A 56,977-nucleotide genomic window follows, 5' to 3' on the forward strand; every position below is an offset into this window, starting at 1 on the left:
CAAGCATGAATGGCACAGCTATTTTATTTAATGAGGATTCATCTATTACCATCTTAGAAAACATTACAGACGCTGAACAGAACGAAGAAGTAAATTATTGTGGAGAAATGGTGTTGTTAAAAGAAGATATAGATTGGGAATATGGCTACTAAATCATTCTACTGCGCTTTTTTTAAAGTGCTTTTTTTCTGACAAGGCTATTGTTTTCAAGATAACTTGTATTTGTTATGATACTTATAATAAGCAGAAAATAAACAATAAGGTGGAAAACATGGAATATTTGATAAATAAAAAAGTTAAGGATATTGAAATATCCGGAATTCGTAAATTCTCCAATATGGTCGCAGGCAAAGAGGGCATGCTTGCACTGACAATTGGTCAGCCTGATTTCCCTACCCCTGCTCACATTAAAGAGGCTGCCAAAAAGGCCATTGACGAGGATTTCACCACATACACACATAATGCAGGAGATTTGGCGCTAAGACAGGCAGCTTGTGAATTTGTTTCAAAAAAATACAGCTTGGACTATCAACCAGCAACAGAGGTTATCGTAACTACTGGTGCTAGTGAAGCAATTGATATTGCCTTCCGCACAATCTTAGAAGAAGGTGTTGAAGTAATTCTGCCAGGTCCTGTATATCCTGGTTATGAGCCGATTATCCGCTTATGTGGAGCAACGCCAATTTATGTTGATATCAAAGAAAATGACTTTCGTTTCACAGCAGAGCTCATTGAACCTTACATAACGGAAGAAACGAGATGTATCGTTCTCCCATACCCAAGCAATCCGACAGGGGTCAGCTTAAATAAAAATGAGCTACTGGCAATAGCTGATTTACTGCAGGACAAAGATATATTTGTTCTGGCAGATGAAATATACAGTGAATTGCTTTTTGACGCAGGTCATATTTCTATCGGCAGTTTCCTCAGAGAGAAAACGATTGTTATTAACGGGTTATCAAAATCCCATAGCATGACAGGCTGGCGCATCGGCTTTTTATTTGCTCCTGAACCTATTTGTCAGCAAATACTTAAGGTTCATCAGTACAATGTAACATGTGCCTCGTCTATTTCTCAACAAGCAGCCTTGCAGGCATTGACAGTTGGCATTGACGACAGTCTGCCAATGAAGGAGGAATACAAAAAAAGACGGGATTATCTTTATTCCCGTTTGACTGATTTTGGTTTAGAGGTCGTTAATCCAGATGGTGCCTTTTATTTCTTCATTAAGATACCTGTGTCTGGCATAACATCATTTGATTTTTGCTTGGATTTAGTCGAAAAAGCAAATTTGGCAGTTGTTCCAGGCAGTGCTTTTTCTCCTTTAGGAGAAGGCTATTTCCGCATTTCCTTCGCTTATTCTTTTGATACATTAAAAGAAGCTTGTGACAGGCTTGGTACTTATTTAAATACCATTAAATAAGTATAAGGATCTCTTCCTGGAGGAAGAGATCCTTAATATTATTGCTGCCAATATTTGTATAATGCTTGTGTACCAAGCTCATCTTGTCCAAGAGCAGCAAGTCTGCTATATAAGTTTTCTGCAAGAGCTAAGCCTGGAGTTTCCATTTCCATCTGCTTTGCTTCCTCCATGGCAATCCTCATGTCCTTAATAAAATGCTTAATATAAAAACCAGGCTCAAAATCCCCTTTAATAATTCTCGGCGCTAAATTTGACAATGAAAAACTGCCTGCAGCTCCTGTTGTGATGCTTTTGAGAACATTATCTGGATTCAGTCCTGCCTTTTCTGCATAAACTATTGCTTCACAAACACCAATCATATTAGATGCTATTGCAATCTGGTTGCACATTTTCGTGTGCTGACCAGCACCGGCAGCACCTTGATAGACAATATTTGTTCCTAAAATTTCGAAAATTGGCAGTACAGCAGCAAAATCATCTTCAGCGCCACCAACCATTATCGATAGCTTAGCCTCTCTCGCACCAATATCTCCGCCTGAAACTGGAGCATCCAAGGCATGTATGCTTTTGCTCTTTGCTTCTTCAAAAATCCTTTTTGCTAAGCTTGGAGTAGAAGTAGTCATATCAATTACATATGTATTTGCGTTCACATTGCTAATAATGCCTTCCTTGCCTAAATACACCTCTTCTACGTCCTTTGGATAGCCAACAATTGTAATAATTACATTTGCTTTTTCAGCTACTTCTTTCGGACTCTCCGCCCAAACAGCACCATCCTTCAGCAATTCCTCTGCCTTTTCCTTCGTGCGGTTGTAAACGACAACAGGATAACCGTTTGTCATTAGGTTTCTGGCCATGCTTTTCCCCATAACTCCGACACCAATAAAACCAATTACAGTATTCTCATTAGTTAACATCCGATTTCTTCCCTCCACCTTCATAGTACTGGCATTCATAAATCATCATAACATATGGATTAATAGGTGTTCATTAATAGATGATGAAGAAAGTCAACAAAAAAAAGGACTGACTAGTGAACTAGTCAGTCAAATAAGGGGAAAATGAGAATAGCTTAGCAAACTTAAAAACTTTAAGTGCCTGTGCTTAGTTTAGTTTTACCCCCTTCAAGAGCATTCTAAACATTCATTTTCACTTTTTTTATAAAATTATTTTTTCTGTCTGATTAAGAAAGTTTAGCTGCTGCTTTAACAGCCTCCATAACTTCTTCTGTTGTGGACATTTGCAATGCTTTTTCAGCAAGCTCTTCCATTTCTTTTTTAGACAGGCTAAGAATTTGTGATCTTGCTTTAAGGATAGATGTTGCACTCATTGAGAACTCATCTAATCCTAGACCAAGCAATAACGGAATCGCTGTTTCGTCTCCAGCCATCTCGCCACACATTCCAGCCCATTTGCCTTCTTTATGTGCAGCATCAATAACCATCTTAACAAGACGAAGAATGGATGGATTGTAAGGCTGATACAGGTATGAAACTCTTTCGTTCATGCGGTCAGCAGCCATCGTGTATTGGATTAAGTCATTTGTTCCGATACTGAAGAAGTCAACTTCTTTAGCGAATTGGTCAGCCAATACAGCAGTTGAAGGAATCTCAACCATGATTCCAAGTTCAATCTTATCAGCAACTGTTACGCCTTCAGCAGTCAAGTTTGCTTTCTCTTCTTCAAGCAATGCTTTAGCAGCACGGAATTCGTTTAATGTTGCAATCATTGGGAACATGATTTTTAAATTTCCATATGAGCTTGCACGAAGCAATGCTCTTAATTGCGTACGGAAGATTCCAGTTTCCTCAAGACATAGACGGATTGCACGGAATCCAAGGAATGGGTTCATTTCTTTTGGAAGCTCAAGGTATGGAAGCTCTTTGTCCCCACCTATATCTAATGTACGAACAACAACTGGTTTACCTTTCATGCCTTCAAGAACAGCTTTATATGATTCGAACTGCTCATCTTCTGTTGGAAGCTGATCTCTTCCCATGTAAAGGAATTCAGTTCTGTAAAGACCAACTGCTTCTCCACCGTTTGAAGTAACACCTTCTAAATCGTTTGGAGTTCCGATGTTTGCAGCAAGTTCAACGTGCACACCATCAGCGCTGACAGTTTCTTCATTAACAAGCTTAGCCCACTCAGCTTTTTGCTCTTCGTATTCTGCAGCGATTTTTTTGTAGCTTTCCACTACTTCTGGTGTTGGATTGATGTGAATTTCACCTTTCAATCCGTCAACGATTACTAAGTCGCCGTTTGAGATTTCTTCCGTTACTTTTTTCGTTCCAACAACTGCTGGAATTTCCAAAGAACGAGCCATGATAGCAGAGTGAGAAGTTCTTCCGCCGATATCTGTAGTGAAACCTTTAACAAATTGACGGTTTAATTGAGCTGTATCAGATGGAGTTAAATCCTCTGCAACAACAACAACCTCTTCTGAAATCATGCTTGGATTAGCTAAATGTACACCAAGCAAGTGTGAAAGAACCCTTTTAGTTACGTCACGGATATCAGCAGCACGCTCTTGCATGTACTCATTATCCATTGATTCAAACATGTTAATGAACATATCTGTCGTTTCTTTAAGAGCAACTTCAGCATTTACAGATTCTGTATTGATTTTGTCTTCGATTGGAGCGATTAATTCAGGATCGCTCAATACTAAAAGATGAGCTTCGAAAATAGCTGCTTTATCAGCACCTAATTCTGTATTCGCTTTTTCACGAATAGCATCTAACTCTTGTTTAGAAGTAGCAAGCGCTTCTTGAAAACGGTTAATTTCATCAGCAGCATCTTCTACTGTTTTCTTTTCAAATGATAAATTTGGTTCTACTAAACGATACGCTTTAGCAATGGCAATTCCACTAGAGGCAGCAATTCCTTGTAAAAAACTCATTATTCAGCAAGTCCTTCCTTTTTCAATGTTTCTTCTAAACCACTAATTGCTTCTGTCTCGTCACTGCCTTCAGCAATGATTTTGATATCAGCGCCTTGGCCAATTCCAAGAGACATAACACCCATGATAGACTTAAGGTTAACCTTTTTCTCTTTGTACTCAAGGTTAATTTCTGAATCAAATTTGCTTGCAGCTTGTACTAAAAGTGTTGCAGGTCGTGCATGAATCCCTGTATCTGCGATAACTTTAAATTGTTTTTCTACCATTAATATCAAACTCCTTCATTCAAATAATAAATAAGATGGTTTTAGCCTTTTCAACTTAAACAACCCCATATAATAGTCAAGAACCGTTTATCCATAACTAATATATATTTCATAGCTACTATTGTAAACTGAAAGTATAAAAGATGTAAATTTTAAACCTGTCCCAATAGAAATCAAGCAGAGATTGTTCTGTTTCTTCATAAAATCAACACTTTTATATATTATTTGACCATTATAGTTTTTTCCAAAGCATAAGAAAAAATGTAAATTATTGATAATTATCAGGCATTTAAGTTATTTTTAAAAAAGACATCTCAAAAGTAGGATAGCATTTCTTTTCCGATGAGACAATGAAAAATATTGCACATATTTAAAAAAACATCGTTCCTTAAATATGTAATGTCATCGCATCCTTAGCTTCGCGGCTCTTGAAGGTACTCATAAATAGCTCCTCCGCCCCTTTCGGCAATACCGCGGAAATGCTTGAAGTCTTCTCTCTTTACTAGCTCAAGTCGGAAGACAAGAAAATCTTCTTTACTTACCTTATATTCTTTGATTTCCCCAGATTTCAATTGATCTAACGCTTTAATAAATTCTTCCTGTAACATAATCTTGACTTTCCTTCCTTTTATTAGTGCATATATTCATTTCTTATTTCATAACCACATGTAAATATTATTATCATACATGGATAATGGAAACAAATTTACACTCCTCTGCATAGAATGTCTTTAAGGGCAAGTGCATTTAATTACCAATTTATCGAAACTATGCTATAATAACTTCAATCATTACGATATGCATCTATCTCAACCATATAACGAAAGCCCATAATTCATGGTTCTATAGTATTGTTTCAAGCTTAGAATCATATTTATTAGCATTAGCATCCAAAAAGGAAAGCGGTTTATTTCCGTTTACATAGAACGAATTTATAAACATTTCCTTCTGTTCATCATATATCCATATTTCTTTACGGGGAAGTATTTTTAGTGCAAACTAAAATATACAGAATACTACAAATTTGGCATATAAGGAGAGAATACACATGAAGAGAGCTGAGGTTGGCAACATTATAGAATTTAGAGGCCTGCAAGGAATTGTGGAAAAAGTAAATGAGAATTCAGTAATAGTAGATTTGACATATATGGATAATTATCGCGACCTTGAATTAGAGCAAAGAACAGTCGTTAATCATAAAAATTATAAAATCCTTAAGTGATAGAAGCCGGCTTTCGAAAGCCGGCTTCTTTTTTAGTGTAAGTTCGTTTTATGGTACTTCTTCTTGCAACTTCAGGTTGTATTTCCCTGCAGGGTCTCACCTGTCCAACAATACCTCTGTTTATGGAGAGAATTCTCCACAAAATTCACCTTAGTTGTTATAAATTCTATTCTTCAGCTAGTTCTTTTTTTGTTTTTACTTTGCCGTGTGGTTTTTGTTCTTGTTTGCGCACTGTCCATTCTCGTTCTTCTTCTCTTTTTGATTTTGTCATTAATCTTACACCTCCTTTTTTCATCCTTGTTAGCTTAAGCTCTGTTCGCTTAATTTATCCTTCCTGCCTCTTTTTTTCTCCTTGTCCTTTTTAAGATAGTTCTATTCTCTTATTTGTAAATGTTGTTGACCAAATCAAAAAAAACTGATAACATCACAATATAATTTTATATGCGAATAGCGTGCGTTGAATGTCATGGATGACACTATGGCAGGAGCAGCTTCTGGAGAGACCTATTTTTAGGCACCGAAGGATTCACAATCTCAGGTAAAAGGACAGGAGAGTAACTGATCTATACTTTTATAGTGTATTCGTTATTCTTTCCTGATAAGAAGATTGGAGAATTCCAATCTTCTTTTTCTGTTATCAGGAAGGAATGCCTTGCTCTTTGGACGTGTACAAAATGCAACTGTCTTTTTTTAGGAACTGCACTTTAGCTTGAGCACTTACATAGTAATGGAAAAACAGCAGCAGAATATACTGTATCTCCACTTTTTAAGTTAAACAGAATGTTCCCAACAAAAAGACCATCATAATAATGAGGTGATATAATGCAGCAGCGACGTGCAGTTGTAAGTGTAATTGGCAAAGATCAAGTAGGAATAATCAGCAAAGTAACTACCGTGATTTCAGAAAATAATGTTAATATTTTAGATATTAGTCAAACCATTCTACAGGACTTTTTTACGATGATGATGTTAGTCGATATTACCCAGAAGGAAAATCTCGATGAATTGCGTCAACAGCTAGATCAACTTGGTAATGAGCTGAACTTAAAAATTAACATCCAGTTAGAAGAAATATTCCAATCCATGCACCGCGTCTAAGAAAGAAGGGAAAACAGTGAAGATTGCATTAAATGAAATGATGGAAACAATCAACATGGTCCAAATGGAGAACTTGGACATCCGTACTGTCACAATGGGAATTAGCCTTTATGATTGTGCAGACTCTGATTTTGAAAAAATGAACAGCGCTGTTTATAAAAAAATCACTGCGTATGCAAGCAAATTGACAGAGGTTGCCGAAGCTGCTGAAAAGGAGTATGGTATACCAATTATTAATAAGCGTATATCCATCACTCCGGTTGCAGAAATCCTTGGAAATGCAACAGTAGAACAAGCAATTGAACTTGCTAAAACTTTAGATAAAGCTGCCAAAGATTTAAATGTTGATTTTATCGGCGGATATTCAGCTCTTGTTCATAAAGGGATTACAAAAGGTGATCAAACATTGCTTGATGCCCTGCCTGAAGCACTGTCAGTAACAGACAGAGTTTGCTCGTCTGTCTCAGTAGCTACTACTAGAACAGGTATCAATATGGATGCAGTGAAACAAATGGGAATCATTATTAAAAATGCAGCTGAGCGCACAAAAGACCAAAACGGTCTTGCATGTGCAAAGCTAGTTGTTTTCTGTAATCCTGTTGAAGACAATCCATTTATGGCTGGTGCTTTCCATGGTGCTGGTGAAGGAGAGGTTGTCCTTAATGTTGGTGTCAGCGGACCAGGTGTTGTATTAAGCGCACTTCGCAAATATCCGGATGCTGATTTAGGAGAGGTTTCTGATATCATTAAAAAAACAGCATTTAAAATCACTCGTGCTGGTGAGCTAATCGGACGAGTTGTAGCAGAAAGATTAGGCGTTCCATTCGGAATTATGGATCTTTCCTTAGCACCGACTAATGCTATTAATGACAGCGTTGCTGATATCTTGGAAGAAATTGGTCTTGAGCGTGTTGGTACACATGGAACGATTGCGGCACTTGCTCTTATGAATGATGCAGTGAAAAAAGGTGGCGCAATGGCTAGCTCCTATGTTGGAGGGTTAAGTGGTGCATTCATTCCTGTCAGCGAAGATAACGGAATGATTCGCGGTATTATGGATGACAGCTTAACATTATCAAAACTAGAAGCAATGACTTGTGTATGCTCTGTTGGACTCGACATGATTGCGTTGACTGGAGACGTGTCTGCCGCAACCCTTTCTGCGATTATTGCAGACGAGGCAGCAATCGGCATGATTAACAAGAAAACAACAGCAGTTCGTGTTATTCCTGTGCCTGGCAAAAAAGAAGGAGAAATGGTTGAATTCGGCGGCTTACTTGGAAGAGCTCCTGTTATGGGTGTCAACCCATACAGCTCCCAAAAGCTAGTTGACCGCGGCGGCCGCATCCCTTCCCCACTGCAGGCGCTTATCAACTAATAACAAAAAATGTCTGGCTCAATTGGAGTCAGACATTTTTTTGTGGAATTGGCTTTAACCATAACAGCAGTAAAAACACAAGGCTGATATAGCCAAAAAGCGGATACAGTATAGACAGCAATGTGCCATAATGAATGAAGCTAATGGAATAGGACACTGCAAATATAACTGCAATAATAAGGATGCTAGGAATTCGCAAATACTGGCTCATTTGCCTTTCCAATCCGTACACATTGCCAATAACAGATGTGAATATCTCCCCATATATAACGATAATATATATCCATGATAAATTTGGAGCCAGCTCTCGCATGATGGACGCCATTGGTATAGCATAACTGTCAACATTATCGAGCATGATTAATGTAAAGTGACTCGACAAGAGAATAAACATTAACGCTATTCCCCCAATTATCCCTCCCCATTTTACTGTTTGGTCATCACCAATTTCAGATGCTGCCGGAACAAGCACGGCAATCGCCAAAGAAAGATTTAAGGCTGTATAAGAAAAGGGCGAAGTAATTCCGTTCCAGCTGAATATTGGTAAATCATCCATACGATCAAGGAAGCCTGGCAACTGGATGGACAAGGTAAATAGGATAAAGCTGAATGTAATCATAATTGGCACCACAAAAGTGTTCACAGCAAATAAACCTTTCATACCAACAAGCATAACGATTAAGGAAAGGACTATTGTAAAGATAACACCGAAAGCTTTACTTAAGCCAAGCTGCTCTTCAAAGACTGCCCCTGCCCCTGACAGCATGACCGCACAGACTCCGATCAGCATGATTAGCATAAGGATATTCACTAAACTGCCTGCCACTCTCCCAAACAGGAATATAGTGAATTCCTGATAAGATTTCGCTTTTATTTTGACGGATATCCTCATTAATTTCGAACCTAAGCTTGAAAATATTAAGCCAGAAGCCAATATTCCAAAAAAACCAAGCAAACCAAACTGAGAGAAAAACTCTACAATTTCTTTTCCTGTTGCAAAACCAGCTCCTACAACAGTACCTACATATACAGCTGCAAGCTGAAAGGCTCCACTCCACTTGTTTTTCACGTATTTCCCTCCTTATCTAATCTATATGACAAAATGGACAAACAATGACGAGCATTTTCTTTGAAATCTTTATTTATTTCGTATAAAGTGTCTGTAAACTTTCTTCTTAAAGTGGAAAGTTGTAGGATTTAGTCTAAATATGTAATTTCCAAGAATTTCATCAGGCAAAATAGTTGAAAGTCAAAAAAGGTCAAAGTATAATCATAATTACAAAAGGTCAAAATTGATCAAAATTCAAAAGGAGGATTTAAAACATGAAATGTCAATTATGCCAAACTAACTATGCAAATGTGAGCTTACGTTTTGTTCTTAACAATGAAGAAAACACAGTGAATCTATGCCACAACTGCTATCAGAAAGAAAAACAAAAGATGGCATCACAACCTAATCAAATGTTTTTCCAACAATCTTCCCCTTTTGATGAATTGTTTAAATCACTTAATCAAAACTTTCAACAATCAGGGGCAGAAAAAGGAAACCAACAGGCTCCCGTTCCTAATAAAACTAACGGTATTTTAGATAAATTCGGAAAGAACTTAAATCAACTAGCTAATGCGGGACTTATTGATCCAGTAATTGGCCGCGAAAATGAAATTGAAAGAGTAATTGAGATATTAAATAGAAGAAACAAGAATAATCCTGTGCTTATCGGTGAGCCTGGTGTTGGTAAAACAGCTATTGCAGAAGGCTTAGCTTTGAAGATTTCAGAAGGAAATGTTCCTAAAAAACTAAAAAACAAGGAAATTTACTTGCTTGACGTTGCATCATTAGTAACGAACACAGGTATACGCGGACAATTTGAAGAACGAATGAAACAAATCATTCAAGAAATTCAAGAACGCAAAAACGTCATTGTCTTTATCGACGAAATTCATCAATTAGTTGGTGCTGGTTCTGCAGAAGGCTCCATGGATGCAGGAAATATTCTTAAACCAGCTTTAGCAAGAGGTGAGCTTCATATTATTGGTGCTACTACACTCAAAGAATATCGCCAAATTGAAAAAGATGCAGCACTTGAAAGACGCTTCCAACCAATTCAAGTGGCAGAACCAACAGTTTCTGCAGCTATCTCTATTTTGGAAGGAATTAAAGATAAATACGAAAAATTCCATGAAGTAGCATACACAGATGATGCAATTAAAGCTTGTGTTGAATTGTCACACCGTTATATCCAAGACCGATTCTTGCCAGACAAAGCAATCGACTTGCTTGATGAAGCAGGTTCTAAATTGAATCTTGCTTCTAGCTACACAAATACAGATGAAATTGACAACCGTCTTGCTGAAATTGCGAAAGCAAAAGAAGCTGCATTAAAAGAAGAAAACTATGAAGCAGCTGCAGCCTTACGTAAAGAAGAGCAAGAACTTGAAAAAGCATTAAATAATCCTAATACAGAAAAGCCTGTAGTGGATGTTTCCCTTATTCAAGAGCTAATTGAAAAGAAAACTGGTATTCCTGTTGGCAAACTGCAGCAGGATGAACAGCAAAAGATGAAGAACCTAGCAGAAAACCTTGAGGCGAAAGTTATTGGGCAAGAAGTTGCAGTCCAAAAAGTAGCGAAAGCTGTTAAAAGAAGTCGCGCTGGTTTAAAATCAAAAAACAGACCAATCGGAAGTTTCTTGTTTGTCGGACCAACTGGTGTTGGTAAAACAGAATTAACGAAAAACTTAGCAGCTGAATTATTCGGCAGCAAAGACAGCATGATTCGTTTAGACATGAGTGAATACATGGAAAAACACAGCATCAGCAAAATTATCGGCTCCCCTCCTGGCTATGTCGGCCATGAAGAAGCTGGTCAATTAACAGAGCAAGTAAGAAGAAATCCTTACAGCATCATCCTATTGGATGAAATTGAGAAGGCACACCCAGATGTCCAATCCATCTTCCTGCAAATATTAGAAGATGGCCGATTAACAGACAGCCAAGGTAGAACAGTAAGCTTTAAGGATAGTGTCATTATTATGACAAGTAACGCTGGCATTGGCGGCCATAAACGTATTGTCGTCGGCTTTGAAAACAATGCTGCACTTGAAGAAAGCACACTGCTGCAGTCATTGGGCAATTTCTTCAAACCAGAATTCCTTAACCGCTTTGATGCAATTGTCGAATTTAAATCACTAGAAAAAGAGCATCTATTGAAAATCACCGATTTATTGCTAGCAGACCTGTCTGATGCTCTAGCAGAACAGCATATTTCCCTAACAGTATCAGATGAAGCGAAGGAAAAACTAGTAGAACTGGGAACACACCCAGACTTCGGTGCTCGACCATTAAGAAGAGTCATTCAAGAGCATCTCGAAGACAGCCTGGCTGATTTCATTCTCGATGAACCTGGAGCTGCAGAATTAACTGCGCTGTTAGAAGAAGATAAAATCATCATCCAAAAAGTGAACAGCAGCACCGTTGTCCAATAATAACCTGTTAAAAACGCTCAGTAGAAAATTCTGAGCGTTTTTTCTTATTTACTTCCTACAATTTCACAGTTTATTAGGTAAAATCATAAACTTCCTCACTCCAAATTAGACATCATTTTACTAAAAAAAATCTACATGGTAGAATAAATATTGGCTTTAAACTAAATCAACAGACTTTTTAACGTGTTACCTCTTTTACGAGGTAAACTTATTTACAATACATATTTATATGCTGTAAGGAGCTACTTAAATGAAATACAAAAAACTAATAATGCTGGGTACCATCTTCATGACAATACTTGCCGCATGTGATAAAGATACCGGGGATGGCGGCACAGAGGAAACTGTCCCAACTACTATCATCCAAAACAAAGAAATTTACCGCATTGCAGAGCCAGTTAAAGTCAGTGCTGCTAGGGGTGCAATTGTTAACAATGTTGACAATATAGTGGACATAAAAGAGCTAGAAATGGGTCTCATGGATTTGTCGACAGACTATTTCCCGACAGATAACTATTATCTTCAAGAAGGCCAATATTTGGATTCTGCTACGATTAGCAGCTGGATTTCCAGAAAGTCTAAGGATCAAAAGGACGGTTTAAATCCGACCCTCACAGATACCGGCGACATTCTTAAGGATGAGAAAAAGGATCCGAAAATACTTTCTCATGTCTTAGAGCAGGATTATGTTAATAGCAAAGGTAAAATCCAGGGCATTTCTTTAGCCGTTTCATTAAATGAAATCTATTATATTCGTGCTACAGATGAAAAAGGATTGGTTTACACAGATGAAGTAGCTGTGGACACAACAGATAATGGCAAAAATGAAGTGGAAGAGCAAGGCAAAAGCATTGCTGAAACGATTCTTAAAAGAATTAGAGCAAATAGTGATATACCTGATGTACCGATATTTTTGACTTTATATCAAGAGACAAATAAAGGAAATATTGTGCCAGGTAAGTTTTTAGCCTCTTCTTATATTGATAAAAACGACAATACCATTGGTAAGTGGAAAGATATTAAACGAAAGTATATTGCTTTCCCTTCCAGTACTTTTGAAAGCCTAGACCGTTCTTTATCAAATGTACTTTCCACGCTTGAAGAAGATATTCAAGAGCAATTTAAAGAACTTAATATTATTATGACAGGTAAACTGCTTTATAATGAAGATGAATTATCCAATATTACCCTTAATATTGAAGCACCAAATATTACATCCTCGGAAACAACAGCTTTAATTGAATATGTCGGCGGCAAAATTGAGTCACAAATACTGCCAGACTATTTGCCAATCACTGTCCAGCTTTCAGGGACAAATGAAGCAGCGAAAGCTATTATGATTTGGGACCCTTCCGAAAAAGAGATTAAAACAGAAATATATGAATAACACCAACCAGCGAGATTATCTTGCTGGTTTTCTTTAATTTACTTCTAGGCACCTTTATCTTCCACACACATACCTTATAGGTAATAAAGGAGTTGACTTATACATGCATTCCTATCACCAAGTGCATTCACAGAGCTTACTGCCGCCTGGTCACTATAAATATTCTCAGCAATTCCCCAACATTATTCAACAACTCTCTCCTAGCTATACAGTATCAACAGAACCAGTTTTCCTTGATCACTTATTAATGAATATCGAAAAAAACATTCGTATTGTAACGACTATGGGCACGCTTGACGGAATCCTAAGTGGTGTTGCTATTGATCATATTCAGTTGACTGTCGGAAAAGCACACTATCATATTCGCTATCCTCATATCGTTTACTTTGTCGGCAAGCCTTAAAATCTTTAAGCAGCGTTTTTAAGAAAAAAGCACCCGAATTGTTAATCTAGCCAACAATTTGGGTGCTTACTGTATTATAAGTTACTGTCATCCACAAGTTTAAGCCAAGCATCAATTTCACCAATAACCGATTCGACACAGCCATCTTCAAATGGAGATAACAGATTTGCTTTTTTAACCAGCTCTGTAAACGGCAGGCTTCCACCTAACTGACAAAGCTGTACATAATCAGCCCAAGCCTCCTTTTGGTTCTCTCTGGAACGCTTCCAGAACTGGAATGCACAAATTTGGGCAAGGGTGTAGTCAATATAATAGAAAGGAGATGTATAAATATGGGACTGTCTTTGCCAGAAGCCGCCATTTTCTAAATAATCATTTCCGTCATAATCTTTATGTGGCATGTATTTTTGTTCGATATTTCTCCAAGCCTGCTTTCTTTCTTTCGGCGTCGCCTCAGGATTTTCATAAACCCAATGCTGAAACTCATCAACGGAAACTCCGTATGGAAGGAATAGCAGGGACGAGCTTAAATGGGTAAACTTATATTTATCGACATCTTCTTGGAAAAACAGCTCCATCCATGGCCATGTGAAGAACTCCATGCTCATGGAATGTATTTCAGCTGCCTCAAATGTCGGCCAATAGTATTCAGGAATATCAAAGTTAGCTCCGCTCGAATATACCTGGAAGGCGTGTCCTGCTTCATGTGTAAGGACATCAATATCTCCAGATGTACCATTAAAGTTAGAGAAAATAAATGGTGCCTTATAATTTTCAATGAAGGTGCAATAGCCTCCGCCAGCTTTGCCTTTTTTCGCTACAAGATCCATTAATCCATCTTCATTTAAATAGCTGAAAAACTCCCCTGTTTCCTTCGACAATTCACTATACATTTTTTGGCCGTTTTCAATAATCCAATCTGCATCCCCTTTAGGAGTAGCATTGCCTGATAAAAAGTTAATTGGCTCATCATAATACTTCAATGTATCAACATTAATACGGCTCTTTTGTCTTTCCTTTAGTTTTGTCGCAAGTGGTACAATATGCTCTTTAACTTGGTCTCTGAATTTAGCTACCATCTCTGCGTTGTAATCAGTACGATACATTCGGTAATAAGCAAGCTCCACAAAATTGCTGTAGCCTAATTTTGTTGCGATTTCCGTACGCACCTTTACCATATCATCATAAATGCGGTCAAGCTGTTCTTCATTTTCAGCTAAAAACGCAAACTTTTTCTCATTCGCTTCTTTCCTGACTGTTCTGTCCTTCGACTCTGCAAATGGCTCCATTTGCGCTAATGTTCTTTCTTCACCGTCAAAGATAATCTTGGCTGACGCCATTAACTTTGTATATTCAGTTGATAGCTTGTTTTCCTGTTGCAGCAATGAGACTACCTCGTCCGAAAACACCTTTAACTGTGCATCTGCCAATGCAAATAATTGCTTGCCCCATTTCTCTTCAAGAACAGCTTTGAATTTGGATTGAACAAGAGCTTCATAGTATTTCGTTTCCAGCCCTTCAATTTCAGGAGAAATCTCGTCAATATAGTCTTGTTCTTGTTGATAAAACTCATCAAGCGTATCTACGGAGTGGCGCACATAACAAATATTAAACTGTGTAGAAACATCATTGCGGAGCTTGTTGATTTTTTCAATTGCAGCTACTTGCTCTTCTACAACCTCAGCCGCATTAAAGGCTGTTAATAATGCTTCCATTTCTTCTTTTATTTTATTTACATCAGGTCTTTCATATGTAAATTCTGAAAACTTCATTTGTTTTCCCCCAATCATTTTCTAAAAAACTCCGTATATGCTCTTATATACGAAAAAATGGCTTTATTATAGTTATGCCTTCCTTTTCTTATTATACGCCTTACTGCCATATTCCTGCTTCAGGCTTACATTTTGTCTATATCACTATAATATTTTACAAAATGAAGAAAGAGGGGCTAATTGCCCCTCTTTCTTCACTAAATCACAATTGTTTTCCGCTGGCAGAAAGCCCTAATCTTTTAACAAGCTGAATAACAGTATCCTTTTCCTCAGCAGACAGCTCTGTCATTAGCTCATGAATTCTCTGCTCATGGCTTGGAAAAATGTTTTCGATCATTTCTTTGCCACTGTCTGTAATAGAAGCAAATGTCACCCTTCTATCTGTTGGACAAGCGACTCTTTTCAGATAACCTTTTTCCTCTAATTTATCCACGACATAGGTAATGCTTCCACTTGCAAGCAAAATTTTCCCGCCAATTTGCTGTAAAGGCTGATCACCTTTATGATAAAGCAGTTCTAAAACAGCAAACTCAGTTGGGTTTAGTCCATATGTGTGAATTAGTTTATTAACATTTTCATTAATTGCACGATATGCTCTTGACAGCACGATAAATAATTTTAATGATTGATTTGTTTCTTCATTACCCATAGCCAATCTTCCTTTTTAAAAAAATATCTCGAATTCAAATTAATTATACTTTTTTTCCTCATATTTGTCAATTTATCCTCTTTAGCATACATTTTTCTTGATAATGACGCAATATGATTCTTACCAAGACATCCTCTCAAACTTGAAAATACAACTATCAGCTTACTTCTTTTGTAATTTATGGTATATTATAAGTTTAAGATATAGTTTTTATTTGCATGACAAACTGTTGGAGTAGAAATGATGATCAGCCTAAAAAAAATATTATTATATTTATCTGTTGCCATTCTCCCGTTTCTTCTGGCAACAGGAATATTGATAAACAACAAACAAAAAGAAGAAACTGGCATGCGTGACAAAAATGCATTCCGCATTGCTTCTATTCATCAAAGGCAGTGGGATACATATATAAATAAAACCATTAATGCACTGGATACGGTCAGTATCCTCCTTGAATCTTCTTCAGGGATACATGAAAAAGACAAGACAGAGCAGTTTCTTAAGAAACTGCTTTTGCAAGAACAAATGTACGGCGGAATTTATATCCTTGATTCTGCTGGACATAGAATTGCCGGAACCGACAGAAAGATTGAAGAAATGGCAATTACCCAGGAAGAGTATGTAAAGACAGCTATTTATACAAAAGATACGACGGTTTCTAATAAAACAGAATATCTCGTGGATGGTCAAAAGGTGCTTGGGATTGCTAAACCAGTCTTAGACGAGGATAAGCATATAGAAAATATGATTATTGCCTTTTTAAGAGTGGATTATTTAACAAATATCATGGAAATGCTTACACCTAGAGACAATATTTCTATAATAAATGAAGAGGAAGAACTAATACTTACTATTAATAAGCCTATCAATCAAAATAGCACCACAATCGGATTGCCGATGGATAGTTTACCATGGAAGATCGTTGTCGAGCAAAAGGATATCAACATTCAAAAAATGTTATGCAAAAACGCACTTTTACTCTTCATTTTCCTAGTCTGCTTTCATCTGCTCTATTTTGTTATCATTCTTTATATGCACAAGATGCAAGCAGTACAAGAAAATAAAGAGAACGAACTGCAAAAGCTCGAATTAGTCGGCAATATGGCAGCAAGCTCCGCACACGAAATTAGAAACCCTCTTACAGGCATAAAAGGGCTCGTACAGCTGTTAGGAGAAAAGCACTCAGACAAAGAAGACCAGTTTTATTTCTCTATTATTCAAAAAGAAATCGCTAGAATTAATGAAATTGTCAGCCAGTTTCTCATTCTAGGAAAACCAACAGAACAAAAAAAACAGCACTTGGACATAAAAACAATTGTAACAGAATTAAAGCCTTTGATTGTATCAGAAGCGAATTTATTCAATGTGGAATGCCATTTCGAAATTGCAAAGAAAAAATTGCCGATTTTTTGTAATGCAGATCAAATGAAGCAGGTTATTCTTAATATTACCAAAAACGCATTAGAGGCTATGGAAAACGGAGGCACACTTACAATCAAATTAAAGGAATTGAACAATCGTGTCAGCATTACAGTGTATGACACCGGAATTGGTATTCCTGAAAAAGAACTAAAAAAGCTGTTTGAACCATTTTACACATCAAAAACCTCAGGAACAGGACTTGGACTTGTCGTTTGCAGACGGATTATCCAGTCATTCGATGGAGAAATTTACCTTTCCAGCGTGGAAAGTAAAGGAACAAAAGTAGATATTATTTTGCCGATAAGCACAAATCTCTAAATAGACTGAAATAAAGTCCTTATGTAATAAGGGCTTTTCAGTCTGTATCTTATATTTAAAATTAGTAGAAGGGATATAGTGATAGATGCATTACATTAAGCGTTAAAACTTCCATAACCCTTCAGCATTTTATTGAAGGTGTTTTTCGTCATCACCCTTCATGCTGTTTTTCTAGTAATAGAAATCTTTCCTTATGTACACAAAGCTTTGTTATTTTTCCAAATAAAATATGTTTTCTAACAAATAACAAGTCTAGTCTATATATGGAATGTATAACATAATGTCCCAAGGAGGCGTGAAGAAAGGATACTGACTATAGCCATATATGTATCCTTTGTCTTTTATACTAACGAAGGATACGAACCATCTTAAGAATATTTTACAGTATCTCAGAAATTTTTTGTGGTTTATATACAAGATGCTTTGGCCAAACGATCAATGATTTATATGACTTTTTTACAAAATTCATTTTTGTCTTTTTCAGCCGAATATGAAGCTGATACTGAAAAATAAGTTCATCCAGCTCTTGACTGTATCTCACTGTTTCCTCACTTGTATATCCTGTACGCAATGCTTCTTCTATCATCACCTCTCTTTTTCTTTGAATAGCAAGCAGTAATTCTTGTTTCCTCGATTGCACTTTCTTTCCTCCTAATCAGTTTTATATTAATTAATTGTAAAGACAAATTTCGTTTACTTGATGAATTATTACAAGAAAATAAATAAAAGTAAATAGAATCGCAATATTAGACATTTTTTTCTTTAAAATAGGCATTTCGTTCTATAATATTCAAAAAATAATCTGATTTTCGACAAAAAAACCTTCAGAAACCTCCACAAACCACCACTAATATTAAGCGCTTACATAATATTCTCAGAGAATATTATACCTTCCACTCGACTTTCTATATTATTCACATACAAAATTTTACATTCCTCTCCCTTTAATTTCGACTTTATCTCACATGAAAAACAATAACCCGCCTAACCTGCAGACGGGTATCTTTATACTATTCAATTGTCAGCTTACTTAGCCGTTCAACCGCTTCAAGCAGCCTCTCTTCTGATGTTAGCAAGCCTGCTCGAACGTAACCCTCTCCATATTCTCCGAACCCTATGCCAGGTGCGACAGCAATATGTGCCTTATCGAGTAGGTAGTCTGCAAATTCCTCTGAAGTGAACCCATTAGGGACCTTAAGCCATGCAAAAAAAGACCCGCTTGGGGCAGCTACTTTCCAGCCGATGCTCTTAAGACCCTCTATAAATACATTTCTTCTGCTTTCATACATGCTGGTTAGCCTTTCCACTTCTTCAAATGAACTAGACAATGCTGTTATGGCTGCTTCTTGGATCGCTCCAAAAAGACTGACATACAGATGGTCCTGATAAAGATTTAAAGCAGAAATGACACTTTTATTGCCCACTGCAAACCCTACTCTCCAGCCAGCCATATTGAATGTTTTTGATAAGGTATATATCTCTATGCCTGCATCCTTTGCTCCAGGTGTTTGCAGGAAGCTGATTGGCTTATTACCATCAAATCCGATTGCCCCATATGCAAAATCATGAACAACGCATATATCATGCTGGAGGCTAAGCGCAACCGTCTCAGCAAAAAACTCCTCTGTTGCAGTTGCTCCAGTCGGATTATTAGGGTAATTTAAAAACATTAATTTAGCCTTCTTAAGCACTGACTCGGAGATCTTATCATAGTCAGGTAAAAAGTGATTTTTTTCCTCCAATGGCATCATGACCATTTCCCCTTGTGCAAGGGCAACACCTGACAAATAATCAGGATAGCCTGGATCCGGCACAAGCACAGTTTGATAAGGATTGAGTAGACATTGAGGTATTTCGACAAGGCCAGCCTTGCCGCCAAACAATACAGCAACTTCCGTTTCCGGGTCCAGATCCACCCCATATTCTTTTTTATAAAAATTTGCTACAGCCTGTTTTAAAGAAGGGTAGCCTCTAAAAGGGGAATATTTGTGGTTATTTGGGTTTTCTGCAGCCTTTTGCAAACTTCTGACAATAAATTCAGGAGTCGGCTGATCTGGATTTCCTTGGCCTAAATTAATTACATCATAGCCCTCTTTCACATATGTAGAAACTTTCCCGACAAGGGAAGCAAAAAACTGAACTGGCAGCCTATCCAGCAAGTCCGATTGACGAAACTCCTTCATCCTTCTCCCTACTTTCCTTCATAGAATCTATGTATCCTGTTTATTCTTAGCAAAATGCCTGCTAGAAAATATACAATTTTCAAACAATTTGTGTTATAACTGAACAAAGAAGCCAGTCTTTTACGCAAATATTGATTATTATTATAAGGGATATAAATGAAGATGAATAGAGGGTGATTTCGTTTGAGTTGGAATGTTAGTATTATCCAAATGGATATTGTATTTGGTAATCCGGAACAAAATTTCCGTGCTGCTGAAAACTGGATAAAAGCGGCGTGTGAAGGAAAGAAGACGGACATTGTCATATTGCCAGAATTATGGACAACAGGCTATGATTTAACCCGCCTTAGTGAGATTGGAGACAGGCATGCGCACAAGGCGATCAGCTTTTTCCAGAAGCTCGCCAGGGCCTATCAGGTTCATATAATCGGAGGCTCTGTTGCTAACAAAAAAGACGACGGCATTTATAATACACTCCTTGTCATTAATAAAGAGGGTGAGCTTGTTCATACGTATGATAAACTGCATTTGTTTCAGCTGATGGATGAGCATATTTATTTAAGAAGTGGAAGCTCGACTGGGCTATTTACGTTGGATGATGAAATCCTTGCAGGGATGATTTGCTATGACATTCGGTTTCCTGAATGGGTTCGCACCCATACTTCACAGGGTGCAAAGGTTTTGTTTGTTTCAGCAGAATGGCCCCTCGCCCGTCTTGCCCACTGGAAAGCACTATTGATTGCAAGAGCAATTGAAAACCAATGCTATATAGTTGCCTGCAACAGAAGCGGCTCAGATCCTCAAAATTCATTCGCAGGACACAGCCTAATAATTGACCCATGGGGAGAGATTATCGGCGAAGCAGGCGAAAAGCAAGAAATCCTAGCAGGAACAATTGATCTAGCCAAAGTAACAGAGGTGCGGGAAATGATTCCGATTTTCACTGACAGAAAACCAGAATTTTATTAATAAAAAAGACCTAAACAATAAGGAGGGATTTTAAGTAATTTCCCATTATTGCTCGGGTCTTTGTATTGTTTAGGAAGTATTATAAGCTTGCCTAACTGCCTCTTACTAATTTGGCGGCAGTCTGCACCAATCCCTTGTTTACTTCGCCCACATCTCTTCTGGATTCAATTCATATATATTATTTTCCCGATACATGAAGTGATTAATAATAAACTCTCTTCGAATGGTAGCATAATCATCAAAAAACCTTTTTATATAGTCATTAAGCTCTTTTTCCTCGTATTTCTGTCCTTCCTTAAGCCCTTTTACAATATGGCGAAAAATAATCAGCTTCTTTTTCCTTTGGGCAGGAATATTCTTCAGCTTTCCATCAGCACCAATGAAATTATCGATAATTTTTGCCGCTTCTTCCTTTGTTACCTCCACTTCATTCTCTCCTTTCTCAAATTGGAACAGTTTAATAAGGGCATCTGCCTGATGTGTTATGACCGACTTGTTTAAATAGAAATAAATCGTGTTTTTTTCTCTGCGTTCGTATACGACATTTATTTCCCGCAGTTTCTTTAAATGATGCGTTATCGTTGGGGCTGTTAATCCTAGCTTCCCTGCAAGCGCTTGGCCATTCCACGGCTTATCAGCTAGTAAGGAGATGATTCTGATTCTTGTTGCATCACCGATTGTTTTATGAAAAGCAACTAATCTGTCAAGCTGCATAATGGTCCTCCTTCAATTAGATGTTTATCTAATTAGATGATAATAAAAAGACTTCTTGACGTCAAGAAGTCTTTTCGGGTATCATATTATATTTTTTTCCGTGGTAAGTAAATATGAAATTTAGTCCCTATTCCTTCCACTGATTCTACCTCTATTTTCCCTTCATGCTCTTTAATTATTTTAAAAGAAACCATGAGCCCTAACCCAGTTCCTTTTTCCTTCGTCGTATAAAAAGGTTCCCCGAGCTTTGCCAGCTTTTCCTTGCTCATGCCAATTCCATTATCTTCAATGATAATATGAAAGTAATCCGGCATATGATTTATACTTGCCTTAATTTCTCCACCGGATTCTAATACCTCCATGGCATTTTTCACTATATTAATGAATACTTTTTTTAATTGGTTTGGTTCGCAATACATTTCTGTGTTCGAATTAGTATATAGTCTAGTAAATTGAACATTAAATAGAACTGCTTGTGCATTAAGCAAATCCAATGTCTCATTCATAATTTGCTGCAGATTCGCCTTGACGAACCTGACATTTTGCGGTTTTGAAAGGAGCAAAAATTCATTAATTATCGTTTCAATCCGGCTAAGCTCTGACTTTATGACTGTAAAATACATCGCATGCTTATCCGTCTCATTGCTGCTTTCTAATAATTGAATGAAGCCTTTCAGTGCCGTCATCGGGTTCCTTATCTCATGAGCAATTCCAGCTGCAAGCTCACCGATTACATGAAGTGTCGAAGATTTTCTAATTTGCTCTGCCAAGATAGCATTTTCTGTTATATCTCTTAATGTGGTTATACTGCAGCCTGAGTAAATATTATACTTGTTCCGAAATTCTAACTGTGTCCAATCATCACCATTGAATGTGGCAGTATAAATCCCCCTGTTTTGTCCTTCATTCCTTAATGAAACAAGTTTTGGCTTAATCTCCTCCCCAATTGTCTTTCCCTCTGGCAAATAATCGAGCAGATTTAAGCCTATTAAACCCTCCTTATCTTTAGAGAGTATGCGCAATGCTGCTTTATTAATATCAATGATTTTGTAATCCTTGTCCCAAAGAATAACCCCATCAAATACTTCTTCAAAAATTGTTTCAAACATGCTTTTACTGTCAAGCAGCTCAAGCTCCATTTTGTAACGACTCGTTATATTTCGAAAAATGCTCATATGCAGACCATCAACAGAATGAAGCTTTGTTGTAAACTCTAACAGCTTTTTTTGCCCATTAGGCATCAAAAACATAAGCTCATCACGATGAGATTTTTTCAAGCATAAGTTTTCCATGATATGGAGATAGCTTTTATCTTTCTCATACACATAGTCACTGATCTTATGTTGCATCATTTCTTCCTGACTGCTTTCAAAAATCCCTAAAGCAGCCTTATTCGCTTTCGTAATTTGTCCATTTTGATTCCAAAGGACAATCCCATCAAGCGCCTCTGTAAAGAAATCATGAAATAAGGCAGCATCTTTATGCTGTCTTTGTTCCAGGTTGCGCATATATGTGACATCCTTAAATACTGCCAAATAATAAGGATATTTATTAATACTTGATATATGTATTTCCGCATAAAAGCTTCGTTCATGATTTTCCATAAACAAGCGTTCTGTTTTTTCGGCTTTCTGCTCTGGCTGCATGCTTATCCATGCCCACAAGTCATCTCTGTGCTCTTGCGGGAGATAATGGCTAAGGTTGCGCCCGACCATATCTTTTTTATGAATGTGGAAAATATTCCTTATAGCACTGTTTGCCTCAAGGATTACTCCATTTCCATTCAAAATCACCATTCCTTCACTGGAATTTTCGAATACAGCCTCTTTCAGCTCCTTCACCATTTCCCTGCAATTATTCTCATTTCTCAGCCTTTTGTTTTCTTGTTCTAAAAAGCTGATTTTTTTCTTCAGCTGTTGGATTTGCTGCATCTCGTTTGTATAGATTTCACCAGACAAGGAATTCCCGCCTCTCGTAAAACTTGGTGCATTATTTATTCTACAAAATTCGAGAAATTCCTCTCCATTTATAAAATAAATGCTGATTATTGTCCAATTGATAAAAACACACTGGCTTTTTTTAAGCAAAAATTCAGGCGAATGTCTTATCCTTCTTTTTACAAAAACACAAAAATGTTTACAAAATCATTGCAGTTATATTAATAACTCTATAATTCGTTAACAACTTGGAAAAAGAAGTTTAGTTACCGCTTATATGTGCTATAAATAGTAGTGGCTAACAGCCAATACTCTGCCTGCAGAACTCATTAAAAAAGCAGCAACTATTAACGAGTTGTTAAAATGGCATAGCAGCTTTATAAGCTTGCTAGAAGGGAGTCTAGTGATGAAACAAGTCCGAAATTATTACTTTGACAATGCGAAGTTTCTTTTGATTTTTTTCGTTGTTTTTGGACACTCTATCCAATCTTTCACAAATGATAGCAATAGTATTTATAGCTTATACAAAGTCATTTACACTTTTCATATGCCAGCATTTATCCTGATTTCCGGTTTTTTTGCGAAGGGAATTTATGAGCAAGGCTATGTGCAAAAATATTTAAAAAGGCTTATCTTGCCATACATTATCTTTCAGCTCATTTACAGTGTCTTTTATTATTATCTTTACGGCAAATCCAGCTTTACGGTCGATCCTTTAAGCCCACACTGGTCATTATGGTTTTTAATCAGCTTATTTTTCTGGAACATGCTATTATTAGGATTTTCGAAAATGAAGCCACTGGTCGGCTTGAGCATTGCGTTAATTCTCGGTTTAGCAATTGGGTTTGTTGATTGGACCTCAAGCTATTTGAGTCTTACTAGAACTTTCGTTTTTTTCCCGCTGTTTTTATTAGGTTATTATATGAATAAAAAACACTTTGAGTGGATTAGGACAAAGACTTTCAAAATTGGGGCTATTATTGTATTTGTGGTAGTGTTCGCAGGGTTCTACTACTTTCCGAGTATTAATTATCAATGGCTTTTAGGTTCAAAACCATATGATGTATTAGCCTCTTCTGCTTTAGAAGCAATTCTTGTGAGGATATGTTTTTATTTATTAAGCTTTTTAATGATTTTTTGTTTCTTTGCCTGTGTCCCGCAAAAAAAGTATTTCTTTACACGATTTGGCAAAAACACGCTTTATGTATATTTGTTACACGGATTCTTTATCCGTGTCTTTCGGACAACAGACTTGCAGGATGCATTTACAACGCCTAACTCTTATTTTTTAATTGTGCTTTTGGCTTTCCTGCTAACACTTGTATTGTCGAGTAATTTAGTCGCCTCACTTGCACAGCCATTTATAGAATTCAGAACAACCAAAATGCAGAAATGGTCAACTAAGGCAAGCTATAAAGAGAAGCTGTTTTAATTAGCTTCCCTTTATAGCTGTTAAGTAACTTTAGGGGAATGTCCCCCTAAAGTTATTTTCTGTTGCCGCTTTTTACTTTACCTTTTGTTAATGGAGCTGTATCATAAAGCTTACTTGCATTCAGGTCACCAAATTCCATCCCGAATTCTACGTTAGCTTCTTCTTGTTTATTATTTTTTGTTTTTTTACTCATAATTATCTCCCCTCTCTTCCATGCTTGGAGTTTCGGTTTGCATGCTTCATCGGATCTTCGCCGCGATTAAATTCAGCAGAGAATTCCGTTTCTTGAGTATTTTTTTTAGGCGTTTTGCTGTATTTTTCGACCGCATTATGTTCAGCCTTTCTTTTTGCCATATTGAATCGTCTCCTTTAATGGAATGATACGACCTTATTTTCTGCAAGTTTAAAGAAGCTATTCGCTAAAAAATGATAGGCAACAAAACCAAAAAAAGCCAAGGCAGATGCCTTAGCCAATAATGATTCTTTCTTTAGGATAATGGAAATTATCCTTTTTCTCTTTTCCTCCGATAATATAAATGAAGGATGTTAAGCCAATTCTTCCAATAAACATCAAAATCATAATGACACATTTTCCTACACCTGACAATTCAGGAGTTAAGCCAAGCGACAAACCAGTCGTTCCGAAAGCAGAACATACTTCAAATAAAATCTTGATAAGTGGAGCGTCCTCCGTAATACATAGAATAACTGTTGCAATGAAGCATAAACAAAAGGCCAAAATGGTTACAACCATCGACTTAATTATGTCTTCTTCATGTATTTCTCTTTTAAAGATCTTGATATGACGATTGCCGTTTGCATAATGATATATAAACAGCAAGTTAAGGGCAAATGTTGTCGTTCTAATTCCACCGCCAACAGAGCTTGGTGATGCACCGATAAACATAAGAATACAGAAAATCACTAATGTTCCCATCGTATAATCATTTAAATCCATTGTTGCTAAACCACCGCTCCTCGTTGAAGCAGAATGGAAAAATGCGTTAAAAAAGATTTGATGCCAGTTCATCCCTATAAAATAATGATTTGACTCAATGATGATGATGCTGACTGTTCCAAATAACAGCAACAGCCCAAATGTTAAAGAGGTCAGTTTAGTAAATAAGGAAAAACGGAACAGCTTGCCTGGGTTTTTCGGAAATAAGTAGTTTTTCACTTCAATTAGAACTGGAAATCCTATTGCCCCAAGCGTAATTAAAATAATATTAACCAGTTGGATAAAATAATCATCTTTATACGGAACAAGCGAGTTTCCACTTAAATCAAAACCACCATTTGTCGTCGCACTAATGGAAGCGAAGAGTCCATGGACAAACGCATCCTTCCATGTGGGAAAGTATTGATGTAACTGCAGTGTGAGCACTATGGCACCAACAAGCTCAATGATTAAAATCAGCTTGATGATTTCCCTGATGAGCTGGACAAGACCAGACAAATGAGATTGATTGTGGTCAAGCATAATGAGCTGCCGTTCCTTTAAGCCAATTTTTTTGCGGAGCAGCATCCAAAAGAATGTTCCAAGCGTCATAACACCTATTCCTCCAAACTGAAGGACAAACATTAAAATAAAGATGCCAATTGTACTGTATGTATCAGATATATTTATAACAGTCAGCCCTGTCACACTTACAGCACTTATCGCTGTAAACAGTGTATCCATAAATGAAACATGGACACCTTCTTTGTGAGCAATCGGCAAGCTTAATAATAAAACGGAAGCACTGACCGCCAGTAAATAATAGCCTGTTATTATTTGGGCAGGAGTGAATTTATTCAGCATCTCCCTTACCGTTCTTCTCATGTTCATACAAATCCCTTCTATTGCAAGCACAACTATAATAAAAAGAAACAAAAGCGGATTCCTATTATCTCCCCTTTACACAAACTTTACCACTTATGAAACACGAGAAAACCCCACATATTATTAGTACAGAAATTAATATTGCTAAACATACCTATTATCAAAATAATAGCTTCTTGTTGCTAACGATATTTATGTTCTGTACTTTATTATTCAAGGAGGCCTATATATCATGTCTAGTTCAAATAAATTATTAGTTCCTGGAATTGAACAATATTTAGATAGCATTAAATATGAAATCGCCCAAGAATTTGGTGTTAATCTAGGTTCAGATACTGTTGCTAGAGCAAACGGAAGTGTCGGTGGAGAAATTACAAAACGCCTTGTTCAACAAGCTCAAGCAGAGCTATCCGGTAAAACTCAATAATAACTATACCTTAAATTCACAGATGCACAAAGGAAAAATATAAAAAAGGAAATAATGTTTGCTCTCTTTGCAAAAGCAAAGAATTGGCGCAAGCATTATTTCCTTTTTATCATTTAGCTTTCTTCTGCTGTTTCTTGCACTTTTTTGCCTGAAAGGAAATAGCCGCCCACAGCAATGATTAACAATACACCCCAGAAAATAAACTTCCAAACCTTTGATTCTGGAAAATGCTCATCAAGCACAGCAACCTCTGGATGTGCCAGAGTAAATACTGCCAATTTCACCCCAACCCAGCCGACAATCATGAAAGCAGCTGTCTCCAAGGATGGTCTTGTATGAAGAAGTTTAACAAACCAGTTTGCAGCAAATCGCATAATAATTAAACCGATAATACCGCCAAGAAGCATAACCGTAAACTGTCCGCCGTCAATTCCGCCAACATCGAACCAGCCTGTTGGTGTTAGCGTTATTGCCAATGCAACAGCTGCAAGCATAGAATCAATTGCAAATGCAATATCAGCAAGCTCTACTTTTAATACTGTCATCCAAAAACCAGACTTTTTCTTTTCTTTCTCTTTCTCTTTCTTATTCTTGTGGCCAAACTTCCCATATAAATTATGGAAGCAAATATACAATAAGTAGACTGCACCAAGAGCTTGAACCTGCCAAACGTCAACCAGAATAGAAATCATGAATAATGTTGCGAAACGGAAAACAAATGCACCAAATAAACCATAGAATAAGGCTTTTTTCTGTTGCTCTGGAGGTAAGTGCTTAACCATAACGGCCATTACGACCGCATTGTCAGCTGCCAAAATCCCTTCCAATCCAACTAAAATCAGGAGCACCCAACCATACTCTAAAAGTAATGCAAAATCCATCTTTTCTCCTCCTATCATTTTATTCTTGTATACCCACTGGATTCCCCCTATTAACAGGTTTAGCTGTGCTTTCTGTTTTTATGTACAAAAAAGCGCAAAAAAGACCTTTGCCAAATAGGCAAAGGTCTTGCAAAGCACTTTTTATGGTGCCAACAAAGCCGATGGTACTAAGACCATGAATTGACGACTTTGTTTTAGGTATAAACCTAAAAGCTACTCCCCTTTGAGTAGATATACAATTAATATAAGACTATTATATACGAAAGATTCTGTCTTTGCAATCAAAAACCGAAAAAAAATAAACAAGACCTGACTATATTTAATCTCAAAGTTAGTATCGTTGTTTATTCTTTATTCGGATTGAACTGTGCCTTAAAAAACAATATAGCGTACTTGACTAAAAAACCACTTATGATTCCAGGAATCAAAAAGATCATTGGCGTAAATATAGGACCTGGAAAGATGCCGAATATTTCAAACCGCGTTGAATACATGACTCCTACTGTTACAAAATAAGCACAAAAAACAAAGGGCAAAAATGCATATTCCTTGTGCTCCTTTAAAGTTGACTTGTATGCATCCCACATTGCAAATAAATATAAACAGGGATAAAACATAATCCACTGAAAATCAAGGGCATCTATGGAGGCTTGCATATTGCCTAAAAAGCTTTGCATGATTGCTAAATTAAAATTACTTTGCACATTAATGATGAATTCCAGCACTACCAAAAGAGTACCTTTCCAATACTGTTTCATCAATAACTGGCTGAAGCCAGGAAGTGCAATGCTCCACATTATCGCCTCTAATTTACTTAGGTCCCTCATCGGATATCACCATCTAATTCTTATATACCTTTTCATTTTTTCATTTTTAGCTAAACTTTGTTTTTTTATTCAGTATCTGTTCATGTTAGCAAAAAGAATTTAAAGGATGGGTAAAATCCGACAGTGAAAAAAAGATAGATGATAAAAAAAAGAGCCATTTCTGGCTCTTTTTACAGAATCTGTGATAAAAATAATTTTGTTCGTTCATGCTTTGGATTATCAAAAATTTCTTCAGGCTTACCCATCTCCACGATTTCTCCTTTATCAAACAAGATGATTCTGTCTGCTACTTGACGTGCAAAGCCCATCTCATGTGTGACGACAAGCATTGTCATACCAGAGTCAGCAAGAGTTTTCATTACATCTAAAACCTCTTTCACCATTTCTGGATCAAGTGCTGAGGTTGGCTCATCAAAAAGCATAATTTTCGGCTGCATCGCCAATGCTCTTGCAATTGCCACACGCTGCTGCTGTCCGCCAGACAGTTGACCTGGATACTTATTTGCTTGCTCTGGAATTCCGACTCTCTCAAGCAGCTCCATCGCAATTTGCTCTGCCTTTTTCTTTTTCCATTTCCTTACCCAAATTGGCGCAAGTGAGATATTCTTTAGTATCGTCATATGTGGAAACAAGTTAAAAGATTGAAAAACCATACCTGTTTCTTTCCTTATTTCTTCAATATTTCTTAAATCATCTGTCAGAGCAATGTTATCGACAATGATAGAACCTTTTTGAAACTCCTCTAACGCATTAATCGTCCGGATAAATGTTGATTTTCCAGATCCTGAAGGACCAAGTACAACGATAACCTCGCCTTGCTTAACCTGCAGGTCGACATCCTTTAAAACGTGATGATCGCCATACCATTTGTTTAAGCCTTTTACTTCAATAATATCCTCTCTTTGCTCTAGTGGCGTTGCTAGCTTTTCTACCGAAAATACACTCTCCATCTTTTATCCTCCTTTATTAGCGGTTGCCCGTATTTAATGATTTCTCCAATGCTTTGCTGACATGTGACATTAAATAGCAAAATATAAAATACATTAAAGCAATAAACACATATAGCTCCATATACTTTCCTAAATACTCTGGATTTGCTGCAACCTTTTTGGCCATTCCAAGAAAGTCTGCTAATCCAATCACTGCAACTAGTGATGTATCCTTAAAGATAGCGATAAATTGGCCTACCATTGCTGGTATGACTGCTTTTAATGCTTGTGGCAAAATAACAAATATCATCAGTTTGAAGTTATTTAATCCTAGTGCCTGTGCTGCTTCAAATTGGCCTCTTGGGATGGATTGAAGCCCGCCCCTAATGTTTTCCGCTAAGTATGCAGCACTAAACAGCGTGAACGCAATCATGGCCCTAAGAATATTATCAATTTGGATTTCTCCGCCAATAAACATCGGCAGAAGCAATTGTCCTATAAATAAAATCATAATTAATGGCATACCGCGAATAATCTCAATATAAACAATGCATGTATATTTAATGACAGGAAGCTTGCTTCTTCGGCCAACAGCAAGCAGAAGTCCGATTGGGAATGAGCAAATAATTGCAACAGACGCTATGACAAGCGTCAGTAAAAACCCGCCCCAGACATTTGTGCTTACTGGTTCAAGAATGCCAAAACCATTAATAATTCCAACTGAAATGGGAATAACTAAAATCCATAGAACTAAAACTGGTATCTTTAAAACAGTAAGCTTTCTGCCAATTGCATAAAACAAATAAATAGAAGCAATGCTTACACCTAAATAAATCTTTGTCATGGATTCCGTGTATGGTACAACAGCAAAAATCAACATGATGACAGACAAGGCTATCGCAACATGGCCGATAACATTCCTCCACAATCCCCATGTCGCACCAAATAAAACAGATACTAAAATGACAGCGACCCACAACCTCCAAATTTCCTCTATCGGGAATTGACCAACCATTAACAGCCGCAAATTAGCTGTTACAACACTCCAATCACTGGCAGCTAAAAATGTCGTAACTTTAGCGATCATATATCCAGTAAACATGGCAGCAACAATCGTTAGTATTGCATTTTTCCAATCCTTAAAAAGATTGTTTTTCAGCCATAGCTGTAATTTCACCAGCCTGCTGAGGGAATTAGTCTTTACTAAATTTCCACTGTTGCCAAGCCTAACATTATCCAATCTGCCTCACTACCTTTCAACCAACTGGAATTTTTTATTAAAGAAATTCATGAACAGTGATGTACCTAAGCTAAACAGTAAATACACAGCAATCATGATAAGAATAGTTTCAAAAGTATGTCCTGTCTGGTTAATAATCGTATTGCCGATTCCAACTATATCCTGATAGGCTACAGCCATAGCTAAACTCGAGTTCTTGATTAAGTTTAAGTACTGGCTCGTTAGCGGTGGAATAATGATGCGGATAGCCTGCGGAAAGATGATAAGTCTTAAAGCTGTTGGACTTTTAAAGCCAAGCGCTTGCGCTGCCTCTGTCTGTCCCTTTGGCACACCAAGGATACCTGCGCGAACAATCTCTGCGATATATGTTGAAGTATAGATAGACAATGCCACTAGCATCGACAAGAAACCAATTGATAAGGAGGTTCCGCCCACAAATGCATTGCCATTGAACTCTGGTACAGATATACCAAATGGCCCATTGCCGAAAATGAAATAAAAGAGAATAAAGCCAAGCGCGAATACTGCAATGCTAGACAAAAGCGGATACGTGTGTTTGCCTGCATTAATAGCTATGGAGGTTAACTTTTTGAAAAGAATTATGGCGATAACGGCTAATACAACCATAACTGCTATCCATGTTATTGAATTGTCATGCACTGTAAACCAAGGAATAGCTGCACCTCTGTTCGAAAAATAGAAAGAGCCGATTGATGCTGCATCCTCAATCTTGGGCATTGGCAGGAAAACTGCGAAGTTCCAAATGAATATTTGTACCAATAGTGGTGTATTACGGAATACCTCTACATATACTGTAGCCAATTTACGAATAAGCCAGTTCGAGGACAAGCGTGCAATCCCCATCACAACTCCAAGTACGGATGCGATAATGATACCGAAAAACGCTACTTTAAGTGTATTTAATAACCCCACGACAATTGCTCTTTTATAAGGATCATCAGGTGTATAGGAAATCAGCGATTCTGCGATTGGGAAGGATGCCTTTAAATTCAAATAATCTAACCCTATTTTCAAACCAATTTGATCTAACCCTGTCTGAACATTACGGACCATTACGGAAATCACAAAGCCGACTAGGATAATAAACAGAACTTGAATAAATATCGGCAACATCTTTTTATTCCGCCATAGAGGCGTTACTGCTTTTTTATTCTCCATCTTGTATGCCTCCCTTAGCTAAAAGAATAGACCTGCTAGAAAAGCACTATTAGCAGGCCTTCTTTAAATGGTATAAAATTTTTTTTAACGGAATGGTATGGAGTATTGTAATCCGCCATCACTGTATAATGCGTTTTGCCCTCTTTCAAGCTTAAATACAGTAGTTGGTCCAAGGTTTCTGTCATAAATTTCTCCATAGTTACCAACTTGCTTGATTACTTGATAAGCAAAATCATTAGGTATGCCAAGCTGTTCTCCTAAATTGTTGCCGCCAACACCAAGTAAGCGTTGAATTTCAGGATTATCACTTTCCAAAAATTCATCTACATTTGCAGATGTAATGCCAAACTCTTCTGCTTGGATAGTTGCATACACAATCCAGCTAACAGCATCCTTCCATTTTTCATCATTATCAAGCACTGCTGGTGCTAATGGTTCTTTAGAAAGTGTCGCATCAAGAATGACATGTGCTTCTGGATCTTGTAGCATCGATTGGCGTGATACTAAACCAGATTTATCTGTTGTCCATGCATCAATAGAGCCAGACTCGTATGCCGCGATAACTGCATCTGCATTATCAAAAGTTTGCGGTGTATAGCTTACACCAGCCGCTTTCATTTGATCGGCAAGATTTAATTCTGTTGTTGTTCCTGTTTCCACTCCAATTGTTTTTCCCTCTAAGTCTTCTAATGTTGTAATTCCACTGTCTTTTGGCACCATAATTCCCTGTCCATCATAGAATGTGACCGGAGCAAAGCTTAAACCAACCTCAGCATCTCTGTTTGTCGTCCAAGTCGTATTGCGAATAAGAACATCCACTTCTTTAGATTGAACTGCTGTAAAACGGTCTGTTGCAGACAGCGGGCGGAATTCTATCTTATTTGCATCACCTAACACACCAGCTGCAATCGCTCTAGCAAAGTCAACATCAAACCCAGTGTTCTTTCCATCAGAAACTATGTAGCCAAATCCAGGAAGTGCATCATTAACCCCAGCCTTCAAAGTTCCTCTCTTAATTATTGTTTCTAGCATACTAGTCGATTTTGAACTGTCTTCTCCACTGCTGGTATTTGACTCCTCTGAATTACCAGAGCAGCCTGCCAATGCCAATACAATTACTAATAGCATGCTAAAAAGTAGTGATAAATTCTTTTTCATTCTGTTTCCCCCTATGTATTTTTTTTATAAAAATACCAATTTAATTTAAGAGAATATTCAGTTTTTTAATTACATTATCCTAAATTAAAATGATATTCATATCCATGTTAGCTCATGACAATCATGTCAAAAGATGTAACACAAGTCCGTTACTTTTTATTACAACTTGGTTTTATTATACCTAAATCTTTGTCGATTACAATTATTTTTTAGAAAATTTAAATTTTTTTAAAAATTAAAATACTTATAAACTATATAAATACATTAAATTCCCTTGATACACTTATATTAAGACTATCGAAACAATATAATCACATTGGTTATTTGACTCCTTTTTTCTACCTTTCTTTATAAAACCCTCTCATTGATTTCTATTTTTTATTATCCAGATATATCTTTTTAGCATTATTTATTAAATAAACAATTGTCTGCATGGCTAAAACCACTATCCACACGTAAGAAAACCTAACATTTAATACCACAAAAAAACAAGCGATCAGATAATCGCTTGTTTTTTTGTTAATTTTCTTCCGTATCCATCGGATTATAAAGTTTAACTTCAGGATTCTTGTCTTGGAACCAACGCAAAGCAAAATCGTTTTCAAACAAGAATGCCTTTTTGCCGTAACGGTCCTCAACTAGAAGACTTCTGCCGCTGGATAAGTTTTCATTTACTTCCTCTTCCACTGTCCATCTGGCAATTTTCGAACCGACATGCTCCATAAGCACATCCACATTATATTCATTTCTCATGCGGTGTTCAAATACTTCGAATTGCAGCTGACCAACAGCGCCAAGCAGATAATCCTCTGTTTTTACTGTTTTGTAAAGCTGTATCGCACCTTCTTGGACAAGCTGCTGTATCCCTTTATGGAAATGCTTTTGTTTCATGACGTTTTTCGCAGTTACTCGAACGAAAAGCTCCGGAGTAAATTGTGGCAGCTTTTCATATTGGAACGTGTTTTTATTCACAGTCAGTGTGTCACCAATTTGATAAAATCCAGGGTCATATAACCCGATAATATCACCGCTGACAGCTTCATTGACAGTACTTCTGTCATCCGCCATAAACTGCGTGGATTGGGCCAGCTTTATTTGTTTCCCTGTCCTTGGTAAATTCACAGTCATTCCTCTGTCAAACTTACCTGAGCAAATTCGCAAGAAAGCAATTCTATCCCTATGTGCAGGGTTCATATTTGCTTGAATCTTAAAGATAAAGCCTGAAAACTCCTCTGACAACGGATCGATTTTGCCTCCAGTAGAATTTCTTGCCTGTGGAGATGGTGCGAAATCTAAATACGTTTCCAAGAATGTTTGTACTCCAAAGTTGCCTAATGCACTTCCAAAGAATACTGGTGTTAGGTCACCATTATTAATTCTTTCCGCAGAGAATTCATTACCCGCCTCGTTCAGCAGCATAATTTCTTCAAGAGTCTGATCATAAAGAGAATCCACTTTAATTGGATGTTCTCCTTCAATTTCTCCATCCTCATTCAATGGAATATATTTTTCGCCGTCTTCTACGCGGAATTGTTCAATACGGTTATAATAACGGTCGTAAATACCTAAAAATTCTTTACCCATACCAATCGGCCAGTTCATCGGGTATGACTCAATTCCCATTACTTCCTCTAACTCAGCAAGAAGCTCAAGAGGCGCTTTACCTTGACGATCCAGCTTGTTAATGAACGTGAAGATTGGAATTCCTCTCATACGACAAACTTTAAACAGCTTAAGCGTCTGCTCCTCAATCCCTTTTGCAGAGTCGATAATCATTACGGCACTGTCAACAGCAGTCAATGTACGATACGTATCTTCACTGAAGTCTTGGTGTCCTGGTGTGTCGAGAATATTTACTCTCGCATTGTTATAATCAAACTGCATGACACTGGATGTTACAGAAATTCCTCTTTGCTTTTCGATTTCCATCCAGTCACTTGTAGCAAATTTCCCAGTCTTTTTACCCTTTACCGTTCCAGCATCACGAATTGCTCCTCCAAATAATAACAATTTTTCGGTAAGCGTCGTTTTCCCAGCATCCGGATGGGATATAATCGCAAAGGTACGTCGGGACAATACCTCATCTTGAAATGTTTTAGCCATGATTTTTTCCTCTCTTTTTTGCACTTTCATTTATGCTCATCTCTTAATAATAGCTTGATACACAAAAGTTTGCAATCCCTTCCCTTATCCCTTTAGCTTCAGCCAATAGATAATTTTTACCAGTAAAAATTATCTATTGGCTGAAAGCTCCTTGTCTATTTGATTGAGCACTTTTCCAATACTTTCGTGAAGAACTAAATCAGCGAGATGGTCATACTCTGTGCGCTCTTTATTAATGATAATTAATTTGCTTCCCGTTTCAATTGCGAGCAGCGGCAGCTGATTGGCTGGTGAAACATTCAATGAAGAGCCTAAAACGATAAATACATCTGATTGTATGGCAGCATCCTCTGCAAGTAAAAACGCCTCACTTGGCAGCATTTCTCCAAATAACACGATAGACGGCCGCAATGCACCTCCACAATCACACTTATATACTCCATGCAAATATTCTCTGCTGGAATACGTTTTTCCGCATTGCTGGCAATGAAGCTTTTGCAATGTGCCATGAAGCTCTGCTATCTTTTTGTTTCCGGCCGAAGTGTGAAAACCATCGACATTTTGGGTGATGATTCCTTTTAACAGTCCTCGCTCTTCCCAGTCTGCCAAAATTAAATGTCCTTGATTCGGCTTATATTCAGAAACACCTAATACCCTCTCCCTGTAAAATGCGATAAAATCCTCTAAATGATTATTAAGCGCATCCGTGCTAGAAAGATAAGATTTTTGCTCTGTTGTCCATAATCCTTTATCTGCAGAACGAAAATCAGGCAAGCCGCTTTCTGTCGACATCCCTGCACCAGTAAAGATGACAAGATGTTTTGCATTTCTAATTATTTCTGTCAGCATCATCACAAATCACACTCCCGCAAGTTGTTCCTTTCCTTATATTGTACCAACCATTCACTGCATAAGGAAATTGCTTAAACGTTTTCCACTTCTATATATCGGGAATAGTTGAAGGAATGCTTGCCTTTAAATAAGCAAACATTATTGTTGTGGTGCTGACTTTAGATAAACACTTCCTATTCAAATCAAAAGGAGCTGACAAAATGGTCATTTTAAAGAAGAATGACATAGAAAAAGGCTATCAAAAGCATGAAAAAAAAGCAGCTGCACTCGTTGAACAGCCTGCAAGATTAGCTGGACTGTTAAAGAAGGCCATTCCAAAAGCGTCTTCTAAAAGAAGAGGGTTATCCCCAGTATGGGAGAAGCTGCAATTGCTGTTTTCCTTAGTTAGAGCATATCAGGATGGCACATATCGCAGTATTAGTAAAAAATCAATGGTGCTGATTGTTGCTGGAATTTTATACTTTATATCCCCGATAGATCTTATTCCTGACTTTATTTTCGGACTTGGTATTGTCGATGATGCACTTGTATTAAAATACGTCCTGCAAGCCGTCAACCAGGAGCTGATTACTTATAAAAACTGGAAGGATCACAAACAAAATTGAATAAAAGTTGATAAATATAGGACAAGCCTAATATTTTTGCTATAATGGAGCAGATAATTAAATTAAGAAAAAAAGAATTACTAGGGGAACCAGTGTTGCTGGTTGAGAGTTATCCGTAAGATAAAAACCCTTTGAACCTGATCTGGTTAATGCCAGCGTAGGAAACGGACATTCTTTACATACATATGTATTTAAAGCGTTCAGGTTCTTTTGACTTGAACTTTTTTTCGTTTAAAAAACGTTGCCGGCACTATGAAACCGCCGTCAACACCTACTACATAAGCAAAAAACTACATAGGTTCCTAGGCTTTTTTTCTAATCACAGGAGGCAGTATTTATGAAAAAAATCTTATTGCTGATTGCTGCGGTTCTGCTTATTGCAGGCTGCAGTAATACAAAGGAAGAAAACAAGGAACAAAGCGATGGCAAAAAGCAAAAGATTACGGTCGTTCTTGACTGGACAGCCAATACGAACCACACAGGATTATATGTAGCAAAGGACAAAGGCTATTTTGACGACGAAGGACTTGATGTTGATATCATAACACCTGGGGAAGCTGGAGCAGATTCGTTAGTTGCCTCTGGAAAAGCTGACTTTGGCGTAAGCTATCAGGAAGGAATTACCCAAGCAAGAGTCCAAGGTGTCCCTATTGTATCCATCGCAGCAATTATCCAGCACAACACGTCAGGATTTGCCTCACCTGTTGAAAACAACATTAAATCACCTAAAGATTTCGTTGGCAAAACATACGGCGGCTGGGGTTCGGAAGTAGAATCCTCTGTTATCTCTTCTTTAATGAAGCAAGAAAATACAGATATTAAGGATGTCGATATTATCAATATCGGTGATGCAGACTATTTCACGGCAATGAAGCAAAACATTGATTTCGCCTGGATATATTATGGCTGGACAGGTGTAGAAGCTGAATTACGCGGAGAAAAAATTAATATGATTTACCTGACTGATTACAGTGATAAGCTTGATTATTACACACCTGTTTTATCTACAAATGAAAAAATGATTGCAGATAACCCTGAAACAGTTAAATCCTTCTTGAAAGCAGCGTCAAAAGGTTATGAATACGCAACCGATAACCCAGATGATGCAGCTTCCATCCTGCTAAAAAATGCACCAGATTTAGATGAAGAGCTTGTGAAGAAAAGCCAAGAATGGCTTGCAGCTAAATATCAGGACGATGCACCTCGCTGGGGCGAGCAAAAGCTGTCCGTTTGGGAAAACTATGCAGGCTGGATGTATGACAACAAGCTCCTTGAGAACAAGCTTGAAGCAAATAAAGCATTTACGAATGAATTCTTACCTGATGGAGGAGATAAATAATGGCAAACGCATTGATAAGTGTACAAATCATTCCAAAAACAAAAAACGGGGAAAATGTTATCCCATATGTCGATGAAGCGATTAAAATCATTGAAGAATCAGGTGTTAAATACGAAGTCCATCCATTGGAGACAACAATGGAGGGAGATATGGAAGAACTATTTCACGTTATTAGCTCAATGAATAAAAAGATGATCGAAATTGGGTCCAGCAATGTTATCACTCAAATTAAAGTTCTTTATCAGCCTACGGGAATAGAGATGGAAGATTTAACAGGGAAATATCGTTAATGAATACATTTATCGCAAAAACCTGGAGACCAGTTCTGGTTCTCCTTCTTTTATTTTGTTTATGGGAAGCAGCTGTACGTTATTTTGAGATTGAAGACTGGCTCCTGCCTTCTCCTTCGGCCATTTTCCATGAAGCGGTATTAAGCTGGGATACCTTTTCTGTTCATGCATTCGCAACTGCAAAGCTGTCTGTTACAGGTTTTTTAATTGGCAGTGCCGTCGGGCTGATTATTGCTATTATATTGCATCGTATTGTTTTCTTTAGAGAGTCTGTTTATCCGCTTTTGATTTTATCACAAAACATACCTACAATTGTGCTAGCGCCGCTGCTTGTCGTGTGGTTTGGCTTTGGTATCTTGCCGAAGCTGATTGTGATTACACTAGTTTGCTTCTTCCCAATTACCGTAGCTTGTCTCGATGGTTTTAGGCAAACATCACCTGAGCTTAAGCATTTTATGCAAATGTCTGGCAGCACAAAACGGCAGGTTTTTTGGAAGCTGGAATGGCCCTATGCCCTTCCTTCCATTTTCTCAGGCTTAAAGATTTCTGCAACATATAGTGTTATGGGCGCAGTCATCTCAGAATGGCTTGGTTCGAAAGAAGGAATTGGCGTTTTTATGACAATGGCCTCCCGCTCGTTTAGAACAGACCGTGTTTTTGTTGCGATATTTGCCATCATGATACTAAGCCTGATCTTCTTTATTGTCATTAAATTGCTTGAGACATGGTGTATTCGTGGTAGCAAGGAGGAGAAATAATTGGGTACATTGGAATTAAATAATGTAAGCATGTCATATGATACAAAAACCGTGCTTAAACAACTGAATATGACTATTCATGATGGAGAGTTTGTTTCTATATTAGGACCCTCCGGAAGCGGAAAAAGCACCATTTTCCATCTGATCGGTGGAATGTTAACACCTGATGAAGGAACTATTCTTTTGAGTAACAAGGAAATCACGGGGAAAAAGGGCCATATTAGCTATATGCCACAAGCCCCTTCTTTATTTCCCTGGAGAACAGTACTGGAAAATGTACTGCTTATCCAAGAAATCAACGGCAAAAAAGACAAGCAGCTGGCACTCGATATGCTCAATAAAGCAGGACTTGCTGATTATTCGTACGCGTATCCCGATGATTTATCTGGTGGAATGAAGCAGCGTGTTTCCTTTGTACGGGCTTTGATGAGCCCAATGCCCCTTCTTTGCTTGGATGAACCATTCGGCGCACTTGATGAACTGACAAGACTGGACATGCAAAAATGGCTGCTGTCATTGTGGAGTTTGGATAAAAGAACGGTCCTTTTTATTACCCATAATATTGAGGAGGCACTATATCTATCAGACCGAATTTATATACTGCCCTCTAATCCAAACGACTCACTTATGGAAATAACAGTACCCTTCCCAAGACCTAGAGCAGATGATCTTTGGCTAAACGAGGAATTCCTTAAGTGGAAAAAAGAAATATACTATAAGCTTAAGCCTTCGGGAATGACAGCAAAATGAATAAAATAATTGATGCTCATATCCATCTCGACCAGTATACAGACAAAGCAATCCACAAGATGCAAACAGATGAAACAATTGAACATATAATCACTGTCTCAATGGATAAAGCCTCCTCTATCCGTAATTTGCAGTTAAGCAGAACCTTTCCCTCCGTTCACGCTGCATTCGGCTTTCATCCTGAGCAGCCAATCTGTGGGGAAAGCTATTTTACAGACTTATTCGATTGGATTAGAAACCACCAAACAGAAATGATTGCCATCGGAGAGGTTGGATTGCCGCATTATGAGCGGCTCAAGGATCCGAAAAGTTATCCGCTAGAGCCATATTTGGAATTACTCGAGCAATTTATCTTGCTCGCAAAGGAGCTCCAAAAACCAATCGTTTTACATTGTATATACGAGGAAGCTACTCTTGCCTTAGACTTATTGGAAAAGCACAGCTATATGGCCGCACAGTTTCATTGGTTTAAAGGCAGCAGCCCAACATTGGAGCGCATGATGAGAAACGGATGCTATCTATCATTTACACCAGATATTCATTACGAGCATGATATTCAGTTAATTGCAAAGAACTATTCACCACATCGCATAATGGCAGAAACGGATGGCCCATGGCCCTTTGAAGGACCATTCCAAAATATGAAAACGACGCCAGCCATAATTCATCAGTCGATAGAAAAAATCGCAGAATTAAAGCAAATAACAACAGCTCAATGCTATAAGCAAATTTCAGCAAATACGAAAGCCTTCTTCGCTTTATAACCATACAAAAAAACTCCAGTTGTAGAACTGGAGTTTTTTGTTATTCTCCTTGGTTACTGCTCTTAATGAGCTCCATTCCCTCAGCCAATATCTCCAGAAAGAAGCCAATTTCCTCTGTTTCATCAAGAACCTGAAGCTCTTGTGCAATCCACTCTAGGTTTATGTACAGTAACTGTCTTCCGACTCCACGCGTTTCCAAGACTTCACTTAGCCAAATAATATAATCATGGAAAACCTTTTTATTAAGAAGAGAATACGCTGTTTCCATGTACTGAAAATGGTAGTTTATATCTTCTTTTGTCCGTTTCTTTCCATTCTCTCCAAACCGCTCCAAATCAGGATACTCTTCATAAAATCTCACAAATAACTTTTCAACAATCTTTTCTTTTTCCAATAAATTCATACTCAAATCCTCTGCCTTTCTAGCAATTTCTATTAACTGACTCTACTTTTATAGTATAATTTATGTAATATCTTAACGACAATTTCCTCAGTAATGATAACAAACCAACAGATTAAAACGATCGGACGTGAAAGAAAATTGACTCACTTCGTTTCAGCAAAGGAGTTTGCCTTAGCCCTATTAGAAGGCAATATCCAAAAAAGCATGGCAATCATTCAAGAATTAGATTATCAAGGCTATAATACTGCTTTCATTTACGACGAATTAATTACCCCTGCAATGAAATATATCGGAGAGCTTTGGCAGAAGAATGAAATAAGTGTAGCGGAGGAGCATTTGGCAACAGGTATATGTGAAGTTATCCTATCTCATTACATGTTGAATATACAGAAGGCTGATACCCAGGAAAAGAAAGTATTATTATTTTGCCTCGAAGGGGAGCATCATACAATCGGTTTAAAAATGTGTGCTTCTACCTTTCAGGAGAATGGCTGGGAAGTTAAAAACCTTGGACCTAACCTTCCTCTCGAGCATGCGGTTTATATGGCCCGAAAATGGCAGCCTGATGTTATTGGCATGTCTCTTTCCATGTCCTTTTCCATTCCAACACTCCGTCCGTATATCGAAGAGCTTGAGAGACTTGCGCCACGACCTGCAATCATTGTTGGAAGTAGACTGATTCAAGATTATGATTTGCGGCAATACTGCAGTCCGTCTACTATATTTATCTCTGAGCAATCGGAATTAAAGTCTTGGCTACAAATATACAATAACGCAAATAGCTTGATTCATTCTGTAAGGAGCGATAGTTGATGATGTTAGATTTATCTGTCATACCAGTACCCTTTTTTCAGATTGACAACAGCTATTGCATTCTAGCAAGATCAGCAGCAAGCAACCAAATCTTTGCGCCTGCAGATAATTTTCTTGAGCTTATTGATAAAGAAAGCCGTGAAAAAACCATCGCCTTCTTGAACGAAAGGGAAGGAACGAAGTCCATCGAAGTAAACATGACAACTTCTCCAAAAGGGTTGGCCTTCTTTAACATCCAGTATACTTACGATTCAAGTAATAAGCTTTTTTATGTATTGTGTCACAGTATTGAACAACAGTATACCAATATTTCTTATGAATTAAATCAATTAAGAGACTCCTTGCTGCATCTGCAATCAGGACAAGACATTAAAGAAATGTCGACTACTACGACACGAGATGAGAAAAGCCTTGATAAACTCAATAATATCGAAACAAGAAAGAAGCTGGATAAAGTTAAGAGGTCTACCTCAACGGTCGTTGACCTGCTCGGTATTATTTCCCCACTCATTATTGAAGGAGGAAAAGGTGAGTATCTGGAGATGATATATGACGAGCTCTATGAAATTAAAACAATAGCTGATGAAATGAAAAAAACCCTTTAAATTAAGGGTTTTTTTCATTAACTAATAGGAAATCTCATTTCAACTGTTGTACCAACCCCAACCTCACTAAAGAATGTCAGTGTACCTTTATGGTTATCGATGATTTTTTGACTGATCATCAATCCTAAGCCAGTTCCTTTTTCCTTTGTTGTATAAAAAGGCTCTCCCATTTTTTCCAGCTGATCCTTTGGAATCCCCTTACCCTGGTCTGTTACTTTCACAAGCAGATATCCACCTGTTTCCATATGAGCAGAAATATGAATATTACCTTCTGATTCCATCGCTTCCATTGCGTTTTTTATCATGTTGATGAACAGCTGCTTCAGCTCTTTTTCATTGCAATAAACAGCCGGCAGATTCCCTGTATATTCTAATTGAAGATTGATATTTTTTAAGATCGCCTGTGTATTAAGAAGAACATTGACATCCTCTAATATTCTTTCGATCTGCATTTCTTTAAATGCAACTGCTTGTGGTCTTGCCAATACAAGAAATTCACTAATAATAAGCTCTAACCTGTTAAATTCAGAGAACATTACCTCTGTATATTCCTTATTATACGTATTACTCTGCATCATCAGCTGCAGAAATCCTTTTAAGGAGGTGAGCGGATTACGAATTTCATGAGCGATTCCTGCTGCAAGCTGACCAACAGCAGATAACATTTCTGATTTTTTGAGCATTGCTTCTGACTTCTTGTTTTCCGTTATATCCTCTGATGTGCGCAGGAGGTTGACAAGCTTACCTGTCGAGTCCTTGATGACACGAAAGCTGACATATTCCCATCTTTCAATACCATCATCGAGTCGGTAAGTAATATTCCCTTCCCAATCCTCGCCATCCTTGATCGTATTCCAAATATCATGGAATTCCTCTGCATTTAAATATTGCTCATACACGTCTAAAATATGAAGTCCTGTGCAGTCCAAATCCTGCTTTATTTGTTGCTTAAACCGTTCATTTGTATAATTAATCCTGCCTTCATTATCTGTAATAATAATACTTGTTGGACTTTTCTCAATTACGCTAGAAGTAAGCATAAGTTTCTGATTATAGGTTTTAATTTCCGTTATATCGGTAAAAGTAATAACAACACCATCAACTATATTGTCACTCGTGCGATACGGCATTGCCCTCATGCCATACCAGTTGCCATCATAGCTGCGGATTTCCCGTTCAACCTTTGCAGACGTTTTAAGCACTTCCCTTGCATCCTCGAGAAGAGATCCATACTCCAAATTATGAGAGATATGGAAAAGCGGACGTCCAATATCCATATCAAGCACATTGACAATTTTTTGAACCTCCGGCGTAAACAGCTTGATTTTAAAGCCTTTGTCCAAAAAGATCGTTCCAATATTAGTGTTTATCAACAGATTGTCCAAATCATTTGTTAAATCAGTCAGTTCTGTAATCTTACTTTCATACTCGTTATTAACATTTATTAATTCCTCGTTAACAGACTGGAGCTCTTCGTTTGTAGATTGCAGCTCTTCATTCGAAGCAATTAATTCCTCATTAGTAGATTGGAGCTCTTCATTGGATGTTTCTAGCTCCTCAATTGTTGTTTGCAGATTTTGTTGGGTATAAAACAATTCCTGCTCTAAATCAACAACTCTTTCACTTATCGTACTATCATGATCAAAATATATAGGGGGACTAAGTACCCCTATTTTGTTATCATCTTCTTCCTCCTGAAACAAGATGATAGAAAGAGCATCCCTATCCAAAAATCTTCGAATAGTTAAATCAAAGTATTTTTCCTCTTTATCAATAACCAACAGGATGTTTTTATATGTTATTTCCTCTTCGTTTTCCTTAAGCTTCTTCAAGCCTGTTCCAATAATAACAGAAAGATGTGCTGGCACCATTTTAAAAATGCTGTAATTTGTCTCTCCGATTGGAACAGATAAGAAACGATTGGCTTTCTTTGAAGTTAGGACAACTTCATTCTGCTCATTAAGGATAATACAAGGATTAATGAAATCATTAACAAGCTTTTGATAAAGCAAGTCTACCTTTCTGCCTGGCATTGCATCAAATAGGGTAGCTGGTGCATGAATATCTGAATGGGTAATTTCCTTTGCCTTGTGTTTAGAGTGGATAGCAGGCTCCTTTAAATCCCATTTATCACTTTGCTTGTTCCGGAAAATTTTCCATTTTGAGTGAATCGGCTCGAAAAGCCCTGAAAGCTTGCCGATTGTTTCGCTTGAACCTAAGAACAGGATTCCATTTTCAATAAGAGAAAAATGGAAAAGGGACAGAATTTTCTGCTGCAATTCAGGCTGAAAGTATATCATCATATTGCGGCAGCTAATCATATCGATGTTAACAAACGGTGAGTCTTTAGAGATATTGTGAGGAGCAAACACAATTTTTTTTCTGATAGATTTTTTCACTTGATATTTATCCCCAGCCGGTTCAAAATACCTTTCTTTCATATATGGTGGAACTTCACTTAACAGCTCGCTCTCGTATAGTCCTTGGCTTGCTATTTTAATGGAATCCTTATCTACATCTGTTGCAAAAATCCGAAAATCAATGGCCTCATCTAATGATTCCATGTATTGATCAAGAAGAATCGCTAATGTGTAAGCTTCTTGCCCTGTAGAGCAGCCAACCGTCCACACTCTAACCTCTTCTTCGCCATTTTCCAGCTTATTTGCGACAATATCCGGTATCAGCTTCTCAATTTCCTTAAAAGCCTCTGGGTCCCGAAAGAATTGAGTAACTCCTATAAGCAAGTCCTTATGCAGCAAATCAATTTCCTCTGGGAACTTGAACAAGTAATCCCGATATGCATCTAATGACAGCATAGGCTCCTTAATTACCTTCATCCTTCTCTCAATCCTGCGCAAAACACTGCTTTTTTTATAGAAGGAAAAGTTAATACCTGTTCTTTTCAGCAAAATATTAAAAATATGCTTAAGTGACTCATCACTATAAGTCAAACTTGATGGGTCTGTTATCGTCTGCATAATAATTGGGATGTCAGAAGGAGCCTCGATATAATCAGCAACACCAGAAGTAATCACACTTTTAGGCATATTATGGAATTTAGCTGTATCCTCCTCTTGAACGAACACAACTCCACCATTATCTTTAATAATTCGAACTCCTTCTGTCCCATCTGTTCCATTACCGGAAAATATAATGCTGATTGCTTTCTGTTTCTTTTCCTGTGCTAAGGATATAAGGAAAGTATCGATTGGGAAGTTATAATGCTTGTCCTTCTCATACTCTTCTAACTGGAACACACCTTCAGAAATCGTCAAAAATTGATTAGGAGGATTTAAGTATATTGTATTTGGAACCAACTGCATTCCCTTTGCCGCCCGCAAAATATTCATATTTGTTTTTTTGGCAAGCAATTCAGGCATAAAGCTCTTATACTTTGATGAAAGATGCTGTACAATGACAAACACCATACCAGTATTAGAAGGCATATTTGCGAAAAATTGCTCAATTGCTTCCAATCCACCAGCTGATGCACCAATTCCGACGACATAAAAGTCATTCATCAGTTCAGTTTGCTCAGATGAATGGGTAGAGATGTTTTCAGTCATAATTTCCCCCGATTCTTTTATAGAATATATGTATTTTAATATGTAAGTTACTTAGTAAGTTATATCCCTATTATGTATAAAAATGTCTCCACCCTAATCTTATTGTAATCTATAGAGGCAAATGAAAATAGGTTATTTGCTATATATTTATGGTATTTTTTCATTTTTTCTATTTTTAATTTATCATATTCACCAACACTCATCTTCCCCCTCTAAAATTACAAAAAAACTTTTTTAGTATTCTTTACCCGTATTTTTTAACGGTTAAACTTCTTTTCGTAAGTTTTTTTTAATTTTTTAAAAGTTTTTTTCTTAAAAGTAAAAAAGCCTGATTCTTATAGTAAGAATCAGACTTTTTCTTTTCAGCTTACCATTTGAAGCAAGCTGCACCAACGATAATTAACAGAATGAATAAAACTACGATTAAAGCAAATCCTCCACCGTAACCAGTTCCGCAAGAATAACCATAACTAGGATAACCACAACCACCATATCCGTACATATAGTGTTCCTCCTTCTATATATTTTTAGTTTTTATCTCTTAGTAACCGCCGTAGCCCCAAGAAGCGCCAATGATAACCAATAAGATGAACAATACTACTAATAAAGCGAAACCTCCGCCGTATCCAACTTCACCCATAATTAACTCCTCCTTTTCTAAATTCTATATATCCTATTCAAATGACCCATAATGTGCGATAGTTAAATGCACATTTTTTAGGTTTTTGACTAGTACAAGCAGAATTCACAAAACAAACATATTTATTAGAGAAAAAGGTTAGCTAGCTCAAAAAAAGAGACGGAAGATAATATTGTTGATTGGTGTGGCGAAACACTCCCGCGCATTGTGATTTGATTTATCTAAAATCTTCATTCAATAAAAAAAGGCCTCTTTATAGAAAAGAGAACCCTTTTGGTTTGTTATTCTGGTTTTTTTAAAGGTATAAGCTCGAAGATTTCCTTTGATTCAAGACTGTCTACAAATCTGTTAAGCCAATCGTAGTAATCAAGAGCATTTTTTAATTTATTAATATCACTAATTGCCAATTCTTTAAGTTCTTCCTCAATATCATCCCGACTAACAAGGCTATTTAATTCTGCAAGTGACTTTTTCATTTCCAAAACATTTTCAGAAATAGCAGATCTCCACTTTATCGCAAAAAAGTCAATAAAATTCTGGTACCAGTCGCTTTCAGCTTTGTATAAGTCCTTTCTTACCCCTTTTTTCCAAACTTTATCGACCATCTTCAATTCCAATAAAGTTCTGACAGAGGTGCTCATACTCGTTTTGCTCATCCCAAGCTCTTCCTTCATTTCATCGAGTGTCATAGGATTTTCCTGAAACATCAGCATTCCATATAAGCGCCCAATTGAATCTGTCACACCATACAAATCCATGTTCTGTGCAACAACATCTATTACTCTTTCCCGTGCCCTTTCCAGCTGTTCTTTACCTTCCATGCTATATTCACATCCAATTTAATCATTCATTATATAGAAGAAAAACGGAGATCTTGATGTTTATTATCATAACTGTCTATCTCCACTTTAATGCATCTACGTTGGCTTCTTATAATATTATTCCTTTATAGATTATCACGATTGGAAAATTTGTAAAGAATCAAACTTAATAGCATTTGGCAGTATTTAAGAGGATTTTTAAGGAAACACACATTACAGTACGTACAGTTTTTTCTGTACGTACAGAATGGATGAATTTGACTGAATATAAGCTTTGCGGTAATTAGTGAAAAAATACTATACTTATGGAGTGCCATGATGAACGGTTCCCGAAAAAACGAGGTGAAAGAATGGAAAACAACGTAAAAGTAAAAATTGAAGATGTGACAAAAATCTTCGGTAAAAACAGTAAAAAAGCCATTTCCCTTCTACAAAAGGGTGAATCTAAAGGCGAAATACTAAAGAAGACAGGTTCAACTGTCGGGGTTAATAAAGCTAGTTTTGAAATTAAAGCAGGCGAAATATTTGTCATTATGGGATTATCCGGAAGCGGAAAATCAACACTTGTTCGTATGCTGAATAGACTTATTGATCCAACACTTGGAAAAATCTACATTGATGGCAAGGACATTGTCAAAATGTCGAAGGATGAATTACGTAAAGTTAGAAGAGAGAAAATTAGCATGGTGTTCCAAAAATTCGCTCTCCTTCCTCATCGTACAATCTTGGAAAACACAGAATTCGGTTTAGAGATACAAGGCATTGATAAAGCTACACGCAAACAACGTGCTTTAGAATCTCTTAAACTAGTCGGATTAGAAGGCTACGAAAGCCAATATCCTGATCAATTGAGCGGTGGTATGCAGCAGCGTGTTGGACTTGCAAGAGCACTTGCTAATGATCCAGACGTATTGTTAATGGATGAAGCTTTCAGTGCACTTGACCCTTTAATTCGTAAAGACATGCAAGATGAGCTTTTGGATTTACAATCAACCATGGAAAAAACAATCATCTTTATTACACATGATTTAGATGAGGCATTAAGAATTGGTGACCGAATTGCATTGATGAAGGATGGCTCGATTGTTCAAGTCGGTACACCAGAGGAAATCCTGATGAATCCTTCTAATGACTATGTTGAGCGCTTTGTAGAAGACGTTGATCTGTCAAAAGTGCTTACAGCAAATCACGTTATGAAACGTGCAGAGGCTGTAAATGTAGACAGAGGCCCACGTGTTGCCCTTCAAATGATGAGAGACCTTGGTATTTCAAGCATTTATGTCGTAAACAAAAAAAGAAATCTGCTTGGAGCAGTAACAGCAGATGCAGCAAGAAGTGCAGTTGAGAATAATAAGCCACTGCATGATATTCTCGATGAAACACTGACAGTAAGCGGTGATACGCTGCTTGTAGACCTTTTTGACAAAGTATCGACAGCAAGTATTCCTGTTGCAGTAGTTGACGGAGATCATCGTCTAAAAGGCATGCTTGTCAGAGGTGCAGTTATTGGTGCCCTTGCAGGAAACAACGAAAATATTAACAGCCAAACAGATATTATGGAAACACAAAAAACGGAGGTGGTGAACTAATGGAAAACTTACTTCCAAAACTTCCGGTTGCAGATTGGATTGACACTTTTGTTGATTGGCTGACTTCCACATTTGAAGTAGCATTTGACGGCATTAGTGAAGGTCTTGAAGTTGTAGTAGATTCATTAGTAGCAGTATTTGCTTTTATTCCTTCCTATATCTTTATTATTTTATTAACATTGATTGCTTGGAAGCTTGCGAATAAAAAAATTGCTTTATTTACATTAGTTGGTTTATTCCTTGTAGATAATCTTGGTTATTGGGATCCAATGCTTGATACTTTAGCACTTGTATTATCAGCTGTTATTATCTCGATTATTATAGGAGTCCCACTAGGAATATGGGCATCTCAAAAAAATACCGTAAAACAAATCGTTGTTCCTGTATTAGACTTTATGCAGACAATGCCAGCATTCGTATATTTAATACCTGCAATCTTCTTCTTTAATATAGGAGTCGTTCCTGGTGTAGTAGCTTCTGTAATTTTCTCTATGCCGCCTACTATTCGATTAACGATTCTTGGTGTCCAACAGGTGCCTGCCGATATTACGGAAGCAACCGAGTCATTCGGAAGCACAACGGCACAAAGACTTATGAAGGTTCAGCTTCCTCTTGCCATGCCAACAATTATGGCAGGTATTAACCAAAGTATTATGCTTGCACTATCCATGGTAGTTATCGCTGCAATGGTCGGAGCTCCTGGTTTAGGTGCTGACGTATACCGTGCAGTTACACAAATCCAAATCGGACGCGGCTTTGAAGCTGGTTTGGCGATTGTAGTTGTTGCAATCATTCTAGATAGAATTACGCAAAACCTTGGTACAAAAAAAAGAGGGGGAATTTAAACATATGAAAAAGTTTATATCCATGCTATTTGCTGCAGCTTTAGTGTTTGCACTTGCTGCATGCGGATCAAAAGCAGACGAGAATGCTTCCATCGGGGAGCAAGTAGATCACGAAATTATTGGAATTGACCCTGGTGCAGGAATTATGAAGGCCGCTAACAAAGCAAAGGAAGACTATGACTTGTCTGACTGGACCATTGTGGAAGGCTCAAGTGCAGCAATGACTGCAACATTAAAAAAAGCTTATGATAAAGAAGAACCAATTATCATTACAGGATGGACTCCGCATTGGATGTTTAATGCATATGACCTAAAATATTTAGAAGATCCTAAAGGTTCATTCGGCGAAGATGAAAATATTCATACAATCGCACGTAAGGGTCTTAAAGAAGATATGCCTGAAGCATATCAAGTGCTTGACAACTTCCATTGGGATACAGATGCAATGGGCGAAGTGATGATGGAAATTTATGATGGAACACAACCAGAGGATGCAGCTGCTGCATGGGTTAAAGATAATGCAGATGTAGTAAGTGAGTGGACAAAAGGCGTTTCTAAAGTAAATGGCGATAAAATTAAACTAGGCTATGTTGCTTGGGATAGTGAAATTGCCAGCACAAATGTAATCGGCAAAGTTTTGACTGACTTAGGCTATGACGTTACATTAAGCCAAGTAGAAGCTGGTCCAATGTGGACTGGAGTAGCAGATGGAAGCCTTGATGCACATGTTGCAGGCTGGCTGCCAATTACCCATGAAGACTATGCGACTAAATATGAAGGCAAATTTGAAGATTTAGGTGCAAACCTTGAAGGAACTAAGCTTGGTCTTGTTGTTCCTAGCTATATGGATATCGATTCAATCGAAGACTTAAAAGAACAGTAATACAAATGAAGGGTATCCCGCATTGGGATACCCTTTTTAGCTTGTCTGTAGAGTAAAAAAGAATTGCTGCTTTTTTATATACTTATTTGACTAGGACGTTATAAATAAGGCTAAACAGTAATAACAATAAAGCAGTCTTGCGCCTTTACATACTGCTGAGACTCTATTACATCACCCTAAAGGAAAATCAGCTAATAAAGACCCCAAGCTATTATGCGTGTATATCACGATAAATAGCTTGGGGTTGTTTATGACTAATATATATTGTTATTATTCGTCAGCTTCTGTGCGGATTACCTCTCTGTTCTTTCCAGACAGATTTTCAAGAAGCTCCTTCACGTCAATTCCAGCAGATGCTTTGAGTGATTCCTGCATCGTTGCCATTAAGTCTGTCGCATATCCTGATACTTTGTTGGCACCAGAGCTGCCATTACCACCTGTATCCACAACCGTAATTTTATCAATATTACCAAGCGGGCTGGCAATTTGCTTAGCATATTCAGGAAGCATCTCCAACACCATATCCAGAATAGCAGCCTGACCGTACATATCGTAAGCCTCTGCAATTTTCCTTTTCGCCTCTGCTTCTGCTAAACCTTTCAAGCGAATAATTTCTGCTTCTGTTTCCCCTTTTGCCTTGTCTGCTTCCGCTTTCGCCAAACCATCGACACGAACCTTCTCTGCTTCCGCTTTTGCTTGGGACTCAATGCGATACTGGTTTGCATCGGCTTCGGCCATCTGTCTGCGTTTGTTTGCTTCTGCTGACTGTTCAACCGCATAACGATCTGCATCGGCTTTCTTTTTCACTTCAGAATCATATTGCTTCTCTCTTCTTAAGATCTCTTTTTCTTCCAATTCAATCTGCTTTTGTCTTTCAATAATTCGAATCTGCATTTCCTGCTCTGTAACATCTTGTTTAGATCGCGCTGTTTCTAAGTCATATGCCTGGTCGGCACGCGCTTTTGCGATATCCTGATCCCTTCTAAAATCAGCCATTTTCATCTGGTTTTCTTTTTCTGCTTCCGCTATTTCAGTAGCGCGCTCCAGTTCTGCCTTTTTCGCATCCTTATCTGCTTCAGCCCTTTTTATTCTTGTTTCTTTATCTGCCTCAGCTGTTGCAATATCGGCGTCTCTTTTTACTTGAGCAATTCTTGGCTTACCAAGGGAATCCAAGTAACCATTCTTATCCCTGACATCCTTTATTGTAAAGGAAACGATGATTAAGCCCATCTTCGCTAAATCCTGTGAAGCGACACGCTGTACTTCCTGTGAGAACTTATCTCTGTTCTTATAAATTTCCTCGACTGTCATGCTCCCAAGAATGGAGCGAAGATGTCCTTCCAGCACTTCTCTCGCTTCATTTTCTCTGTCTCCCTTAGGTTTACCGAGGAATTGTTCTGCAGCTGTCGCAATTTCTCCAATTGATCCGCCGATCTTAATGATAGCAGTACCATCTGCCATAACAGGCACACCTTGCTCTGTATAAACCTCAGGTGTTGACACATCAAGCTTGCTTGACAGCAGGCTTAATGGCTCTGATTGCTGGAATACCGGCAGAATGAATGTACCTCCACCGCGGATAATTTTGATTTTATTACCTGATTCATCTACATGAACATTTCTTGAGCCAAGGTAGCTTCCAGTTACAATTAATGCTTCATCTGGACCAGCCGTTTTATATTTCGAGATAAAGATACCTACTAATGCAATGAATAAAATAAGTACAATTCCGATAATAATCCAAATTTCTAAACCGATTCCAAGCATATATAATTCCTCCTTTTTGTCTTTCATTCTTCATATTTCTAACTAGCCTTCATACGGTACTACGTATGCAATGCTGTCCTTTACTTCTATTACAATTGTTTCCACTCCATACTCGATTGCTTCATTGTAGAAGCTTGCTGCTGTTTTTGATATGTTCCCACTTGTACTTTCAATGATTATTTCCCCATATCCATCCATTGGAATGGTTGTTATAACCTTTCCAACTCTTCCCTTTAACGATTCTTCATTATAAACCAGCGATTCTTCTGCAGAAGATAATGGTATTAATACAAAAAAATGGAAGCTTAAAGCTGCAATAAAGGCTGCCAGTGCTGATACAACAAGAATTACGATGCTGTTCAAGCCACTATAGCGTTCTAATAAATATCCGCATGCAGATAATATTGTTAAAAAAGAAAGCATTACTGTGGGATTAAGGATACCGATATCTGTATGCAAAATATCGGAGAAAAAGATGGAGAATAAAATGAGTATGCCTGAAATTACTAAAAGTGCAAGATAAATGGACGGCAACGAAAATCCGAATAATTCCATAAGCATCATTCACTTTCTTTAAAATTTGCTTGCATGAATTGCCTTCTTTAATCATCACCTGCCTATAATTAGCTTTGTTAGTTTATATACGAATGTACAGCAAGATAGTTTCAGTATTTAGCGATTTTTTTCATCATTCTTATTATTGTTGTTTACTATCTTCATATTTTATTGATTATTAATCATCTTTTTGAAAAAATTCTCATATTTTACTAATAAGCAGTTAATTAGTATTTTCTTTACGTAACTTTTGAAGAACGCAAGTATGGAGGATAAGATGAGTCGATCAGAAAAACATGCAAACCAGGATCATAAGAAGGGGAAAAAATCAGTTTACATTATTTGCTGCTGTGCCTTACTTCTTCTTTTTATTGGCGGTTATTTCTTCACAGAGTATTTCTTTGCTGATAAGCCAAATGATCAAAATTTAGGAGACAAAGTAGTCATTACACTTCCAACTGGCAAAAAAGTATTTACTTATGAAAATCTTATTGTCGAGGAAAACGGAAAGCTCTTATATAAAGGAGACAGAAATACGCTCGACCTCACTGGCGGTGTGATCGTTTATGAGGATTGGGATTAGCCTACCAACTGGAAACAAGCTGGTCCACCAAGTATGGACCAGCCCTTGTTTCTTCTGCTTATCTTAATGTCTCTTGCTGTGCTTGTTTAGCTAAAAGCGGTCGTTCATTGCTCCAAATCACCGCTACCGGGAACGAGAAGTATTCAGTTAAGCAATTACTTGTCAATATATCCTCAGTTTTGCCCTTGGCAAAAACCTCTCCATCTCTTAACAACAACGTAGACGAAAATACCGGAAGAATTTCCTCCATATGATGTGTTACATAAATAATGGTCGGACAACTTTCCATTTGGGCAAGCTGCATAATGGTCTCAAGCAATTGCTCTCTCGCTAAAAAGTCAAGACCTGTTGCCGGTTCATCAAGTATAACAAGCTCTGGATTGAGCATTAAAGCTCTCGCTATTAAAACCCGCTGTTTTTCTCCTTGTGACAAGCTTGAATATGGTCTGTCTGCATAGGAATAACAGCCAAGCTGCTTCATAAGATGGAGCGCTTTTTCTCTCATCACATCTGTCGGTGTTTCATACAAACCAATACTGGCAAACGCACCGCTCAGAATAATTTCATATGCGCTGTCTGCTACATAGAGATTTTGCTGAAGTCTGCTTGAAACAAGACCAATTTTTTTGCGTAAAGATGCACCAAGCTCCGCCTTGCCAAATTCCTTGTCAAGGACGGTCATTTTTCCTACTGTTGGATGATAATAGGCACAGATCATATTTAGCAAAGCGGTTTTCCCTGCTCCGTTTAAGCCATAAAGAACCCAATGCTCTCCCCTTTTAATTTCCCAATCAATGTCCTTTAAAATCCATTTACCGTTCCGTTTCAATCCAATACCTTCAGCCTTAACAACCATTCGCTTTTCCCTCCCTTTATAATTTTGCAGGAAACTCCGAATATTTAGATAATAAAACCTTTAAAATTAAAAACCCCCTTTTTATAAGGGGGTTTTTATGTATTTGTTGCGATTAGCCTACTAGGCCTTCTTTTTTAAGAACTGCTTCTAAACCATCAACAGCTTCTGTTTCGTCTTCACCAGTTGCAGAAATAGTGATTTCTCCACCTTTTGGTACACCAAGTGACATAACGCCCATGATGGATTTCAAGTTTACAGATTTGCCTTTATAAGCAATTTGCATGTCTGATTTGAATTTGCTTGCAGTGCTTACTAATAAAGTAGCAGGTCTAGCATGTATTCCAGTTTCATCAATAATAGTAAAAGTTTTTTCGCTCATGGTAAAATACCTCCAAATAAAATATGTGTTACCTTTCTATTTTAGCTGATTTTGATAGTGAATACTAACTTTTTTTCTTTTCTTTTCCGTACTTCTTCTATCTTTTGATAAAGATTGAAAACTATTCATGATTTTTACATCTTCTTTATTGTTTACTTTTGTCCGAAATTATTTCATTCCTGTCTTTATCTGAAACCAGTTTCTGAGCCAGCTCTAATACTTCTTTGGCATTAAATGTACCATAGTCCACTGTGTTAATGATCGATACAGGAACTCCTTTTTTACTTGCCGCATTTGTTACATCACGCAACAAAAAACGAACCTGCGGACCAAGCAATATGACATCAGCCTTGTCCATATGATGATGAATTGCTTCTGCGGGTATTGCCCAAATTGTACAATTAATTGCATTGCATTCAGCGTATTTTTTCATTTTGCGCACTAACAGGCTTGTAGACATCCCCACAGCACAGCATAGAAGTATTCTCATAGTATCCTCCCCATTAGCCATCATTTTTATGAAGGAAAAACTGACTTGAATTCGGAAAAGCTCTTGCATTTTAACAACTGCTGAATGATTGTCGGGCTGTCGAGAACATCTCCAAGCACGTCATACAATTCTTGAAAATCACCTGTACTGTTCTTTTGCACACTCAACAGACAGATAAATTGAACACTTTTCCCGCCCCAGTCAATCGGCTTTTGTAATGTACAAAAGGCCCAGAAGGTCTTGTCCGTCTGTGGTGTGTTAGGGTGAGGAATGGCAACCATGTTTCCAAAGCATGTTGGTGACACATTCTCCCGCTCTCTTACATGATCCATGAAGCTACTATTAATCAGTTCAAGACTCAAAAGCTCTGCTTCAAGAAAAGCAAAGATTTCCTCCTTCGTCTCAAACGGTTTTTGTAAGTAAACCAATTCTTCGCGGATAGAGGAATAAGCGCTTGTTTTAGCCTTTTTTGAATATAAGGCGCCATTAATTTTTGCAAAATCCCTGTCACCAAGAATTGTATTTACCTCAATGACAGGAACCTGGATGTCTTCTTTAATCGGAATGGTACTTATGATAAGATCAATTTCGTTAAAATTAATTTCCTTCACTTTATAAAGCTCCGTCGTTCCAATCATTTCTAATTCAGAACTGTACTGGGATTTTAATTTATAATATAAAAGGTTAGCGCTGCCAACTCCTGAAGCACAAACAATCATACAGCGCTTCTTTTTGCTGCTGACTTTTTTCCTTTCCATTGCCGCCCCGAAATGCAGAGCTAGGAAGGCAATTTCATTTTCATGAATGTCATAGCCTAACTCCTTTTTAATAACACCGGCTGTAACAACACCTGCTTCAAACGGAATCGGATAGTTTGATTTAATGTCATCAAGCAATGGATTCCTCAAGTTCATCTTATAACGGAATCTGTTAATGGCTGGCTTTAAATGCAATGATAAACCAGTGAAAAGTTCCTTATCCTTATCTATTTGGAGGTTCATTTTATGTTCAACCTCATCTAGAATATTTGTTGTTAAGCCCAGTATTCGTTCGTCAATGAAATCAAGCACTTCCCCGTCTGTCAAAGCATGATGACTCAGAAGCTTTGTGCCAAGCAAATGGATGGCAATATATGCAACCTCTGTTTCAGGGAATTCAACATGTAAAGTATTTTCAATTGTTTTCACAATCTTTTTGGAGACTGTATATTCCTTTTCGTCCGTAATGTCATTGGTCTCTTTTGGAATGGCCGAAATATAATTTCCCTCTCGTATACGCTTACAAGCAATCGCAATATGAA

58 protein-coding genes and 3 riboswitches (1 of these 61 only partly in view) are annotated in these 56,977 nt (G+C 37.5%); of the genes, 24 read left to right on the top strand and 34 right to left on the bottom strand.

Annotated elements, in window-relative coordinates; translation table 11 throughout:
* Positions 1-5: 5 nt before the first annotated feature.
* Together CEQ21_RS26315 and CEQ21_RS26320 are read left to right on the top strand one after the other, a co-directional pair.
* On the top strand, positions 6-152 hold the full coding sequence (locus CEQ21_RS26315) for a hypothetical protein (RefSeq protein WP_185767085.1): 147 nt from the start codon (positions 6-8) through the stop codon (positions 150-152).
* A gap of 119 nt (positions 153-271) precedes the next feature.
* A complete protein-coding gene (locus CEQ21_RS26320) occupies positions 272-1,423 on the top strand; it encodes an aminotransferase A (RefSeq protein ID WP_185767086.1) in 1,152 nt (383 codons plus the stop codon).
* Positions 1,424-1,461: 38 nt separating this feature from the next.
* Here CEQ21_RS26320 and CEQ21_RS26325 read toward each other — a convergent pair whose 3' ends face one another.
* From CEQ21_RS26325 to CEQ21_RS26340, 4 genes are all read right to left on the bottom strand, one after another.
* Entirely contained in the window at positions 1,462-2,340 is an 879-nt protein-coding gene (locus tag CEQ21_RS26325; protein WP_185767087.1) for an NAD(P)-dependent oxidoreductase, read from the bottom strand.
* A gap of 266 nt (positions 2,341-2,606) precedes the next feature.
* Complete coding sequence (ptsP, locus tag CEQ21_RS26330) at positions 2,607-4,325, bottom strand: phosphoenolpyruvate--protein phosphotransferase (protein ID WP_185767088.1); 1,719 nt, start codon at positions 4,323-4,325, stop codon at positions 2,607-2,609.
* Positions 4,325-4,591 (bottom strand): phosphocarrier protein HPr, encoded by a 267-nt coding sequence (locus CEQ21_RS26335; RefSeq protein WP_185767089.1) that lies wholly within the window; start codon positions 4,589-4,591, stop codon positions 4,325-4,327. The genes ptsP and CEQ21_RS26335 overlap by 1 nt, the downstream gene beginning before the upstream one ends.
* Positions 4,592-5,004: 413 nt before the next feature.
* Positions 5,005-5,199 (bottom strand): hypothetical protein, encoded by a 195-nt coding sequence (locus CEQ21_RS26340; RefSeq protein ID WP_185767090.1) that lies wholly within the window; start codon positions 5,197-5,199, stop codon positions 5,005-5,007.
* 440 nt (positions 5,200-5,639) lie between these two features.
* Between CEQ21_RS26340 and CEQ21_RS26345 the strand changes: the two genes are divergently transcribed.
* The gene (locus CEQ21_RS26345; protein WP_127735018.1) at positions 5,640-5,813 is read left to right on the top strand and encodes a YkvS family protein; all 174 of its coding nucleotides are present in this window, start codon (positions 5,640-5,642) and stop codon (positions 5,811-5,813) included.
* Positions 5,814-5,979: 166 nt separating this feature from the next.
* On the opposite strand, the gene CEQ21_RS27205 is transcribed toward CEQ21_RS26345, so the two are convergent.
* A complete protein-coding gene (locus CEQ21_RS27205; protein WP_235907339.1) occupies positions 5,980-6,084 on the bottom strand; it encodes a DUF6254 family protein in 105 nt (34 codons plus the stop codon).
* Positions 6,085-6,297: 213 nt separating this feature from the next.
* Positions 6,298-6,373: riboswitch (glycine riboswitch) on the top strand.
* Between the two features lie 262 nt (positions 6,374-6,635).
* Here CEQ21_RS27205 and CEQ21_RS26350 point away from each other — a divergent pair.
* Together CEQ21_RS26350 and CEQ21_RS26355 are read left to right on the top strand one after the other, a co-directional pair.
* Positions 6,636-6,911 carry an ACT domain-containing protein gene (locus CEQ21_RS26350; RefSeq protein ID WP_127735021.1) on the top strand — a complete coding sequence of 92 codons (276 nt, stop codon included), beginning with the start codon at positions 6,636-6,638 and terminating at the stop codon, positions 6,909-6,911.
* A gap of 16 nt (positions 6,912-6,927) precedes the next feature.
* Positions 6,928-8,289, top strand: a complete 1,362-nt coding sequence (locus CEQ21_RS26355; protein ID WP_185767091.1) for a PFL family protein — start codon at positions 6,928-6,930, stop codon at positions 8,287-8,289.
* Between the two features lie 28 nt (positions 8,290-8,317).
* On the opposite strand, the gene CEQ21_RS26360 is transcribed toward CEQ21_RS26355, so the two are convergent.
* Entirely contained in the window at positions 8,318-9,358 is a 1,041-nt protein-coding gene (locus tag CEQ21_RS26360) for a YkvI family membrane protein (protein ID WP_185767092.1), read from the bottom strand.
* 254 nt (positions 9,359-9,612) lie between these two features.
* Between CEQ21_RS26360 and CEQ21_RS26365 the strand changes: the two genes are divergently transcribed.
* The 3 genes from CEQ21_RS26365 (at position 9,613) to CEQ21_RS26375 (ending at position 13,562) form a co-directional block, all read left to right on the top strand.
* On the top strand, positions 9,613-11,772 hold the full coding sequence (locus tag CEQ21_RS26365) for an ATP-dependent Clp protease ATP-binding subunit (protein ID WP_185767093.1): 2,160 nt from the start codon (positions 9,613-9,615) through the stop codon (positions 11,770-11,772).
* A gap of 250 nt (positions 11,773-12,022) precedes the next feature.
* Complete coding sequence (locus CEQ21_RS26370; protein WP_185767094.1) at positions 12,023-13,159, top strand: CamS family sex pheromone protein; 1,137 nt, start codon at positions 12,023-12,025, stop codon at positions 13,157-13,159.
* 103 nt (positions 13,160-13,262) lie between these two features.
* Positions 13,263-13,562 (top strand): DUF2642 domain-containing protein, encoded by a 300-nt coding sequence (locus CEQ21_RS26375; protein ID WP_185767095.1) that lies wholly within the window; start codon positions 13,263-13,265, stop codon positions 13,560-13,562.
* Positions 13,563-13,636: 74 nt separating this feature from the next.
* Here CEQ21_RS26375 and CEQ21_RS26380 read toward each other — a convergent pair whose 3' ends face one another.
* Positions 13,637-15,334, bottom strand: coding sequence for a M3 family oligoendopeptidase (locus CEQ21_RS26380; RefSeq protein ID WP_185767096.1), 1,698 nt, complete (start codon positions 15,332-15,334; stop codon positions 13,637-13,639).
* Positions 15,335-15,536: 202 nt separating this feature from the next.
* The gene (locus CEQ21_RS26385; RefSeq protein ID WP_185767097.1) at positions 15,537-15,983 is read right to left on the bottom strand and encodes a MarR family winged helix-turn-helix transcriptional regulator; all 447 of its coding nucleotides are present in this window, start codon (positions 15,981-15,983) and stop codon (positions 15,537-15,539) included.
* Between the two features lie 240 nt (positions 15,984-16,223).
* Between CEQ21_RS26385 and CEQ21_RS26390 the strand changes: the two genes are divergently transcribed.
* Positions 16,224-17,723 carry an ATP-binding protein gene (locus tag CEQ21_RS26390; RefSeq protein ID WP_185767098.1) on the top strand — a complete coding sequence of 500 codons (1,500 nt, stop codon included), beginning with the start codon at positions 16,224-16,226 and terminating at the stop codon, positions 17,721-17,723.
* Between the two features lie 379 nt (positions 17,724-18,102).
* On the opposite strand, the gene CEQ21_RS26395 is transcribed toward CEQ21_RS26390, so the two are convergent.
* Together CEQ21_RS26395 and CEQ21_RS26400 are read right to left on the bottom strand one after the other, a co-directional pair.
* Positions 18,103-18,363, bottom strand: a complete 261-nt coding sequence (locus CEQ21_RS26395) for an aspartyl-phosphate phosphatase Spo0E family protein (RefSeq protein ID WP_235907342.1) — start codon at positions 18,361-18,363, stop codon at positions 18,103-18,105.
* Between the two features lie 370 nt (positions 18,364-18,733).
* Complete coding sequence (locus tag CEQ21_RS26400; protein WP_185767099.1) at positions 18,734-19,906, bottom strand: pyridoxal phosphate-dependent aminotransferase; 1,173 nt, start codon at positions 19,904-19,906, stop codon at positions 18,734-18,736.
* Positions 19,907-20,089: 183 nt separating this feature from the next.
* Here CEQ21_RS26400 and CEQ21_RS26405 point away from each other — a divergent pair, with 183 nt between their 5' ends.
* Entirely contained in the window at positions 20,090-20,875 is a 786-nt protein-coding gene (locus CEQ21_RS26405) for a carbon-nitrogen family hydrolase (RefSeq protein ID WP_268879003.1), read from the top strand.
* A 138-nt stretch (positions 20,876-21,013) separates the two neighbouring features.
* Here the strand turns inward: CEQ21_RS26405 and CEQ21_RS26410 are convergent, their stop codons facing one another.
* Together CEQ21_RS26410 and CEQ21_RS26415 are read right to left on the bottom strand one after the other, a co-directional pair.
* Positions 21,014-21,589 carry a DUF2087 domain-containing protein gene (locus CEQ21_RS26410; RefSeq protein WP_185767100.1) on the bottom strand — a complete coding sequence of 192 codons (576 nt, stop codon included), beginning with the start codon at positions 21,587-21,589 and terminating at the stop codon, positions 21,014-21,016.
* Between the two features lie 86 nt (positions 21,590-21,675).
* A complete protein-coding gene (locus CEQ21_RS26415) occupies positions 21,676-23,547 on the bottom strand; it encodes a PAS domain-containing protein (RefSeq protein ID WP_235907347.1) in 1,872 nt (623 codons plus the stop codon).
* Between the two features lie 385 nt (positions 23,548-23,932).
* Here CEQ21_RS26415 and CEQ21_RS26420 point away from each other — a divergent pair, with 385 nt between their 5' ends.
* A complete protein-coding gene (locus CEQ21_RS26420; RefSeq protein WP_185767101.1) occupies positions 23,933-24,958 on the top strand; it encodes an acyltransferase family protein in 1,026 nt (341 codons plus the stop codon).
* Between the two features lie 52 nt (positions 24,959-25,010).
* Here the strand turns inward: CEQ21_RS26420 and CEQ21_RS26425 are convergent, their stop codons facing one another.
* The 3 genes from CEQ21_RS26425 to CEQ21_RS26435 form a co-directional block, all read right to left on the bottom strand.
* Positions 25,011-25,151 carry a hypothetical protein gene (locus tag CEQ21_RS26425; RefSeq protein ID WP_185767102.1) on the bottom strand — a complete coding sequence of 47 codons (141 nt, stop codon included), beginning with the start codon at positions 25,149-25,151 and terminating at the stop codon, positions 25,011-25,013.
* Between the two features lie 2 nt (positions 25,152-25,153).
* On the bottom strand, positions 25,154-25,312 hold the full coding sequence (locus CEQ21_RS26430) for a hypothetical protein (protein ID WP_185767103.1): 159 nt from the start codon (positions 25,310-25,312) through the stop codon (positions 25,154-25,156).
* Between the two features lie 112 nt (positions 25,313-25,424).
* Complete coding sequence (locus tag CEQ21_RS26435) at positions 25,425-26,780, bottom strand: TrkH family potassium uptake protein (protein WP_185767436.1); 1,356 nt, start codon at positions 26,778-26,780, stop codon at positions 25,425-25,427.
* 232 nt (positions 26,781-27,012) lie between these two features.
* Between CEQ21_RS26435 and CEQ21_RS26440 the strand changes: the two genes are divergently transcribed.
* Positions 27,013-27,207, top strand: coding sequence for an alpha/beta-type small acid-soluble spore protein (locus CEQ21_RS26440; RefSeq protein ID WP_185767104.1), 195 nt, complete (start codon positions 27,013-27,015; stop codon positions 27,205-27,207).
* Between the two features lie 113 nt (positions 27,208-27,320).
* On the opposite strand, the gene CEQ21_RS26445 is transcribed toward CEQ21_RS26440, so the two are convergent.
* From CEQ21_RS26445 to CEQ21_RS26480, 8 genes are all read right to left on the bottom strand, one after another.
* Positions 27,321-28,088, bottom strand: coding sequence for a TerC family protein (locus tag CEQ21_RS26445; RefSeq protein ID WP_185767105.1), 768 nt, complete (start codon positions 28,086-28,088; stop codon positions 27,321-27,323).
* A gap of 100 nt (positions 28,089-28,188) precedes the next feature.
* A riboswitch (yybP-ykoY riboswitch) is annotated at positions 28,189-28,322 on the bottom strand.
* Between the two features lie 110 nt (positions 28,323-28,432).
* Positions 28,433-28,915, bottom strand: coding sequence for a hypothetical protein (locus tag CEQ21_RS26450; protein WP_185767106.1), 483 nt, complete (start codon positions 28,913-28,915; stop codon positions 28,433-28,435).
* Positions 28,916-29,085: 170 nt separating this feature from the next.
* Positions 29,086-29,865 (bottom strand): amino acid ABC transporter ATP-binding protein, encoded by a 780-nt coding sequence (locus tag CEQ21_RS26455; protein WP_185767107.1) that lies wholly within the window; start codon positions 29,863-29,865, stop codon positions 29,086-29,088.
* 16 nt (positions 29,866-29,881) lie between these two features.
* On the bottom strand, positions 29,882-31,084 hold the full coding sequence (locus CEQ21_RS26460) for an amino acid ABC transporter permease (protein WP_185767108.1): 1,203 nt from the start codon (positions 31,082-31,084) through the stop codon (positions 29,882-29,884).
* Positions 31,085-31,093: 9 nt separating this feature from the next.
* Positions 31,094-32,263 (bottom strand): amino acid ABC transporter permease, encoded by a 1,170-nt coding sequence (locus CEQ21_RS26465; RefSeq protein ID WP_185767109.1) that lies wholly within the window; start codon positions 32,261-32,263, stop codon positions 31,094-31,096.
* Positions 32,264-32,347: 84 nt separating this feature from the next.
* The gene (locus CEQ21_RS26470; RefSeq protein WP_185767110.1) at positions 32,348-33,421 is read right to left on the bottom strand and encodes an amino acid ABC transporter substrate-binding protein; all 1,074 of its coding nucleotides are present in this window, start codon (positions 33,419-33,421) and stop codon (positions 32,348-32,350) included.
* 519 nt (positions 33,422-33,940) lie between these two features.
* Positions 33,941-35,524, bottom strand: a complete 1,584-nt coding sequence (locus CEQ21_RS26475) for a peptide chain release factor 3 (protein WP_185767111.1) — start codon at positions 35,522-35,524, stop codon at positions 33,941-33,943.
* Between the two features lie 129 nt (positions 35,525-35,653).
* Positions 35,654-36,373: an NAD-dependent protein deacylase gene (locus CEQ21_RS26480; RefSeq protein WP_185767437.1), complete on the bottom strand. Its 720-nt coding sequence runs from the start codon at positions 36,371-36,373 to the stop codon at positions 35,654-35,656.
* Between the two features lie 203 nt (positions 36,374-36,576).
* Here CEQ21_RS26480 and CEQ21_RS26485 point away from each other — a divergent pair, with 203 nt between their 5' ends.
* The 6 genes from CEQ21_RS26485 to CEQ21_RS26510 all read left to right on the top strand — a co-directional run bounded on the left by CEQ21_RS26485 (position 36,577) and on the right by CEQ21_RS26510 (position 40,882).
* Entirely contained in the window at positions 36,577-36,981 is a 405-nt protein-coding gene (locus tag CEQ21_RS26485) for a YkvA family protein (RefSeq protein ID WP_185767112.1), read from the top strand.
* A gap of 72 nt (positions 36,982-37,053) precedes the next feature.
* Positions 37,054-37,162, top strand: a riboswitch (TPP riboswitch).
* A gap of 156 nt (positions 37,163-37,318) precedes the next feature.
* On the top strand, positions 37,319-38,320 hold the full coding sequence (locus CEQ21_RS26490) for an ABC transporter substrate-binding protein (RefSeq protein ID WP_185767113.1): 1,002 nt from the start codon (positions 37,319-37,321) through the stop codon (positions 38,318-38,320).
* Positions 38,320-38,610, top strand: a complete 291-nt coding sequence (locus tag CEQ21_RS26495) for a thiamine-binding protein (RefSeq protein WP_185767114.1) — start codon at positions 38,320-38,322, stop codon at positions 38,608-38,610. The genes CEQ21_RS26490 and CEQ21_RS26495 overlap by 1 nt, the downstream gene beginning before the upstream one ends.
* Entirely contained in the window at positions 38,610-39,368 is a 759-nt protein-coding gene (locus CEQ21_RS26500; protein ID WP_185767115.1) for an ABC transporter permease, read from the top strand. Before CEQ21_RS26495 ends, CEQ21_RS26500 begins: the two co-directional genes overlap by 1 nt.
* Positions 39,369-40,118: an ABC transporter ATP-binding protein gene (locus tag CEQ21_RS26505; protein WP_185767116.1), complete on the top strand. Its 750-nt coding sequence runs from the start codon at positions 39,369-39,371 to the stop codon at positions 40,116-40,118.
* On the top strand, positions 40,115-40,882 hold the full coding sequence (locus tag CEQ21_RS26510; protein ID WP_185767117.1) for a TatD family hydrolase: 768 nt from the start codon (positions 40,115-40,117) through the stop codon (positions 40,880-40,882). The genes CEQ21_RS26505 and CEQ21_RS26510 overlap by 4 nt, the downstream gene beginning before the upstream one ends.
* A gap of 40 nt (positions 40,883-40,922) precedes the next feature.
* On the opposite strand, the gene CEQ21_RS26515 is transcribed toward CEQ21_RS26510, so the two are convergent.
* Positions 40,923-41,285 (bottom strand): hypothetical protein, encoded by a 363-nt coding sequence (locus tag CEQ21_RS26515; RefSeq protein ID WP_185767118.1) that lies wholly within the window; start codon positions 41,283-41,285, stop codon positions 40,923-40,925.
* A 93-nt stretch (positions 41,286-41,378) separates the two neighbouring features.
* Between CEQ21_RS26515 and CEQ21_RS26520 the strand changes: the two genes are divergently transcribed.
* Together CEQ21_RS26520 and CEQ21_RS26525 are read left to right on the top strand one after the other, a co-directional pair.
* Positions 41,379-42,098 (top strand): cobalamin B12-binding domain-containing protein, encoded by a 720-nt coding sequence (locus CEQ21_RS26520; protein ID WP_185767119.1) that lies wholly within the window; start codon positions 41,379-41,381, stop codon positions 42,096-42,098.
* Entirely contained in the window at positions 42,098-42,703 is a 606-nt protein-coding gene (locus CEQ21_RS26525) for a hypothetical protein (RefSeq protein WP_185767120.1), read from the top strand. Before CEQ21_RS26520 ends, CEQ21_RS26525 begins: the two co-directional genes overlap by 1 nt.
* Before the next feature lie 17 nt (positions 42,704-42,720).
* Here CEQ21_RS26525 and CEQ21_RS26530 read toward each other — a convergent pair whose 3' ends face one another.
* The 4 genes from CEQ21_RS26530 to CEQ21_RS26545 form a co-directional block, all read right to left on the bottom strand.
* On the bottom strand, positions 42,721-46,269 hold the full coding sequence (locus CEQ21_RS26530) for a CheR family methyltransferase (RefSeq protein WP_185767121.1): 3,549 nt from the start codon (positions 46,267-46,269) through the stop codon (positions 42,721-42,723).
* A gap of 367 nt (positions 46,270-46,636) precedes the next feature.
* On the bottom strand, positions 46,637-46,771 hold the full coding sequence (locus CEQ21_RS26535) for a YjcZ family sporulation protein (RefSeq protein WP_127735117.1): 135 nt from the start codon (positions 46,769-46,771) through the stop codon (positions 46,637-46,639).
* A 39-nt stretch (positions 46,772-46,810) separates the two neighbouring features.
* Entirely contained in the window at positions 46,811-46,909 is a 99-nt protein-coding gene (locus CEQ21_RS26540) for a YjcZ family sporulation protein (protein WP_127735120.1), read from the bottom strand.
* Between the two features lie 281 nt (positions 46,910-47,190).
* On the bottom strand, positions 47,191-47,730 hold the full coding sequence (locus CEQ21_RS26545; RefSeq protein ID WP_185767122.1) for a GbsR/MarR family transcriptional regulator: 540 nt from the start codon (positions 47,728-47,730) through the stop codon (positions 47,191-47,193).
* Between the two features lie 350 nt (positions 47,731-48,080).
* On the opposite strand from CEQ21_RS26545, the gene proV reads away from it, so the two are divergent.
* From proV to CEQ21_RS26560, 3 genes are read left to right on the top strand one after another with little or no spacing between them, the layout of a single operon-like run.
* The gene (proV, locus tag CEQ21_RS26550; protein WP_185767123.1) at positions 48,081-49,319 is read left to right on the top strand and encodes a glycine betaine/L-proline ABC transporter ATP-binding protein ProV; all 1,239 of its coding nucleotides are present in this window, start codon (positions 48,081-48,083) and stop codon (positions 49,317-49,319) included.
* Positions 49,319-50,164 carry an ABC transporter permease gene (locus CEQ21_RS26555; protein WP_144452268.1) on the top strand — a complete coding sequence of 282 codons (846 nt, stop codon included), beginning with the start codon at positions 49,319-49,321 and terminating at the stop codon, positions 50,162-50,164. The genes proV and CEQ21_RS26555 overlap by 1 nt, the downstream gene beginning before the upstream one ends.
* 4 nt (positions 50,165-50,168) lie before the next feature.
* The gene (locus CEQ21_RS26560; RefSeq protein ID WP_185767124.1) at positions 50,169-51,047 is read left to right on the top strand and encodes a glycine betaine ABC transporter substrate-binding protein; all 879 of its coding nucleotides are present in this window, start codon (positions 50,169-50,171) and stop codon (positions 51,045-51,047) included.
* A gap of 270 nt (positions 51,048-51,317) precedes the next feature.
* Here CEQ21_RS26560 and CEQ21_RS26565 read toward each other — a convergent pair whose 3' ends face one another.
* Positions 51,318-52,814 carry a flotillin family protein gene (locus tag CEQ21_RS26565; protein WP_328593496.1) on the bottom strand — a complete coding sequence of 499 codons (1,497 nt, stop codon included), beginning with the start codon at positions 52,812-52,814 and terminating at the stop codon, positions 51,318-51,320.
* Between the two features lie 42 nt (positions 52,815-52,856).
* A complete protein-coding gene (locus tag CEQ21_RS26570) occupies positions 52,857-53,369 on the bottom strand; it encodes an NfeD family membrane protein (protein WP_185767125.1) in 513 nt (170 codons plus the stop codon).
* 277 nt (positions 53,370-53,646) lie between these two features.
* Here CEQ21_RS26570 and CEQ21_RS26575 point away from each other — a divergent pair, with 277 nt between their 5' ends.
* Positions 53,647-53,952, top strand: a complete 306-nt coding sequence (locus CEQ21_RS26575) for a hypothetical protein (protein ID WP_235907349.1) — start codon at positions 53,647-53,649, stop codon at positions 53,950-53,952.
* A gap of 58 nt (positions 53,953-54,010) precedes the next feature.
* On the opposite strand, the gene CEQ21_RS26580 is transcribed toward CEQ21_RS26575, so the two are convergent.
* The 4 genes from CEQ21_RS26580 to CEQ21_RS26595 form a co-directional block, all read right to left on the bottom strand.
* Positions 54,011-54,808 carry an ABC transporter ATP-binding protein gene (locus CEQ21_RS26580; RefSeq protein ID WP_185767127.1) on the bottom strand — a complete coding sequence of 266 codons (798 nt, stop codon included), beginning with the start codon at positions 54,806-54,808 and terminating at the stop codon, positions 54,011-54,013.
* A gap of 112 nt (positions 54,809-54,920) precedes the next feature.
* On the bottom strand, positions 54,921-55,187 hold the full coding sequence (locus CEQ21_RS26585) for a phosphocarrier protein HPr (protein WP_127735148.1): 267 nt from the start codon (positions 55,185-55,187) through the stop codon (positions 54,921-54,923).
* Positions 55,188-55,332: 145 nt separating this feature from the next.
* Complete coding sequence (locus CEQ21_RS26590; RefSeq protein WP_185767128.1) at positions 55,333-55,677, bottom strand: PTS sugar transporter subunit IIB; 345 nt, start codon at positions 55,675-55,677, stop codon at positions 55,333-55,335.
* Positions 55,678-55,703: 26 nt separating this feature from the next.
* Positions 55,704-56,977: the 3' portion of a BglG family transcription antiterminator gene (locus CEQ21_RS26595; protein WP_185767129.1), read on the bottom strand. It continues 658 nt past the right edge of the window; only the last 1,274 of its 1,932 coding nucleotides appear in the window; its start codon lies off the right edge, out of view; the stop codon is at positions 55,704-55,706.

Source organism: Niallia circulans, from assembly GCF_007273535.1.
GTDB classification, from domain to species: domain Bacteria; phylum Bacillota; class Bacilli; order Bacillales; family Cytobacillaceae; genus Niallia; species Niallia circulans_B.

Excerpts from the sequence above, each read along its gene's own strand:
- CEQ21_RS26315 (WP_185767085.1), top strand. The coding sequence starts at position 6 with ATGAATGGCACAGCTATTTTATTTAATGAGGATTCATCTATTACCATC.
- CEQ21_RS26320 (WP_185767086.1), top strand. The coding sequence starts at position 272 with ATGGAATATTTGATAAATAAAAAAGTTAAGGATATTGAAATATCCGGA.
- CEQ21_RS26325 (WP_185767087.1), bottom strand. The coding sequence starts at position 2,340 with ATGTTAACTAATGAGAATACTGTAATTGGTTTTATTGGTGTCGGAGTT.
- ptsP (WP_185767088.1), bottom strand. The coding sequence starts at position 4,325 with ATGAGTTTTTTACAAGGAATTGCTGCCTCTAGTGGAATTGCCATTGCT.
- CEQ21_RS26335 (WP_185767089.1), bottom strand. The coding sequence starts at position 4,591 with ATGGTAGAAAAACAATTTAAAGTTATCGCAGATACAGGGATTCATGCA.
- CEQ21_RS26340 (WP_185767090.1), bottom strand. The coding sequence starts at position 5,199 with ATGTTACAGGAAGAATTTATTAAAGCGTTAGATCAATTGAAATCTGGG.
- CEQ21_RS26345 (WP_127735018.1), top strand. The coding sequence starts at position 5,640 with ATGAAGAGAGCTGAGGTTGGCAACATTATAGAATTTAGAGGCCTGCAA.
- CEQ21_RS27205 (WP_235907339.1), bottom strand. The coding sequence starts at position 6,084 with ATGACAAAATCAAAAAGAGAAGAAGAACGAGAATGGACAGTGCGCAAA.
- CEQ21_RS26350 (WP_127735021.1), top strand. The coding sequence starts at position 6,636 with ATGCAGCAGCGACGTGCAGTTGTAAGTGTAATTGGCAAAGATCAAGTA.
- CEQ21_RS26365 (WP_185767093.1), top strand. The coding sequence starts at position 9,613 with ATGAAATGTCAATTATGCCAAACTAACTATGCAAATGTGAGCTTACGT.
- CEQ21_RS26370 (WP_185767094.1), top strand. The coding sequence starts at position 12,023 with ATGAAATACAAAAAACTAATAATGCTGGGTACCATCTTCATGACAATA.
- CEQ21_RS26375 (WP_185767095.1), top strand. The coding sequence starts at position 13,263 with ATGCATTCCTATCACCAAGTGCATTCACAGAGCTTACTGCCGCCTGGT.
- CEQ21_RS26380 (WP_185767096.1), bottom strand. The coding sequence starts at position 15,334 with ATGAAGTTTTCAGAATTTACATATGAAAGACCTGATGTAAATAAAATA.
- CEQ21_RS26385 (WP_185767097.1), bottom strand. The coding sequence starts at position 15,983 with ATGGGTAATGAAGAAACAAATCAATCATTAAAATTATTTATCGTGCTG.
- CEQ21_RS26390 (WP_185767098.1), top strand. The coding sequence starts at position 16,224 with ATGATGATCAGCCTAAAAAAAATATTATTATATTTATCTGTTGCCATT.
- CEQ21_RS26400 (WP_185767099.1), bottom strand. The coding sequence starts at position 19,906 with ATGAAGGAGTTTCGTCAATCGGACTTGCTGGATAGGCTGCCAGTTCAG.
- CEQ21_RS26410 (WP_185767100.1), bottom strand. The coding sequence starts at position 21,589 with ATGCAGCTTGACAGATTAGTTGCTTTTCATAAAACAATCGGTGATGCA.
- CEQ21_RS26420 (WP_185767101.1), top strand. The coding sequence starts at position 23,933 with ATGAAACAAGTCCGAAATTATTACTTTGACAATGCGAAGTTTCTTTTG.
- CEQ21_RS26425 (WP_185767102.1), bottom strand. The coding sequence starts at position 25,151 with ATGAGTAAAAAAACAAAAAATAATAAACAAGAAGAAGCTAACGTAGAA.
- CEQ21_RS26430 (WP_185767103.1), bottom strand. The coding sequence starts at position 25,312 with ATGGCAAAAAGAAAGGCTGAACATAATGCGGTCGAAAAATACAGCAAA.
- CEQ21_RS26435 (WP_185767436.1), bottom strand. The coding sequence starts at position 26,780 with ATGAGAAGAACGGTAAGGGAGATGCTGAATAAATTCACTCCTGCCCAA.
- CEQ21_RS26440 (WP_185767104.1), top strand. The coding sequence starts at position 27,013 with ATGTCTAGTTCAAATAAATTATTAGTTCCTGGAATTGAACAATATTTA.
- CEQ21_RS26445 (WP_185767105.1), bottom strand. The coding sequence starts at position 28,088 with ATGGATTTTGCATTACTTTTAGAGTATGGTTGGGTGCTCCTGATTTTA.
- CEQ21_RS26450 (WP_185767106.1), bottom strand. The coding sequence starts at position 28,915 with ATGAGGGACCTAAGTAAATTAGAGGCGATAATGTGGAGCATTGCACTT.
- CEQ21_RS26455 (WP_185767107.1), bottom strand. The coding sequence starts at position 29,865 with ATGGAGAGTGTATTTTCGGTAGAAAAGCTAGCAACGCCACTAGAGCAA.
- CEQ21_RS26465 (WP_185767109.1), bottom strand. The coding sequence starts at position 32,263 with ATGGAGAATAAAAAAGCAGTAACGCCTCTATGGCGGAATAAAAAGATG.
- CEQ21_RS26470 (WP_185767110.1), bottom strand. The coding sequence starts at position 33,421 with ATGAAAAAGAATTTATCACTACTTTTTAGCATGCTATTAGTAATTGTA.
- CEQ21_RS26475 (WP_185767111.1), bottom strand. The coding sequence starts at position 35,524 with ATGGCTAAAACATTTCAAGATGAGGTATTGTCCCGACGTACCTTTGCG.
- CEQ21_RS26480 (WP_185767437.1), bottom strand. The coding sequence starts at position 36,373 with ATGCTGACAGAAATAATTAGAAATGCAAAACATCTTGTCATCTTTACT.
- CEQ21_RS26485 (WP_185767112.1), top strand. The coding sequence starts at position 36,577 with ATGGTCATTTTAAAGAAGAATGACATAGAAAAAGGCTATCAAAAGCAT.
- CEQ21_RS26490 (WP_185767113.1), top strand. The coding sequence starts at position 37,319 with ATGAAAAAAATCTTATTGCTGATTGCTGCGGTTCTGCTTATTGCAGGC.
- CEQ21_RS26495 (WP_185767114.1), top strand. The coding sequence starts at position 38,320 with ATGGCAAACGCATTGATAAGTGTACAAATCATTCCAAAAACAAAAAAC.
- CEQ21_RS26500 (WP_185767115.1), top strand. The coding sequence starts at position 38,610 with ATGAATACATTTATCGCAAAAACCTGGAGACCAGTTCTGGTTCTCCTT.
- CEQ21_RS26510 (WP_185767117.1), top strand. The coding sequence starts at position 40,115 with ATGAATAAAATAATTGATGCTCATATCCATCTCGACCAGTATACAGAC.
- CEQ21_RS26515 (WP_185767118.1), bottom strand. The coding sequence starts at position 41,285 with ATGAATTTATTGGAAAAAGAAAAGATTGTTGAAAAGTTATTTGTGAGA.
- CEQ21_RS26520 (WP_185767119.1), top strand. The coding sequence starts at position 41,379 with ATGATAACAAACCAACAGATTAAAACGATCGGACGTGAAAGAAAATTG.
- CEQ21_RS26525 (WP_185767120.1), top strand. The coding sequence starts at position 42,098 with ATGATGTTAGATTTATCTGTCATACCAGTACCCTTTTTTCAGATTGAC.
- CEQ21_RS26530 (WP_185767121.1), bottom strand. The coding sequence starts at position 46,269 with ATGACTGAAAACATCTCTACCCATTCATCTGAGCAAACTGAACTGATG.
- CEQ21_RS26535 (WP_127735117.1), bottom strand. The coding sequence starts at position 46,771 with ATGTACGGATATGGTGGTTGTGGTTATCCTAGTTATGGTTATTCTTGC.
- CEQ21_RS26540 (WP_127735120.1), bottom strand. The coding sequence starts at position 46,909 with ATGGGTGAAGTTGGATACGGCGGAGGTTTCGCTTTATTAGTAGTATTG.
- CEQ21_RS26545 (WP_185767122.1), bottom strand. The coding sequence starts at position 47,730 with ATGGAAGGTAAAGAACAGCTGGAAAGGGCACGGGAAAGAGTAATAGAT.
- proV (WP_185767123.1), top strand. The coding sequence starts at position 48,081 with ATGGAAAACAACGTAAAAGTAAAAATTGAAGATGTGACAAAAATCTTC.
- CEQ21_RS26555 (WP_144452268.1), top strand. The coding sequence starts at position 49,319 with ATGGAAAACTTACTTCCAAAACTTCCGGTTGCAGATTGGATTGACACT.
- CEQ21_RS26560 (WP_185767124.1), top strand. The coding sequence starts at position 50,169 with ATGAAAAAGTTTATATCCATGCTATTTGCTGCAGCTTTAGTGTTTGCA.
- CEQ21_RS26565 (WP_328593496.1), bottom strand. The coding sequence starts at position 52,814 with ATGCTTGGAATCGGTTTAGAAATTTGGATTATTATCGGAATTGTACTT.
- CEQ21_RS26570 (WP_185767125.1), bottom strand. The coding sequence starts at position 53,369 with ATGGAATTATTCGGATTTTCGTTGCCGTCCATTTATCTTGCACTTTTA.
- CEQ21_RS26575 (WP_235907349.1), top strand. The coding sequence starts at position 53,647 with ATGAGTCGATCAGAAAAACATGCAAACCAGGATCATAAGAAGGGGAAA.
- CEQ21_RS26580 (WP_185767127.1), bottom strand. The coding sequence starts at position 54,808 with ATGGTTGTTAAGGCTGAAGGTATTGGATTGAAACGGAACGGTAAATGG.
- CEQ21_RS26585 (WP_127735148.1), bottom strand. The coding sequence starts at position 55,187 with ATGAGCGAAAAAACTTTTACTATTATTGATGAAACTGGAATACATGCT.
- CEQ21_RS26590 (WP_185767128.1), bottom strand. The coding sequence starts at position 55,677 with ATGAGAATACTTCTATGCTGTGCTGTGGGGATGTCTACAAGCCTGTTA.